This window comes from Citrobacter sp. Colony219 (assembly GCF_019382635.1).
Lineage (GTDB): Bacteria > Pseudomonadota > Gammaproteobacteria > Enterobacterales > Enterobacteriaceae > Citrobacter > Citrobacter youngae.
The window spans coordinates 3790716-3840620 of record NZ_CP080033.1 but is presented as its reverse complement, the minus strand read 5'-3'; the positions used below and the strand labels follow the sequence as shown (position 1 = coordinate 3840620).

Sequence of the window (49905 nt, the reverse complement as noted above, 5' to 3'; positions counted from 1 at the left end):
TGAGCGATAATGTCCAGCCCCTGGCGGATTTGCGCATCTTCAATGGTCAGCGGGACAAGGATGCGCAGCACGTTGTAGTACGGTCCGCAGGAGAGGAGGATTAGCCCTTTATCACGCGCACGCGCGACAATTTCGGCGGTCAGTTTAGCGTCTGGTTTCGTGTGGTCGCCATCTTCGAACAGTTCGATAGCAATCATCGCGCCCAGCCCGCGTACGTCGCCAATCTCGCGGTGGGTTTCCGCAATAGCCAGCAGGCCTTCACGCAGGGTTTGCCCCAGATCGTTGGCTTTTTGCAGCAGATTTTCCTGCTCGAAAATGTTCAGTACCGCCAGCGCGGCGGCACAGGCAATTGGGTTACCGGCATAGGTACCGCCCAGACCGCCCGGTGGAATAGCGTCCATGACGTCGGCGCGACCGGTCACGCCTGCCAGCGGGAAGCCGCCGGCGATGGATTTGGCGAAGGTGGTGAGATCGGGCGCAACGCCCATCTGCTCCATGGCAAACAGCGTACCGGTGCGGCCCGCACCGCTCTGTACTTCATCAGCAATCAGCATGATCCCGTGTTCGTCACAAATGGCGCGCAGACGTTGCATAAAAGCAGGAGAAGCGGCGTAAAAACCCCCCTCGCCCTGAACGGGTTCAATTACGATGGCGGCGACGTCTTCCGGCGCGGCATCGTTTTTGAAAATGCGGTGAATGCTGGCGATAGCATCGTCGTCACTGATGCCGTGCAGCGTGCACGGGTAAAGCGCGCGATACACGTGGCCCGGCATCAGCCCCATTCCGGCAGAGTATGGGTTCACTTTCCCTGTCAGCGACAGGGTGTAGTGGGTACGGCCGTGGTAAGCACCGCTAAAGGCGATGGTCCCGGTACGTTTGGTGGCGGCGCGAGCGATTTTTACCGCGTTTTCCACCGCTTCGGAGCCGGTGGTGACTAGCAGTGTTTTCTTGGCGAAATCACCCGGCACTTTCTTGTTCATGATTTCGCACAGCTCCAGGTATGGCTCATAGGCCAGTACCTGGAAACAGGTATGGGACAGCTTTTTCAACTGCGCTTCTACCGCAGAGACGATCTGCGGGTGCAGGTGCCCGGTATTCAACACTGCAATACCGCCGGCAAAATCGAGGAATTCACGGCCTTCAACGTCCCAGACCCGACAATTTTCTGCACGCTCGGCGAAAATTGGATGGATCTGGCCTACGCCACGGGGAACGGCGTTGCTGCGACGTTGCATGAGTTCTTTGTTGGTGCTCATCAGGTGTTCTCCAGTATTTATTTTATTAAAGGCCGATACACATATATTTGATTTCTAAGTAGTCTTCGATGCCGTATTTTGATCCTTCACGGCCAAGACCGGAGGCTTTGATTCCCCCAAACGGGGCAACTTCATTTGAGATGATGCCGGTATTAATCCCGACGATGCCGTACTCCAGCGCTTCGCCAACGCGGAAGACGCGGCTTAAATCTCGGGCGTAGAAGTAGGCCGCCAGCCCAAATTCGGTGTCGTTGGCCTGAGCAATGACGTCCGCTTCATCTTTAAAGCGAAACAGCGGCGCCAGTGGGCCAAACGTCTCTTCTTTGGCGACTTTCGCGTTGTCAGGCACATCCACCAGAATGGTGGGCTGGAAGAAGTTACCGCCGAGCGCATGAGGTTTACCGCCCGCGATAATGCGCGCGCCTTTATCCAGCGCATCGGCGATGTGTTCCTGCACTTTGGCAACCGCTTTATCGTCGATCAGCGGTCCGGTAGTGACCTCTGGTTGCAGACCATCGCCGAGATGCAGTTTGCTCACCGCCTGCTGAAGTTTTTCGGCAAAACGCTCATACACGCCGTCCTGAACGTACAGGCGGTTGGCGCAGACGCAGGTTTGCCCGGCGTTACGGAATTTCGAGGCCAGCGCGCCTTCCACGGCTTTATCAAGATCGGCATCGTCAAAGACGATAAACGGCGCATTGCCGCCCAGTTCCAGCGATACCTTTTTGATGTCTTTGGCGCACTGCTGCATTAACTGACGGCCAATTTCGGTTGAGCCGGTAAACGACAGCTTGCGTACCAGCGGGTTGCCAGTCAGCTCATTACCGACCGCGCTCGCAGAACCGGTCACCACGCTGAAAACACCTGCCGGGATCCCGGCGCGATTAGCCAGCTCTGCCAGCGCCAGCGCGGAGAATGGCGTCTGGCTGGCGGGTTTAAGCACCATCGTGCAACCTGCCGCCAGCGCCGGACCGGCTTTGCGGGTGATCATCGCCGCCGGGAAGTTCCACGGCGTAATCGCGGCGGTAACGCCGATCGGCTGCTTGATGACGATCAGGCGTTTGTCGGCCTGATGGCCAGGGATCGTATCGCCATAAATGCGTTTGCCCTCTTCGGCAAACCACTCAATAAAGGAAGCGGCGTAGGTGATTTCGCCTTTGGCTTCCGCCAGCGGTTTGCCCTGTTCCAGGGTCATCAGACGGGCGAGATCGTCCTGATGTTCAATCATCAGGTTGAACCAGCGGCGCAGGATGTTGGCCCGCTCTTTGGCGGTTAGCGCCCGCCACGCGGGCAGGGCGCGATTCGCGGCGTTAATCGCTTCGCGGGTTTCATCCGCCCCCATTTTCGGTACGCTACCTAATTTCTGACCGTTGGCGGGGTTGGTCACCGCGAGGGTCTCGCCGCTGTTGGCGTCACGCCAGTGGCCGTCGATCAGTGCCTGCTGGCGAAACAAGGTGGGATCGTTAAGTTGCATAATTGCTTCCTGTCTTAAAAAGGTTAACGGGTGAATGCGGCGTGTAATGTCTCCACGCTACGTGCCGCACGCAGCGTGCGTCCGGGATTACTCTGGTTCTCCAGCAGCGCATGAACTTTGCTGACAATATGTGCACCGATAGGGATTGCCGATGTTGCCGCCGGAGAAGGCGCGTTACAGGTGTGAATTGAGCGTGGCGTGGTGACAAACAGAAAATCGTCAATTAGCTTGCCATCAGGTGATACCGCCTGTGCCCGCACGCCCGCAGGCCACGGTTGCAGATCGTTAAGCGTCAGGCTCGGGCAATACTTTTGCACCAGCCGCAAATATCCGCTTTTGCACAGCGAGTTCTTCATTTCGCCAAGCCCGGATCGCAGGTTGTTTTGCAGCACGCGGCGAATACCAGAAGAGCCGAGGATCTCCAGCGTATCGCTGAGCGAGAAGTCACGCTTACGGTAGCCTTCACGTTTAAATGCCAGCACGGCGTTGGGGCCGACCGTGACGCTGCCGTCAATCATCCGGGTCAGATGAACACCGAGAAACGGCATCGCCGGATCGGGGATCGGGTAGATCAGATGGTTAACTATCTGGTTATGTTCTGACGCCAGGCGGAAATATTCGCCGCGGAACGGGCAGATAATGAATCCGGGGTCGATGCCAAGCATTTTCACCAGCCGATCGGCCATCAGGCCTGAGCAGGTAATCAGCGTCGCGCCCTCATATTCCTGGCCCTGACGGGTATGGACAATCACGCCCGTCGCATGCTCTTTCAGCGCGCTGACTTCGGCGTTATAAACAATCTCGCCACCTTTGGCCTGGAAAATCTTCGCCATCGCGGCGGTGACTTCGCGGTAGCTGACGATCCCGCTCGACGGGACAAAAATCCCGCCCAGCCCGGTAATGTTTGGCTCACGCTCATGCAATTCTTCGGCGTTTAACCACTCGCGCTCTAAACCGTTAGCGGCAGTGCGATCCCATAACGCGCGCATCCGCTCCATTTCCAGCTCTGAGGTGGCGACCAGCATCTTTCCGCAGACGTCATAGCGGATGCCGTTTTGGTCGCAAAAGGCTTTTGTGGCGCGATTTCCGGCCAGGCAAAACTGCGCCTTCAGGCTGCCGGGGGTGTAATAGACCCCGGCATGAATGACACCGCTGTTGTGGCCCGTCTGGTGGCAGGCCGGGCCGGACTCTTTTTCCAGTAGCGCGATTCTGGCGTCCGGATAGACATCAATCAGTTGCATGGCGGTCGACATGCCGATAATGCCGCCGCCAATAATCACAAAATCATACATCCGCTTTTTTCCTTCGCGCTTACTGATGAGTCTGGTAGTGGTTTGTCGCGTAAGCGAAATAGCCACGCTGGCGCATCAGTTCGCGGCGCAGGTCTGGGTGCGAGGTGAAACGATCGCGACCGTGCAGCCAGAACAGGTTGTTGATCAACAGGAATTTACCCACTGAAACCGGTACGGAAATAATACTTTTGCTGGTTTCCAGCGCGTCGGACAGGTCGCTCAGCCAGACGCCTTCTTCATAGTCTTTTGGCTGGACGAACTGGTCGATGTAGCGCATCACCGGACGACCCTGCTGGTCAACGTCAAATACCGGATGGAACACGTCCTGGCTCACGTTTTTGCTTGGCGGCGCGGCAAAGCGCATGGGGCGACGCGCCAGCGGATGGGTAAAGTACTGATCCAGATGTTCCCAGTCGTCAAGGTGCAGCAGCAGCGAGTTACCGCCGGTCATGTTCTGCTCGTCAATCTTCATCATCAGCACATAGTCGGTGATCTCTTCGAGGTAGGTTCCGTCGTTGTGTAGCTCCATAACACGGTGCGGCTGGCGCAGATAGCTGTCTGAGTTATCAACGTTTTTTACCACGAAGCGCGCATAGTACTGACCGCTCATCGCATCAAAATTGGAGCGTCCGATAAGATGCGCTACCGCCGTGGCCAGCTTGACCATCTCTTCCGCCTGCGCTACATCATCCACGCCCACGGCATTGATCAGCAGTGCGCCTTCGGCACGATCGAGCAACGTTTTCAGCAACAGAGGCTGCAACTGATTGCCGCACAGGTCATCGAGGATTTTGCCGACTTTGAAGCGCAAGAAAGATTTGTATTCCAGGGCCTGTACCGGCCACTGCGCCACGGCCTGCAGAAATTGCTCAGTGGTCTCAGCGGAAAAAGTCAGCTCCAGCAGGCGTGGGGACTGGGCTGATGGTTTCAGCGTGAAACCGCTGTAGTGCTGGGCTGGATCTTCAGCGTTCGGTTTTACGGCAGTCAGTGCGTTCATCAAATCGTTCCTCTCAGTAGATTGTCAGGGAGATATGGCGCAGCTCGTTTCGTAGCCATAAATTAAAAATATCTACATTTTTGAAAAACGCGCACAGAATGAGCTTGTTTGTTTACTATTTGTGATCAAAAACAACAAATATTTAACATTGAAAAAGGTAGGGATTTAAAGCGAAGTGGGGATAGAACGGTTTTCTCAGGGGTAAAACCCCCTGATTTTAAAGTGGAAAGTAAAGTCTCTTAATGTTCAAGGGCGATAGCGCAGACGTGTTCAACATGGGTGAGATCGTGGTACAAGTCGGGCAAGGTCATCTTCTTACGAATTACGATTTTGAGATTAACCTCAATTTTACCCTTCTTAATATCCCTGATCGTTATGTTTTCAATAATGTTTTTCTGCTGATGGATGCGGGTTATCAGATTTTCGAGTGCATCGCGTTCATCAAGAATAACCCGGACTTTTACTTTTCCGGGAAACTGGTTTTTAGTCTGTAAGAAAATAATGAACGGGCTTAGTTTGATTGCCAATAAAAATAAAGCCGTGGCAAAAAAAGCATGAAAATAAAAACCGGCTCCACAGGTGATTCCCACCCCAGCAGATGCCCAGACAATTGCCGCAGTAGTGAGACCAGAAATAGCATCGTCGTGTCGGTGCAGAATGACTCCCGCACCGAGAAAACCAACGCCGCTGATAATCTGAGCCGCCAGGCGCATAGGATCGCTACGGATGTTCATCGAAATTTCAGCATAGTATTCCGCAGATTGTATTGATACGACAGTTAACACACAGCTGGCTACGGATAAAATAACGCAAGTTTTGAAGCCGACCGGTTTCCCTTTCGATTCTCTTTCCAGGCCAATAATGCCACCCAGAATAAATGCAATGCTGATTTTGATGATCGTAGTTAAAGGCAACAATCCTTGCTCATTGATGATGGCGGCCAGATTATTCATGCAATTACCTTAATGAAAGAGTCTTTAACGATCAGGAGTTTGCTTTTTTCAATGGGAGGTCTGCTTTGCGTTTTGAAATATCGTCCCGGAAGAATATCAGGAAGAATACGCTGACCACTGCGGCAACGCCTGCTGAAACCAGCCAGAATGTTTCCCATTGCGGTAACGCCTGTGGGCCTTGTTCCGTCACGGTGTTGTTAAAGATTTGCCCGCATACGGTAGAGGCAAACAGCAAACCGACGCCGTTGGAGACGATGAATCGTAAACTTTGGGCTTGGGCTTTAATCTCTGGCGCGGCTTTACGGTCAACATAAATGTCGCCCACGGTAAAGAAGAAGTCCCAGCAGAATCCCTGCAACATCAGACCGATCAGCACAAACATCATGTTGGCATCCAGCGAGGCATGAGCAAACAACAGTGTGCGGATGATCCAGCAAACGGCGCCCAACATGAGAGTAATTTTGAAGCCGGCTTTCAGTAAGAAAAACGAGAGCAGGAACATAAAAATGACTTCACAGGCGATGCCGACCTGCATCATTGACGCGGCGTTATCGAATCCAAGCGCTTTTAAAAAGACCGGGATATAGGCGGAATAAGCTGTTTTGGGGATCATCAGGACAAAAATACTGAGCATCAAAACCGAGAAACTGCGGTCCTTGAAGAGTGCCAGAGCGTCCAGACATAACAGATCGCGGAGTGTAAATACGCTTCCTTTTGCTTTCGGTGGGGTGTTTGGCAACGTAAAGCAGTAAAGGCCGAGCACGACACCGGAGGCTGACGCAATATACCAGGTGATGGTATTTCCGGAATAGCCCATTTCACCAATAATAAAACCGATGACCATAAAGCCAAATGTGCCGAACACACGAATAAAGGGGAAGTATTTCACCCCGTTAATGTGGCTGAAACTGATGCTGTTAGCCAGCGCCGTTGTTGGATAAAACAGCAGACCAACCAGGAAGATCATGGTCAACGTCATACCCGTGTTTTGTGCCTCAATAAATTGTGGAACAAACAACAGTACGCCAGCATTAATTAAATGCAGGATCGCCATGACTTTTTGTGACGAAAAGAAACGGTCGGCTACCATGCCAATAAAGAGTGGCGAAAGAATGGTCGCCAGACCAAGCAAAGCATAAGATGAGCCAATAATGGTCGCCATACCATAGGTACTTAATACCAGTCCCATGGTCATATTCCAGGCGCCCTGCATGAAATATTGTATGAACATCATAACCAGCAGGCGTGGTGTTTTATTCAGGTCCATATTGCATATCCTTTATTGGTTGATGCTCAGGTTAAGCCCATCCCAGGCGACAAGAATGTTCTCTTTGTCGCACGCCGCCACGAGATCGTCGTGCAGTAGACCGCCGCTGTGTGAGACATGCGAGACGATGAGTTGGCTATTTTTCTCAAGGCAGCCCAGTTCTGCAAGCCTGTCTCTGGCGGCGAAAACAGTTTCCAGACTCATGTGGTTATTTGTACGGTTATCACCATTAAAACCGTAGGTACATTCCAGCACCGTTAAATCGATCTTTTTCCCTTTCAACCATTGCCAGGTGAGTTCAGGGAACCAGCCCGAATCATGTCCATAGAAAATTGACTGACCGTCTTTTTCGATAAACCAGGTATAACAAAGCTCCCATTTGGCATGGTTCGCCAGCAGTGGAGTGATTCGGTATCCGCGGGTTTCAACGGTTACGAAGGGAACCAGGCAATGAAAGGCAAATCTTTCTGCGCTGTAGCCAGGTAACACTTGTGCCGCGCCGTTAATCGCACGGTCATTACCAAAAATGTGCAACGGATGAGTAATCTCAAATCCGTACCCTTCCATTCGGCTAAAAAGATCGCCGACGTTGAAATGATCGGGATGTGTATGCGTGAACAGCAGCGATTTGATCTCTGTTGCGTCCAGGCCATCTCGCAGCAGTTGCTGAGTGAATTCAGGCGCGACATCAATCAACAGTTCATCGTCGATGATCGCTGAGGAGTGCGTGCGTATGTCTTTGCCTTTACGAATACGGGCTTGCTGACAGTGCTCACAACGGCAAAAAGGATTGGGTATCCCTTCGGATGCCGCGGTTCCCAGAAAATGAATATTCATGTTTCCCTCTTGATCAAAACAGAGTGTTGTTTTTTGAACGAAAATGTAATGAAACGTAATTGGAACGTGTCAATTATCATCCTGCGACTTCAAGGCAACAACGATCTTTTGTTGTAGAAGTGATCCTCTTCAAGAATTTATTGGTTTATTTTTATATTTCATGTGGTTGTAATTTTTGATTCATGTCTTCGTGCTATATGGGGTTGAGAGGTGGTTATAAGAATGTGTTGATAAAATGCACTTTTTAATATTGTAACGTTCAAATTATCTTGCTGAAGATAGTTTCCTGATGAGCGCCGTGCTAGCATCAAAGCATCAGGGGAAGGATGTAAAAATGCCAACTATCAAAGACATAGCAAGAATTGCCGGTGTGTCGCATGGGACTGTCTCGAATGTGCTCAATGGCAGAGGAAATGTAAGCGTTGAGAAGATTGAAGCGGTTCAACGTGCGGCCCGAGAAGTTGGCTATCAGTTGAATGCGCAGGCGCAATCATTGAGAGCCAGCAAAAGTCAGGGAGTGGCCTTGATTCTGCCTGACATCAATGCGGAACGTTACTATCAACTTTATCGGGGATTACACCAGGCCTGGCAACCTTCACTCAGCGAACCGGTTGATCTTTACCTGACTAATGATTTGCCCAATCTGGAACTGGATATTTTGCAAACACTGGCGGCAAAGTCTTACCAGGCTATTGTCACCGTGAGTTGCCTGGTCAACAGCCAGCCCTATTACGATATGCTCAGGCTCTCCCCGGAGAATGTGTTTTTTGCGTATCGCCAGCCAGCCGGTGCAGTTTGTTATTTTAGCCTTGACTATGTGACCGCAGGGGAAGAAACCGCAAGAAAGGCACTGGTGCAGCAGCCTGGTCATATTGGTGTTTTCTGCGAACCGCTGGAATTTGCCCACAGCGCACGCTTTACTCAAGCGATACAGAAGGTATGCCGGGAGTTAAGTCCGCACACAAAGCTTACGGTTATACCTGCGCATGCCAGTGAAGTTAACACCGTCGCGTTTGACTTTTTCCGGGGGGCGATACCCGATCTGTTTATTGTTCAGGACAGTGAGAAGACGCGTGCGTTGACGCAAGCGTCCTGGTTTGGGAGTTCTCAGTCCTGCCCGCCGATAGTACAACTGAGTGATAATCTTCCTGCATCTTTTGATGGAATCACCAGCTATCAGATGGATTATGCCCGCCTGGGGACAACTATTGCTTCATGTATTCGCCAACCCAAAAGTAAAGAGAAGCACCGTATTCTGACGAATTGCGGTTTTTCCTGGAATGGACAATACGCTCCGCCTCATGAGACGGAGGCGACGCTGAATATGTTAATTTTGCCCAGCCCTTCGACCGATGCGCTGAAGAAACTGTTACCTCACTTTTATCGCCAGACCGGTATTAAGGTTAATCTTGCGGTTTATCCGTATGATGAGGTTTTTGAAATTCTCTCTCATCTTCACCTGCACCCTTATTACGATTTACTGCGAATCGATATGGCGTGTTTTCCCTGGTTTGCAGAAAAAGCATTATTGCCGCTGGAGTCGGTCTCCCCCGAGCTCCCGTTATTGCTGGATAACTTCTCTGAGCAAATTAAGCAGCACTTCAGCCAGGTGAATGGGACTGCGTGGGCAATTCCCTTTGATGCCAGTATGCAGCTTCTGTTTTATCGACGAGATCTGTTTGAAGATGCGACGATTAAACGGATGTTTTATGAATCAACAGGAAAAGAGTTAACGCTACCAGAGAATTTCGCACAATTTGATGAGATTGCCGCTTTCTTTAGTCAACTGCATCAGCCAGAAAACAGACAGCGCCCGATGGGCACGGCGGTGACGTTGGGCAGTTCAGGACTTATCGCCACTGAGTACTTGCTGCGTTACTACGCGTTAGGGGGACGATTGGTGCGTGAGGGCGAGCCGGTACAACTTGATGCTTCGCTTGCTGCCGCTGCACTCGAAGAATATCTGCACCAGTTGTCTATCGCCGTGAATCTCCCTGGTGAGTGGTGGAGTGATGCGGTTAAACAGTTTGAGCGTGGAAATCTCGCCATGCTGATTATGTATCTCAATTTGTTTAACGATGTTGCGCATACGACCATCGCCCCCACGATCGGCTATGCTCCCGTTCCGGGGCAGCTTCCACAATTGGGCGGTGGCTCTATTGGAATGTCTCGCTACAGTAAGAAGAAAAAACAGGTTGAGCAGTTTTTTCATTGGCTTTATTCCGATGAAATTTCGCGCCATCTGGTTCTATTGGGGGGCAACAGCGCCTGGTCTGGAATATGTCACGATCAAAATGTTCTCAATCTCTACCCGTGGTTTAATTTACTGAATGAAAAAGGCATGACGGGAATACGGGAGTCTCAGGGAAGTAAAGGTGAGTCTTTTAACCTGCGACAGGCAGAGATTATTATCGGGCAAGGCGTGACGAATGCGATTAACGGCATTATGGACGTCACGCAGGCCGTGGAATACATCAATGCGCGGATCAGAAACGAAACGGGGGCCTGAAATATGCGACTCCTCGCCTCTTACTGATGACGTAAGAGGCGAGAAAAAGCGGTTAACAGTAACCCACTTTATAAATGCGCCCGGTCTGGATGCCTTCCACGCTGCGGCGGTAAGCGTTGGCCACAGTTGCCGCTGGCACGCTTTCAAAGCCTGGGAAGAATCCATCGTAGGCTTCAGCAGATTCACTCAGTACGGTTGGGCTTATCAGGTTAATACGCTGACCACGTTCCAGCTCACAGGCAGCCGCGCGCACAAATCCTTCCAGCCCGGCATTGATCGCTGCCGCATTTGCCCCCTGGGCAATGGGCTCATGGGCGATAATGCCGCTGATAAGCGTAATGGAACCGCCATCATTCAGGTAATGTTGCCCGGTTAAGGCCAGACGCACCTGGCCTAACAACTTATCCTGCAGGCCCTGATTAAATTCACTGTCGGTCATCGTTGATAGCGGGCCAAAGAACAGATTGCCGGTGGCGGAAACAATCGCATCCACGCGTCCTGTTTTTTCAAATAGCGCCTGTACGCTCTCTTGTGAGGTGATATCGACCTGGTAATCACCCTGCGTGCGGCCCACGCGGATAACCTCATGTTTACGGCTCAACGTCTCTGTGACTGCACGACCCACTGTACCGCTGGCACCAATAATGACGATTTTCATAACCACCTCCGCAATAGTGTGAGCCGCTATTCTTTAATGAAAATGAAATCAGATAAACTGGCTAAAAGTTAGATGATTACTAACCAAAGGTTTGCAATATGGATAAGCTGCGCAGCATGGAAACGTTTATCGCGGTGGTGGAAAGTGGAAGCTTTACCGGCGCGGCAACGCGACTGGAGATATCTGCGGTGATGGTGGGGAAATATATCGCCCTGCTGGAAGCGCAGCTCGGTACGCGTCTGCTGGAACGTAACACACGCCGTCAGAGTCTGACCGACGCCGGGCGCGTCTATTTTGAAGAAGCCCGTCGCGTGCTGGAGCAGGTATCGATAGCCGAACGTTCGGTAGAGCGTCTGCGGCTGGCACCAGCAGGGACGCTACGCATCAGCGCGCCCACGTCTTTTGGCGCCTGTGTTATCTCGCCGCTGGCCGCGGGTTTTTTGCAAACCTGGCCAGAGGTACGCATTGAGTTAGATCTGACTAACCGAATGGTGGATCTGGTCGATGAAGGGGTCGATCTGGCGATACGTATTGGTGATATTCATCAGACGGATGTGGTGGCGAAATATCTGTGTCCGTACCGTATGGCCATCTGTGCGTCGCCGGACTATCTTGCCCGATACGGCACTCCTCGAACGCCCGTGGATCTGGTGGATCATCTGTGTTTGTCGCATACCGTGTGGACGGCACGTAATGAATGGAAACTGCCGGGTGTGGCGGGTGAGGTCAGGTGGAAACGTGATGCGATTCTACGCTGTAATGATGGCCACGGCCTGCGTATGGCGGCGGTAGCGGGAGCCGGGCTGCTGTTACAACCAGAGGTTTTATTGGCAGAAGAGCTCGCGAATGGTCGGCTGGTCCGGGTGCTGGAGGGGTTTACGCCAGAGCCGCGGCCAATTCATTTGTTGTGGCGCCAGGATTTGCGTCCACTGCCCAAGCTGACGCAGTTTGTTGAACATGTGCTGGAAGGAACGCTGGGGCTGCGCGGAAAATAAAAATGCCGGATGGCGTTGCGCTTATCCGGCCTACAACCGAGCCAAATTGTAGGCCGGATAGGGCGCAATAGCGCCGCCATCCGGCAATTTGTTAGCCGATGTCCACCTGCGGCTTATTGTTGCGTTTGCGGATCAGGCGCAGTACTGGCGGGATAACGATAACCATGACCGCCATCACCAGCAGGACTTTCGCCACGCCGCTGGCCCACAGAATATCCATGCTGCCATTACTGATGGACAGGGCGCGACGCAGGTTCTGCTCCAGCATTTCCCCGAGCACAAATCCGAGAATTAACGGAGACATCGGGAAGTGCATTTTACGCAAAATGTATCCCAGTACGCCGAGACCGACCATCAGTACCAGATCGAAGGTCGTGCTGTGGACGGCATACACGCCGACCGCCGAAACCGCCGCAATGGCCGGAACCAGGAACCACAGCGGAATGGTCAGCATGCGGGTGAACAGACCGATTAACGGAATGTTCATCACCAGCAGCATCACGTTGGCAATCAGCAGCGCCGCGATCAGTCCCCAGACGATATCCGGTTGTTCGGTGAACATTGCCGGGCCTGGCGTGATGTTGTACAGCGTCAGCGCACCCATCATTACCGCCGTGGTGCCCGAACCTGGTACGCCGAGCGTCAGCATTGGGATAAACGAGCCACAGGCCGAGGCATTGTTGGCCGCCTCAGGTGCGGCAACACCACGAATGTCCCCCTTGCCAAAGCTGTCGCTGTTGCCGCTGAGCTTCTTCTCGGTCATGTAGGTGATAGCACTGGCTATGGTGGCCCCTGCGCCGGGCAGGACGCCGACGAAAAAGCCAATCACCGATGAGCGCAGCGTTGTGCCTACGCACTGCATACCTTCTTTGGCATTGAACAGCATACGGCCCGTTTTACGTACCAGCGTTTGGCCACTGCTGGTATGTTCCAGCATTAATAATATTTCTGAGACAGAGAACAGCCCAATCACTACCACGATAAATTGCACACCGTCGGAGAGATGAACACTGTCAAAGGTGAAGCGATAAACCCCGGTGTTGGCGTCTACGCCGACGGTCGCGAGTCCGAGACCGATAAGCGCTGCCAGAAATGATTTCAGTGGGTTCTGCGCCATCATGCTGCCGAGACAGGCAATGGCGAAGACCATTAAGGCAAAGTATTCTGCAGGACCGAATGACAGCGACCATTGTGCTAACGCCGGGGCAAACAGAATGATGCCGCCGATAGCGATAAGCGAACCGAAGAAAGAACTGACCGCTGAGATAGAAAGCGCCACGCCGCCGCGTCCCTGTTGGGCCATTGGATAGCCGTCAAGGGCGGTCATAATGGCTGCCGCATCGCCAGGAACATTGAGCAGGATAGAGGAGATGCGCCCGCCGTACTCGCAGCCGATATAAACAGTCGCCAACAGGATCAGCGCAGATTCCGCAGGGAGATGCAAAGCGAAGGCCAGCGGCAGCAGGATCGCCACGCCATTGATCGGCCCCAGGCCCGGCAGCAACCCAACGATGGTGCCGACAAAGCAGCCGATCAAGGCAATAACCAGGTTTTCCGGCGTCATCGCCACTGCGAAACCCTGAGAAAGATAAATCCAGGTATCCATCGTTTCTCCGTTAACCCAGCCAGGCGCCGAGTGGTAAGGTGACGTCAAGCAGTCGGTCGAAGGCGTACCACAACAGAATGCCGAGAACCGAACCGGAAATGCCCGCTGCCGGGATGGTTGCGCCGAACAGCATGCCAATCACCACGGTGAGAATGGCAGTGGCAATGGGAAAGCCCAACCATTCAAACCCCCAGGCGTACATCAGCAGCACAATCACCATCGTGAGCAACTTTTGCAGCACGTGGCGGCGAGGCCAACTGATGGTGTCCGGGTGGCGCAACAGCAGCGCGACGGCACACAAGAGCATCAAGCTAATAATGCCAAGCGGAAAGGGACGCGGCCCAACGGGTTCATAGCTGTATTCGCTGCTGATTTGCCAGGCCACGAACAGCCCGGCTATACAGAGCAACAGCCAGATACCCGCGAAAATACGATCGCTCATCATCTTTGCCCCCGGGCTTATTTCGCCAGACCGAAGGCTTTTGCCTGCTCACGATAATCGGTGACCTGTTTCTTCACGTAGTCATCGAGTTGCTTACCGCTCATGTTGAACTCGAACAGGCCACGCAGATCACGCTGCTTTTTAAATTCGTCGGTCTGTTGGAGCTTATTAAAGGCATCAACCCACCACTGGTAATCCGCATCGCTCACTTTTGGCCCAACGTAGAAGCCACGAATAATCGGCCAAACAAGGTCATAGCCCTGCTCTTTGGCGGTAGGGACATTGGCTAACTGGCCCGGCAGACGTTCATCAGAGAACACCGCGAGTACGCGGATCTTGTCGCCGCTGAGATAGGGCACCATTTCACTGAGATCGCCGGAAACCACCTGGACGTGATTGCCCATCAACGCGGTCACCGGTTCGCCACCCCCCTCAAAGGCGACGTAGCGCATTTTGTGCGGATCAACGTTGGCTTTTTGCGCCAGCAGCGCCGACTTCATCCAGTCCTGGCTACCGATAGAAGCACCCGCGCCAATCACCACGCTGTTGGGATCTTTCTCCATGGCAGTCAGCAGGTCTTTCAGCGTCTTCCAGGGGGAATCACTACGCACGGCAATCATGCCGTAGTCAGTGCCTACACTTGCCAGCCAACGCACGTCATCGACGCCATAGCGGCCGAATTTACCTTGCGACAGATTTAGCAGGGAGCCGCCGGAGAAGGCCACGACGGTTCCGGCTTCGGCAGGACGTTGCGCGACGATAGCGTTATAGGCCACGGCACCCACGCCACCGGGCATATAGGTCACGCGCATCGGTTTTTCGATGGCGCCAGTTTCCATCATGCTCACCTGAATCAGCTTACAGGTGAGGTCGAACCCACCGCCGGGTTTTGCCGGAGCAATGCATTCGGTGCGCGATGGCGCTTGTTCGGCTAAAGCAGAAGTACTCATCAATAAAATGCTTGCAGTAAGGGTACGAAGTAATTGTTTTTTCATTGTTTATCCTCACGCCGGAAAACCGGATTTTCGGGTACGGAAGAAGATTTTTGTGATTATGTGAGCCGATGTGTAGCAGTTCGGTTGCGTGATTGTTAAAACATTAACCTTTCAATTCCCTTTCAATGCGGCAGAAACTTTACAGGATGTGATATGCGTCTCTTATTAGCGGAAGATAACCGTGAGTTAGCTCACTGGCTGGAGAAAGCGCTGGTGCAAAACGGTTTTGCCGTTGACTGCGTGTTTGATGGCCAGTCGGCCGATCATCTTTTACACAGTGAAACCTACGCGCTGGCGGTACTGGATATCAACATGCCGGGGTTGGATGGTCTGGAAGTCGTCCAGCGCCTACGCAAACGCGGGCAGACGCTGCCGGTTTTGTTGCTGACGGCGCGCAGCGCGGTAGCCGATCGGGTGAAGGGACTGAACGTCGGGGCCGATGATTATCTGGCTAAGCCGTTTGAGCTTGAAGAGCTTGATGCCCGGCTGCGGGCCTTGCTGCGGCGTAGCGCAGGCCAGGTGCAAGGGATACAGCAACTGGGGGAGTTAGCGTTTCATGATGAAGGTTACTTTCTGTTGCAAGGACAACCGTTGGCGCTTACGCCGCGTGAGCAGGCCCTGCTGACAGTCCTGATGTACCGTCGACTGCGTCCGGTTTCACGTCAACAGTTGTTTGAGCAGGTGTTCAGTTTGAGCGATGAGGTCAGCCCCGAAAGCATTGAGCTGTATATCCATCGGTTGCGGAAGAAACTGCAAGGGAGCGACGTGCGTATAGCCACGCTGCGTGGCCTGGGTTATGTGCTGGAACGCTGCGATGAGGTGGGTTAAGCCCCAGTCGTTGTACCTGCAACTGCTGATGTTTCTGGGGCTACCGCTGCTGTTGCTGTGGGGACTCTCGGCGTTTAACAGCTACGTTAGCGCATTACAGGCCGCGACGCAGGCGTATGACCGGACGCTGCTCTCATCGGCCAGAACGGTTTCTGAGCGGCTGGTGGTGCGCAATAAACACCTGGAAGTCAACGTGCCGTGGGTGGTACTGGACAGCTTTGAACTGAACATGAACGACAGGCTGTATTACAAGGTGGTCGATCCGGCGGGGAAGGTTATCTCGGGTTATGACGATTTACCGGCCATGCCGCCCGCGACCTCGCGTACCCGGCTGTATCCGGCGTTAGCGTGGTTTTATCACACGGAATATCGCGGTGAGGCGATCCGCGTGGCACGCCTGCTCCAGCCGGTCAATGAGGGCGGTATTGTCGGCATGGCTGAAATTTATGTCGCCGAAACGCTGCAATCGCGGCGCTATCTGGCGCGACAGCTGCTGTTTTCCTCGTGGGTTTCGCAAGGGCTGCTGGTGCTGCTCACTTTGGTTCTGGTCGGCTGGCTGCTGCGCCGGGTGTTACGCCCGATGCGCCAGCTGTCTTCGCTGATGGTGCGTCGTGAGCCGGGGCTACTGACGCCGCTGCCTGAGCTGCTGCCGTGGTCGGAAACCCGTTTGCTGATTGTCGCGTTCAACCGCTATATCGATCGACTGCGAGGGCTTATCTCCCGCCAGGAACGCTTCAGCGCAGATGCTTCCCATCAGCTCAAAACACCACTGGCAGTGCTAAAAACGCAGGCGGCAGTGGCTTTGGCGAGCCCGCAACCGCAGCAATGGTATGAAAGCTTACAGGCGATGAGTTCAACGCTGGATAACACTATTCAGCTGACGGAAAGGTTGTTACAGCTTTCAGCGGTGAAGCGTAAAGAGCAAGGGGAAAGGCATTTCTCGCCGGTTAATCTGTATGAGGTGGTGCAAACCAGCTGTTTTACCCGACTGGCGCAGGCGCGTAGTAAAGGGATCGATCTGGGCTATGAAGGGAAGCAGGAGGCGCTGTGGATTGAAGGGGATGAGGTGCTACTCGGTGAACTGTGCGGAAATCTGCTGGATAATGCGCTGAAATATACGCCAACGCAGGGCGTGGTGACGGCGCGTTTAATGTGCGAGGGAGAAGCTGTGATGCTGGTGGTTGAAGATAGCGGGCCAGGTATTGATGCACAACAGGTGCATCAGGCGTTACAGCCCTTTCATCGCCTGGATAACGTCGGCAACGTCCCGGGGGCAGGGATAGGCCTGGCTCTGGTCAACGATATTGCGCGTCTACACCGTACACACCCGCAGTTGTCGCGCAGCGATACGTTAGGAGGACTGAGCGTACGAGTACGATTTTTAAGCATCACGAACTGATATCTTTATTTCACTGGTGCAGATTATTCTTAAGAAAATTACAGATAAGAAAGCCGATCATTATTAATAATAACGGAAAGTGATTTATTGATTTTATTTGTATTGCGGTGCAGTTAATCAATTTCAACGGCTATTTAGGGGAAAAAGAGAAACGATTTATGCTATTCGTCATACATATAACGGCTTTTCATAGTCTACGAAATGCTATCTGTCAATAACGGTTGTGTTGTAAATTCTCATCTTTTTTGGCGGTGGTGATAAAACGTTCATTCAAAAATTAATGATAAAAATCATAATGATATAAATGGAACGTGGGTGATAGTCACACTAGTCAACATTATTTTTTACATTTACTGACAATGTACCATTGCGTTTTTTAGACTTGTGATATAATTAGCAACATGAAAAGAGAAAAAAACAATTAAATATCAATAAATAATGGGCTGAGATATGCTTAAAAATTCGCTAAAGATTAGCAGTCAAGGATATCCAGTCTTTTTAAAACTGGTCGATTTTATTGTAATCAATATTACATTAATTTTTAGCGCCCATCTGTTAAATATGGTGCCGTTTAAGACCATTGTCATTCTGAGCATCCTCTTCTCAGTGTTTTTCCTGTTGCTTGCTGAATACACAAAAATGTACCAGCAGAAGATAAAAACCATCGGCATACGTAACCAAAAACGGCTGCTTTTCTGTACGCTGCTGGCGATCTCGTTCAACGAAGTGATCAGCATGACGGTGGCCGAACCGGAGTCACTTGGATACCTGACAAGTCTGACACCGTCATTTTTATCCCCTATTGTTTACTGGTATTTCATTCCTTTACCTTTTCTTTATTTTATTCGTTTTTTCATTTTTAAATATTCAACGAAAAAAAACATTCGTGTGGCGATTATTGGTCTTACCGACAACGGCGTGGCAGCAGAAAATGCATTGATAGCTGAATACTCCAATATCAAATTAGATTTGGCTTTTTATGATGAACGCGCGTTGTCCCGCTGTGGTGATATCGTGGATAAGATAAAAAGTCCCTTTCGCGGTCCTGTCATTAATCTGGTTGAAGAGGCTAAGCAAGGGAATATCGACGAGATCTATATCGCATTGCCGATGGTGGCATTACATCGTATTCGTCACTTTTTGGCCATGATGTCGGATACCACGGTAGATACCTATATTGTTCCTGATTTTTATACCTACAGTAACAATATGTCCAAGCTGCGCTCGATCCACAACCTGCAAACCATTGGCATCTTTAGCTCACCGTTTGAAGGGGCCGGTTCATTTATTAAACGTGCGGAAGACCTGATTCTCGGTAGTATCATTATGGTGATGATCTCCTCACTGATGTTAGCGATTGCTATTGGTATTAAACTTACCTCCCGTGGTCCGGTGTTTTTCAAACAAGATCGATACGGCCTGAGCGGACAAAAAATTAAGGTATGGAAATTTCGCTCGATGCGAGTTATGGAGAATTCCGATACGGTTATCCAGGCCACTAAGAATGATCCGCGCGTGACAAAATTTGGTAGTTTCTTGCGACGCACCTCTCTTGATGAACTCCCGCAATTCATTAATGTATTGCAGGGAAGTATGTCTATTGTCGGTCCCAGACCTCATGCGGTTACGCATAATGAACAGTACCGCAAACAGGTCGAAAATTACATGATCCGCCATAAAGTTAAGCCGGGGATCACCGGGCTTGCGCAGATTAACGGTTTCCGTGGGGAAATCGATGCACTTTATAAGATGGAAAAGCGCGTTCAGTATGATATTGAATATATTCAAAACTGGTCGTTATGGCTGGATATAAAAATTATTATTAAAACTATTTTCAAAGGATTTGTCGGTAAGAATGCATACTAAATTAATAGTTATTACCGGAATCGTGATATCGCAGTCCGCATGGGCTGATCTAACGCCGAAATCACACATTGGCTTTGCGGGGATCGACTTCCAGGGCCAAGCTGCTGTGGATTACGGTTATGATGATAACGTAACTTATCAGCCCCATAACCGCGATGCGATAGGTTCAGCGTTCCAGAGCGCGGCACCTGTGTTTAGTATGGTCGGTGAGCGCGGACAGGATAAGTATTTGCTAATGTATTCAGGCGATTATCGTAACTACTCAAGCGATTCTGCCGATAACTATAACGACCATTTTTTCCGTTTTAACGGTGCCTGGCGTTATGGGCAAATGCACGGCTTAACCCTGAATCTGGAAGATTCAATTGGGCATGAATCTCGCGGCCGAGATATCACAGAGGGCTTTTTGCCGAACCAGTTCCGCCAGTATGGAATTAACTCTCCGCTGACGAATAATTTTATCAACAGTGAGTTGCGCTATAGCTATGGCGCACCAGATGGACGCGGCAAAGCGGAACTGGCACTGTTATATAAAAAACTGACGTTCGGGAATACCTCGGATGTGCAGGATACCAGCCCGGATTTTTACAATTATATTCAGCAGCAGGAATGGCATGAAAATAGTCTGGTGGCTGAAATTTTTGACCAATACACCTCCAGAACGCGCTTTCGCTATAGTTTTATTACTAATCAGCGTCACTATGATAACAACTCAGAAAAAGACAGTAATGAATACTATTTGCTTTACGGTCTGAAATCGCAGTTGACGGGGAAAACCAACGTCGACATGAATATTTCATGGCTGTACAAAACATTTGAAAATGCCGCAAACTCGAGTGATTTTAATGGTCTAAACTGGGATATAAAGGGGGAGTGGAAGCCGTTAAATCAGTCAGTCTTCACCGCCCATTCTGCTCAAAGTATTAAAGATCCCTCGGAAGTTGGGGGGTATATCTTAGTGACTGAGTATGGGATTTCTTACCAGCATTTCTGGCTGGGCAATCGTTTTTCTACTTTGCTGGACTACTCATACACCACGGAAGACTATAAAAAACAGAACAAGGATCGACATGATAAAAATGGTGTATTTAGTGTAACCATGAGCTATGACTACACGCCGTCTGTCAATTTTGAGATTAAATATCAATTAGATACCTTGAATTCAAATAAGGATACTGATTCGTTTTATATCGGTCCCGACGACAGTAAGGAAGTCATTAGAACGTTGGGTTATGATAATTCTATGATTATGCTTAAAGCTAAGGTTCAGATCTAAAATGAAAATAATAGAACTGTGCGCGTTTTTGCTATTCAGTATCCTGTTGGTCGGATGCACAACGTCCAGGCCACCATTAATGGACGATCCTGCTGCGGTGGCAGAGGATTACCGAATTGGGGCGGGGGATACTGTCAATATCGTTGTTTACGGGGAACCCGAAATGACGATGAAATTTATCGTGGATAAGAGTGGAACAATAAACTTCCCTTATATCGGCGTGCTGGGTTTAAAAGATAAAACACCAGAACAGGTGAATATTGAATTAACTCAACGCTTGCGCAATGGGTACATGGTTAATCCCATGGTGACCGTGAGTCTTGCCGAGTTCCGCAAATTCTACGTGTCAGGGGAAGTAAAAAGCCCGAATGGATTCGCCTGGGAGCCGGGACTTACCGTAGAGAAAGCTATTGCTCAGGCGGGGGGATTTACTGACCGTGCAGATCGCAAAGATATCAACATTCGTCTCTCCGGTAGTAATCAGCTACTTGAGAATGTTGATTTAACGCACTCTGTTCGTCCTGGGGATGTCGTGATTATTGGCATGGGGTTCTTCTAACGATGAAACTATCTATAGTGGAAAACGGCAAGCAACGAGAAAACTCCGTCGATTTCTCCCGCTTTGCCAAAGAACTGAAAAAGAATGCCTGGAAAATCGCGCTGGCCGGCATTATTGCCGGGGTAGTGGCGTATCCCTTGATCAGCATGATGTCATCAAAATATGTCTCGACGGCGACGGTGCTGATTAAGGCACAAGCTGATAACGTTTCGCCGTTTCCACAGGTGGATGGTTTTGATTCAACGCGTAGTGGATATTACGAAACGCAATATGCGCTGATGCAGTCACGCATTATCCTCGAGCAGGCGGTCCGCGATCTGAAGCTGGATGAAAACCCGGATTTTACCGGGGTGAAGCCTGGCTCTGGTAGTGAAGATCAGCAACTGAGGGTTGATCAGGCGCTGAAAACATTGTCGAAAGATCTGAAGGTCATCGGTATCCGTACCACTAATCTGGCCTCTATTTCTTATGAATCTTCATCGCCTCAACTTTCAGCTGAGATAGCCAATGGCGTCGCTCAGGCCTTTATCAACTACACGGTAGAACAAAAGCGTCTGAAAGCAGAGCAGGCTCGCAATCTCAACTTTGAAAAAATGGAAGAGATTCAGAAATCGATAGCGAAACAAAAAGAGGAAATGGATAGCTACCTGAAAAACTCTGGGCTGCTGACCTTCCGTGGTATTGATGGTTTTGAAACAGAGCAGTTAAGCATTGTGACCAACCGTCTTGCCGATGCGACCCAACGCCGTGTCGCCGCGGAGTCTGTTTATAATGAAGTAAATAGCCGAGGGAAATCTTCAGGCGATATCATTTCGCTGCCATCAGTTTCTGATCATGCGCAAATTCAGGATTTACGCATTGCGCTGATTCAGGCGCAGCGCACGTTGTCGGAACTGCGCAAAGTGTATGGGCCTAAAAGTGCCAATATTTTAAAAGCAGAAGCCGATGTGCAATCAATCCAAAATCAAACGGGTCGGGTACTGGGTGAGTTAAAACTTGGCTTACGTCAGCAGTATTTGGCTGCGCTGGCCGATGAAAAGAATTACCAGCAGCAGGTTGCTGAGCAAAAAGAGATCTTCCAGAAGATGGCATCAAAACGGGATGCCTGGAACAGCCAAAAATTGGCGTTAGATAAAATGGAAGATCTGTATAAGACGCTTTATCAGCGGACTCAGGAATTGTCGCTGTCCGGGGTTAATGCGGATGCGGTGCTGTATGATCCAGCCGTTCCCCCGTTAAAGCCGTCTAAGCCGAATAAATCGTTGCTGCTCGTGATGGTGGTGATGTTGGTTGTGGTATTCAGCATCATGTATTTCATCGTCAAAGCGGCAATGGATAATTCAATTAGTACCCTGAGCCGTCTGAAGAAACGTCTCAATGTCGAGCCATTGGGCGAAATTCGTCGGTTTACCGGCACTTCGGGACGCGCGCAGGTTCGGGATATGATACTGAAGAACCCGCTGAATGCCGATATCATCCACGGTATTCGCACCCGAATTATGCTGGATAATCGATCGCTGCAGACGGTCGCTATTACTTCGGCGGAGCAGGGTGAAGGGCGCTCCCTGTTGGCGAATCTGTTGGCCAGTTCATTCAGCTTCGATCAGAAAACGTTGCTTATTGATGCTGATTTCTTCAATACCAACGGCCTGTCTTCTGAACTGGCATCAGCGACTTCTGCTGGTGTGGCGGAGCTGTTGCAGGGAGAGGCTCCGCTAGAAAAAGTACGGGTTAAGATCACTGAAAATCTTGATTTCATTCCCCACGGTAAGACGACCATTTCCTCTTTACTGATGCTGTCGTCAGAGCGCGTTGAACCCGTGATGCGCGAACTGAAGTCGCAGTATCAACGCATTATTATTGACGTTGCAGCGGTGAATCAAAGTCAGGATATCCAACTGATCAAACGAGCCGTTGATGGGGTTATCTTCATCGTGAAAGCCGGGACCGGTTCTGCGGAGAATATCGCCAGCGCACTGGATAAGATTGAGGATAATCAGGGCGTGGTGATTGGCGCAGTGTTGAATGCGGTCGAAGAAAAAAACCTTGAAACGCAGGAAGGGTTGCGCTCATTGAACTTCAATACTGACCAACTGATGACTACGCCAGGTCGTGTATGAGTTTACTGAAGAGCGCTTCTACGATAGCCAGTTCATCAGTCGTTTCGCAGCTGATTGGTGCGCTGTCTATCTGGTTGATCTCACATAAGTACGATATGGCAGAGGTTGGGCTGTATGCGCTCAACTACAGTATCGCGGTGGTGGGGGCTCAGGTGTGTACCTTTGCCTCCCAGTTGTTGATTCCCAAACAGCAGGATGACGAGCTGGCGCAAAATGTGGTGTTCTGTTTGCTGCAAAGCGCGCTCATTGCGTTACCGTATGCCGTCCTGACCGCGTGGTTGTTTCACCAGAACATACTGTTTCTCTATTTGCTGACGCTTTCAACGGCGTGGGCGTTAATATCGGAAAACTTATCGCTGCGGACAGCCAACTTTTATTTTCTAATCTTTCAGCGTATTTCTGTCTCCGTGGTGGTGGTGCTCTCGGTACTGCTCACGCACCAGGTACAGACATTTTACTGGTCGTGGGCCTGCGCCATGATTTTGCTGACCACTAGCTGTATTTTTCATTCGTTTGATATTCGTTCGGTGACGTCGCAGCATTTGCGCCCGGCAAGTAATTTACGATTTTTTAAACAGAATATTCATCATATCACTAAAGTTGGTAGTGCTGAGGTGCTGGCAATGGCGAGCAGTAACTTGCCTATTATGCTGATTAACTTCTGGTTTTCGGCGCTGACGGCGGGGTATTTTTCCGTTGTAAGCCGGTTCTGTCTGGCACCGGTAGTGATTATCGGCAACGCGGTACGCAATACCATTTTTTCTAAATGGTCCATCGACTTTAGAAATAACACCTTCAATTATCAGGAGTATACGAAGGTGCGTATGCTGCTGCTAGTGCTGGGGGTTGTCTGTACCTTAGGCGTCTTTATTTTCTATCCCATTGTGATGCGCCTGGGTTTTAGCGAAGACTGGATTAACTCCATTGAGACGTCGCGCTACATGCTGCCCTATTTGTTCCCGGCGCTGGCGATAAGTCCTTTAACGGTGATTGAGCTTATTTTTGGCTCGCACCGCTATTTTCTGCGTATCCAACTTGAACAGTTGGCGATTGTGCTACTGGCGTTTGTGGTCGTTCCCTATTTTTACCATGATTATGCGGCGTCAGTAATATTGTTCTCTTCACTGACATTTATTCGCTATGCGTTCATTTACCTGAAAATGAACAAGCGGGCCAATCTCCTGAAAAACAAGCCGGTGACGCCATGACACTGAATACCGGAAATTATTTACAGGTCTACACCTTTATAACGCTGATCCTGTGTGGTCTGGTGCAGTATTTCACCGGCATGCAGTCTGTGTTGTGGATCCCGTTTTTCCTGACATTGCTGATGGTGGGATTACTGGTGATGCAGACGCGAGATGGGGCGCTGCGTCTGGATGCACAGGAAACCATTATCCTTGCGCTGTATTTTTCCTTTCTGGTGCTGGCGGGAACATCGACCCTGATTCAGGGCGGGGTCACCGTGGCAATTGTGGCCTTCAAAAACGAAATCGCGTTATCACTGGTGATGGTTTGTTTGCTGTTAGGTTTTTGCCGTGAATCGCAGATATATCGGGCGACGCGCTATCTGTACTGGGTGTTCTATGCGCAAATCCCGGTGATGATTTATCAGGTTTTGCTGGTTGTTCCTCAGCGTGTGGCCGTACGCGGGGAAGATGAAAAATGGGACTCCGTGGTCGGAACATTCGGCGGAGACCCAATGGGTGGCGGCAATACGGCGGCGATGGGGTTATTTTGCCTGTTAATTATGTTGCTGAAACTCTCTGAATATAAGCATGGGCTTACGACGTTTAAATCCGCAGCGCTGCATATCATCCTTGGAATAGGGTTATGCATCATTGGCGAGGTCAAGTTTGTCATCCTGCTGTCACCGATATTTCTTGCATGGGTGTGGATATCGCCGAGCTATGTTAAAGATGTCAGTAAGGTAAACCTGAAGACGTTATTTATCATTGTGGCAGGAATGCTGGTGCTCATCGGCCTGTCGATTATGATACTGGCCTGGTACTACTCTTCCGCTTTTGGCAGCGATCCGACAAAAGGCTCATTAAGCATTTTTATTGATTCATTGAGCTATATCTTTGATCCGAACTACATCATGTCGACCGGAGAGTTGGGGCGTTTCACAACGTTTCTGTTCTGGTTAAAAAATAACGATCTATGGGGACTGTCGGGCACATTATTTGGCTATGGGCTTAATGCCACAAACAGTGGTAGTACGGTCTCCCCTGGGTTTTTGAACATTATCTATAACCTGATTTTAGACTCGACTGCGCTGAGTATGCTGCTGTGGGAAGTTGGCATTATTGGCACGCTGCTGTTTATTGGCTTGTTTATTTATATTCTGAAAGTATGTCAGCCAAAACCAGTATTGATGCTTGAACAGCTGGATAAACAGGATCTGCAGTTACTGAGCTTTGCGCCCGCGTTTAACGCTTTCGCTATCAGTTGTTTAATCAGCTTACCTTACAGCCAGATATTGATGATTACGCCGATGTTACAGTTCCTGTTCTATTTATCGCTGGGGGCGAGCTTAGTGATTCGTCGAACCGTACTTCGCAGTGCAGGGGGATGGTATGGACAATAAGCCATTTATTTCAGTGAGTATTAAGACGCTCAACGAATCTAAAGGTATTGAGAAAACGATCGACAGCATTCGACGTCAGTTGGTCGGGTATCCGCATAAAATTATTGTGGCTGACAGTCTGTCGACAGATAACACCCAGCAGTTGGCAGCCAATAAAGGCGTTACGGTAGTGTCGCTCACCGATCCAGGCGATCGCTGTTGTGGGGTGGGCCATCAGTTGGGCTATCTGTACAGCGAAGGGGAATATTTATTGCTGATGGATGGAGATATGGAGCTGGAAGATGGCTTCATTGACCAGGCTGTTGCCTTTTTGCAGGCGGAACCGGACTATGCCGGGGTGGCCGGTACCGTCGAAATGGATGATGCCGTTAACTATGAGTTTAAGTCTCGTAAGCAGCGGATCAATAAAATCTATCCTCTTGGCGATAGCGATCATCTGGGAGGCGGTGGACTGTATCGTCGGTCGGCAATTGAAAAAATTGGTTATCTGACCAACCGTAATTTGCACGCTTATGAAGAAGCTGAGCTGGGTCTGCGTTTAATCGAAGCGGGTTATAAACTGCGGCGTTTGGATATTCCTTACTTCAGCCATACGTCACACACGCTGTCGACGTTTAAGATGCTGGCGCGCCGCTGGACCAGCGGTTATTACCAGGCTCCGGGTGAGCTTTTGCGTTGTAGTTGGGGGAAACCCTGGTTTTCCCAGTCATTCAACATCGTGAGGAATGAGGCGGTATTTGCGCTCTACCTTATTCTCTTATTTGTTGCGCTGCTCACCTTTAATATCAACGTGTTTGCCGTTGCGCTTCTACCCTTACTGGCATTTGCCTTGTTGAAGATTGTGCAAAACCGCTCGTTAACAGATGGGCTGCAAAGCGTTATTAATTTAATCGTACGTTCAGCGGGGTTGATCAAAGGTATTTTTTATCCGGTACGCGATCCGCTGACTCCGCCCAGCAATAAAATCATTCATGAATAACCGGGGCAGGCGCCATGAAAGTATTATTAGTTAACAAGTTTTTTTTCATCAAAGGCGGCGCGGAAACGGTTTATTTTCAAGAACGCGACATGCTGAAACAGGCTGGTGTGCAGGTCATTGATTTTTCCATGCAGCATGAGAAAAATTTCCCCTCTGATTATGCGGATTATTTCGTCAGCAATGTCGATTACCATAAAGAGAGTAATCTGTTGGGGGGCATCAAAACCGCGGTTAACTTTATTCATAACACCCAGGCCTGCAAAAAAATGCTGGCGCTTTTACAAAAAGAACGCCCTGATATCGTTCACTTTCATAATATTTACCATCAGTTGACGCCGGCGTTGATTAAAGTGGCGCGCAATTTTGGCTGTAAAACGGTGCTGACGGCGCACGACTATAAGATTGTCTGTCCTGCATACTCTATGTTACGCGACGGGAAGGTGTGTGATGCCTGTATCACCGGTACCGTTTTCAATGCCTTCCGCTATCGCTGTCAGGAAGGCTCTGCCTCTAAAAGTTTGCTGCTCTCGTTAGAAGCGACCTGGCAATACATTGCCCAAAATTATCAGGCTCTGGATGTCATTGTTTCACCGAGCGTCTTTCTACGCGGCGTGTTACTCCGCACGTTGCCGAAATCACGAATCGATGTGATCGTCAATGGTGTTGATGATAGCCAGCCCATCGATGAGGTCGTCGATGACGGTTATATACTGTACTTCGGCCGCCTGAGCCGTGAAAAGGGTGTGGCAACGTTGCTGGCCGCTCATCAGAAAATGCGTAACCCGGCTCCGCTGAAAATAGTGGGGCACGGTCCGTTGCATGACGAGTTAGTGGCGAAATACCCGGAAGCTGAGTTTTTAGGTTATGTACAACAAGGGGATGCCCTCAATCAGCTCATTAAGCATGCCCGTGTGGTGATCCTCCCCTCTGAATGTTATGAAAACTGCTCAATGGCGGTGCTGGAGGCGATGTCTTTCGCGAAACCGGTGATCGGGGCGCGCATTGGCGGGATCCCCGAACAAATACGTGACGGTATTGAAGGGGTTTTATTTGAGCCGGGTAATGCGCAGGAACTGGCGAAGGCGATGGATACTCTGGTTGATGACCCGGATAAAGCTCGTGTCATGGGCTTACGGGGGCGCGCACGCCTGAGTGAAAAATATGCGCTTAGCAAACATATGGATACCTTACAGGCGTTATATAAAGAACTTCTGGGCAGGCCATAGAATGAGTAAAAAAATAACGGTTTTTGGTACCCGCGGTATTCCGGATGTATTGGGCGGTGTGGAAACCCACTGCCAGAATCTTTATCCGGCGATTAAACAACAGTTTGACGTTGATATTTGTGTTATCGCCCGCTCGCCGTATGTTAGCTACAAACGATCTTCTTATAAGAAAGTTGAGACCTATGCGCTGTGGGCTCCCAAAAAACGGTCACTGGAAGCGATTGTGCATTCCGTTTTAGCGGCGTTTAGAACCTGTGTCGACCGTTCTGATATTGTGCATGTCCATGCGATAGGACCGGGTTTGGTGATCCCATTATTACGCGTGTTAGGTAAGAAGGTGGTTTTTACCCACCACGGACCTGATTACGATCGTCAAAAATGGGGATTCGTCGCCAAAAAAATATTGCTGCTGGGTGAACGCTGGGCGGTGAGATATGCCAATGAGGTGATAGTGATTTCTGAGGTTATTAACCAACTGATTCAGAAAAAACATGCTCGCTATGACGCGCATTTGATTTTCAACGGCGTCAATAAGCCCCGTCCGTTGTCAGATCAAACCCTTCATGCCACGCTTTCCCGCTTTGGACTCGAGGCGAAAAACTATTTCGTGGTGGTCGGACGGTTTGTGGAAGAAAAGGGGATGCATGATGCCATCTCTGCGTACAAACTAAGTGGTTTGCAACAGCCGCTAGTGCTCATTGGCGATGCAGATCACCCAACGGAATACAGTATTCGACTCAAGCAACTTGCCGCTGATACCCCTGGTGTGGTGATGACCGGATTTTTAAGGGGAGATGAACTTCAGGCGGTGTTTTCGCAGGCCAGGCTGTTCGTTATGCCTTCCTACCATGAAGGGCTACCGATTGCACTTCTGGAGGCGATGTCGTATTCCCTTCCGGCGGTGGTGAGCGACATTCCCGCAAATTTGGAAGTGCAGTTGCCGTCTGAGGCCTATTTTCGGGTCGGCTCATTGTCCAGCCTTGCTGAGAAATTAACCGCCTGGGCCAGCGCAAATAGCGTGGACTATCGTGTCTATTTGCAAAATTATGACTGGCAGGAAATTGCCAGAAAAACAGTCAATGTCTATCACTCAATTGATAAAGATATAGGTTAATTTTGACCAGTCCTCAGAATCGCCCCCCCGTCATCGAACGATTTTATGCGCAACTTGATGAGCATATATCGGAGGGACTGACTCCGGAACAAAAAGACGGGATCGAGAAAGCGATCGTCGCCAGCACTCTGGCATCAAGACATCGGATCGATCTTCGCAGAAGTTTTCCATTTTTCGGTAAACGCTTTTATCTGGTTTTTTTATTCGGCAGAGACTTACGTCAGCGGCATCGTCAGGAGTCGACCTTATCGACCATGTTGCTCACTTTTTTGCTGCTGCTAGGCACGCTGTTTGTCACCTGCTGCGTATTACTGACGCTATATATGATCAAATCCGCATTGGGTATTGATGTATTCCAACATTTTCACGTTGGTATCTGGGACTGGTGGTTAAGCCTGAAAGACCGCTAGTGTTATCAAACCTGTGGAGGGCGTCACTGCGATGAAGTGTAAATGGTTTTCTGCGCTGTTGTGTCTGTTCTGTCCGCTGACGGTATTGGCCGCATTAACGACCGTAACCCCCAAAGCATTGACGGGCCCACTGACAAACCCAGGTATCGGGGTCGCCAGTTTTCATCAAGGATATGGTGAAACGCTTGGACTGGCGGATTATCCCGACACCGGCTTTGAATATGAGCGCTTTTACTGGCGTGACCTTGAGCCTGTCGAAGGCCAGTACAATTTTGCACTGGTTGATGACGCTTTTAAGTATGCCGCGGCGCATCGACCGGCGATGAACGTCGGACTGCGGTTTATGGCGCTTGCTGAGCCGGAAACCGGTTCACAAATTCCTGACTGGTTGATTAACAAAGGCGTAAAGGGAACCTGGACGCCTGACAAAAAAACCTTTATCCCTGATTTAGACGATCCCCTATTTATTGAATATAGCCAGCGCCTGCTGAACGCGATGGGTAAACGCTATGATGGTAACGAGAACCTGGCTTTCGTGGATATCGGCATGGTGGGGTCGTGGGGAGAGTGGCATAACAGCAACTTCCCGATGCTGAAACCATTGCTGGAGCGCTATACCACGGCGCAGTTGGACCGCTATGTGACGATGCATTTTACGGCTTTCCCCAGTACGCCAAAAATCATGCTGATGAGTGGTGGGCAAAGTCTGGCGAATGCGGTCGCGCGCGGGGCAGGCTGGCGTGCGGACTGCCTGGGCGATCTCCGCGTGTTTTCTGCTTCCTGGAACCATATGGCGGATGATTATCCGCAACGGCTGCAGGCCGCACAGAAAAGCTATTCAGGATTTAATGATGCCTGGAAACATGCGCCAGTGAGCTTTGAGATCTGCTCGTACATGCAGGACTGGAAAAATACGTTTCACTATACGCGAGCGGAAGTGCAGGGGATTTTTGACTGGGCGGTGAAGCAACATACCAGTACGATTAACCTGAAATCAAGAACAGTGCCCCGTGAGTATCGTCCGATTGTCGACGAGGCACTGACAAAACTGGGCTATCGGTTTCGCTTAGCATCTCTGAGCCACGAGTCCGTCTGGGAAGGTGGACAAGAATTCACCCTGACAAGCACCTGGTATAATGAGGGTAACGCGCCGATTTACTTGCCCTACACGCTGGCATTTCGTCTGGTCGATGAGGCCAATAAGGTGGTGGCACAAGGGAATGCCCCGGAAGATATACGTCACTGGCTGCCCGGAAAGTACTCACTGAGTTACCCGATGCCGATGCCCGGGACGCTGCCGAAAGGGAAATATGCTATTGAGACGGCGATAGTGGATAAAACCGGTGCGGCAAGAATTCACTTTGCCAATGAAGGGAAGCAGAGCAACGGTTGGTATCGCGTCTCTGCGGTAACGGTGAAATAGCCTGCCATAGTAAGGAGCCTGGCAACCAGGCTCCTTATCGTTAAAAATTAAACGTGATAGCCATCTGGATTGTTTTTTTGCCAGTTCCAGGTGTCGCGTATCATTTCATCCAGGGTGTAGATGGCCTGCCATCCCAACTCTTTTCGTGCTAACGACGGGTCTGACCAACACTCGGCAATATCCCCGGGCCTTCTGGCCACAATCTTATAATTAATGCGGGTTTGCGCCGCTTTCTCGAAGGCTGCAATCAGGTTAAGTACGGAATACCCGATACCGGTACCGAGGTTGATGACTTTGTATGCCGCACCTTTTTCCTGGCAATCCAGTGCCGCTAAATGGCCAGTTGCCAGATCCATCACATGGATGTAATCACGCACACCGGTGCCGTCAGGGGTTGGATAGTCATTTCCATAGACCGACACGCTTTCCAGTTTGCCAATCGCCACCTGAGAAATATACGGTACCAGATTGTTGGGGATACCATTCGGATCTTCGCCAATCCTGCCCGATGGATGCGCGCCAACTGGGTTAAAGTAGCGTAGGCAGGTGATTCGGAAATCGGGCTGTGCGCGGGAAAAGTCTGCCAGAATTTGCTCGACCATGAATTTTGATGTGCCATACGGATTGGTGGTACCACCGGTTGGCGATTGTTCACTTAATGGAACGCTTTCCGGGTTGCCGTATACCGTGGCGGAAGAGCTGAAAATAAAGTGCTTCACCCCCGCAGCTAACATCTCACGCAGTAAAACCAGCGTGCCGGTGACATTATTGTCATAATAGGCAAGCGGCTCTTTTATTGATTCTGAAACTGATTTTAATCCAGCAAAATGAATGACATCGGTGATGTTATGGTTAGAGAAAATCGTTTTCAGAATATCGTTGTTCAGCACATCAGCAATATAAACAATGGGCGCTTTGCCGGTCAGTTCCGCAACCCGGTCCAGGGATGTTTGTGAGGAGTTGGAAAGGTTATCGATGACCACAACATCATCACCTCTTTCCAGAAGCGTCAGCACGGTATGTGAACCAATATAACCAGCACCACCAGTGACTAAAATTGCCATACAGTCTCCAGATATTTTTTTGCAAACAATCATTAATTCATTAATGCCACCGGCATAAATAAATGTTATTGGCGGCGTCGGTTAAGGTAATAATTCCGGTATTTCACCCTGCATTTATAAGATATTTTTTTAAGTATAGAAAACAGGCTGAATTTGCTTATCTTACTATCATACACGATATAGTTATCGGTGAAGTTCAGCGTGTGGACGCCCTCGCTTTGGTTGATGCTGGCATCGATCTGCGCAATCAAATGCTCATCAAAGCTGGATGCATTAATCGTGATTAACTCTTTGATATAAACCGACTTTCCGTACGTCTCTGGTGTGCATTCCTGGGTGAGGAAATAGAGTCTATTCTCAACGCAATGTGGTGCGCCAGCGCCTCGGGGGTGTTGATTCGACAGGTTAAGCGTTGGCACTATTTTTTGCCATGGCCCGGTTACATCACTGGCTGTATGGATAACTAACTCATCTTCCATCGTGGTGGATAAAAGATAAAGATTTTCATGCAACGAAACGACGACGTTATCGGTGAGCGCCTGATCAGGTACTAATACTTTTACCTGTTTCCAGCGCGTAGGGAAATCTATCGACTGGAATAAGATAACCTCTTTCCTTTCTGAAGACTCCGGGATCATGAAAAGCTGATCGTTGTTGTAAAATAAAAAAGGAAATGATAGATGGCATTTTAGGTTATCAAAACCGTCGAGTTTCACATCCTCAAGCTCAACCAGGTTAGCATCAAGGATACGGCAGCGCAGGATACCTTGCGAATTACGAAAGCTTAATGCTTCATAAAACACATAAACTTTATTGTCTTTTTCAATAATGAAAGGATCGGCCTGAAAGGTATATTTCTTTTTGAGCTGTTGGGCTCGGGTGCGGTTTAGAATGTCCAGCGTGTTAGTGGGAAAGGTATGCGAACCATTACTTTTCAGGATCATAATATCCCACGACTCATGAAAAAATAACATATTAATCAGTCTGTTATTTTTCGTTCGCATGCGTACCTGCTCCTTTTTATCGCTTAATCTATTGCGGGTTCCACGACAGCCACACCGATGGCTAGTGTAAAAGCTAGTCGCATGAGGGGTGTTTGTCTACTAACAGAAATCGTAGTGAGAGGATTGCCAGAGCATCCGTGCTCCAGTGCAGCTTTACTCGAAATGGACGTGTGGATTATCGGCCAGTGAAACGTAAGTCTTGCTGTTCTTATCCAGAGTACGAATTTCTCCGCTTTCGATGTCGTAGACCCAGCCGTGCAGACGAATCGCGTTGTTGCGCAGGCCAACAGCCACGCAAGGATGCGTTTTAATGTTGTTCAACTGGGCAATTACGTTTTCTTCTACCATGGCATTCACTTTATCGATTTCGTTAGCCCAGGTTTTCTTTTCAACCACGGCTTTCGCGGCATCGGCATAGTGCAACCAGTGGGCGACAGCAGGCATCGGATCCAGGGGTTGGCTTTCTGCGATGGCTTTCATCGCGCCGCAGTTGGAGTGACCACAGATAACGATATCAGTCACGCCTAGAGCAACGACCGCGTACTCAATGGTAGCAGACACGCCACCAGGCTCCGGGCCAAAAGACGGTACGATATTACCGGCGTTACGGATAACGAAAAGCTGTCCTGGCTCTTGCTGCGTCACTAACTCTGGCACCAGACGGCTGTCAGAACAGGAGATGAAAAGCGCTTTAGGATTCTGGCTGGATGCCAGGCTGCGGAAGAGTTCCTTACGTTGAGGGAAAATCTCTTTTTGGAAGTTGAGGAAGCCCTCAATGATATGTTGCATAGCAGTGTCTCTTTTCTCTGTTTAAGCAGGTTATGATGAAGATCACACTTTCCAGTTTAACACCAGCCGACAGAAGGGAAAGACTTTATAGCAGTTCGGTCAATATCTTTGGGCAATTTTGCCCTGACGAAGCAGGGCAAGCGTAGCGGCCTGCGTTATGCGTTCAGCCGTTTCTGGTATGCCGCTTTTAGCCTGTTCATCGCCTCTACCAGTACGGCGCGCGGACAGCCAACGTTCAGACGCATGTGCCCCTCTCCGCCTGGACCATATTGTGACCCTGGTGACAGGCCAAGTCTGGCTTCATGGACAAAAAAATCGCTTAGCTGCGTCTCGCTAAGCGCCATTTTTTCGGCATTCAGAAAGAGCAGATAGGATGCGCCACCATAGACAATTGAAATCAACGGACAGTGCATTTCGATTTCATTTCTAACAAATGCCACGTTATCAGCCAGATAAGCCAATAATTCCCGGTGCCAGTCACCGCAATGGGTATAGGCGCTATAAATCGTTGCCTGTTGCAGTGAGTGAGTCTCTGCAAGATAACAGTTATCGAGAAAATGATAGAACCGGTGACGCAGTTCATCATTCTTTATAATGGCTATCCCTCCCTGTATCGCCGCCGTGTTGAAGGTCTTGCTGACAGAGGTCAGTACGATTGACTGACACCCTGCTGCGTCATCAAGGGTAAAAAAGGGCCGGTGTTGCTTACCTAGCAGGGTTAAATCGCTATGCACTTCATCGGAGAGAATGATGACGCCGGCCTGCTGGCAATAGTGACTGATCTTTTCAAGCGTTTCCCGTGACCACACCATTCCACCAGGATTATGTGGCGAGGGAAAAAGAAACATTTTGCACTGTTTAAGTTTCTCGCTGAAATCTTGCCAGTCAAATTCATAGCAACCGTCTTTTTCAATGAGGCGGGTCTGGAGTAAATGTCTGCCGCTGGTTTTCACCAGGTTAGGGTAGGGGTCATATATTGGGGTACAGGTTAATATATTGTCTCCCGTGCGGGTGAGTGCCAGCAAGGACATGACAATGGTTTTTATGACACCGGGAACAAAATGCAGCCAGTGCGATTTAATCTCGGCATCATATTGTTTTGCGTACCACTGGACAACGGATTCTTTCCATTGCGGATAATCCAGGTTATAGCCCTGAACAGGCTGCTCTACTACTGTGCGTAATGTATTCATGATGGGTTCTGGCGTCACAAAATCCATATCCGCAATCCATAGTGGTAATACATCGCTGGTACCGTACATTTGTTGTAATTGTCCGTATTTACGACAATTAACATCCCTTGTGACAATATCATCAAACAAAGACATTGCTAACTCCTGGATGGTCTCTGAAATAAATAATTTAAGCCGCGTGAAATAAACCAGAGATTTTTATGCACACGTCATGTACATATCTGGTTGATATAGTAAAATACCCCTGGTGATAGCTGTCTTTAGCTATTTATCACTTTATGATTCTTGTTCAACTCTATTGGTAGTCAGTTCATTAGACTCATATTTAGCAATGCCAATACCGGTTGCTGCCCACAGCAATGCAAAGATGACGCCGCTGTAACATAGAATTGCCCATGGCAGGTAATCAAGAGTTGTCACGCCCAGCATCGTGGCGCAATAAACACCAGAAGCAGACCATGGAATAATAGGTTCGACAACGGTTCCGGCATCTTCGGTGGTTCGCGAAAGGTTCTTCGCGGCCAGTCCACGTTTTTTGTATTCATCTTTAAAGGCATCGCCGCACAATAACAACGGTAAGGTTCCATTGGCGGTACAGGCGCAGATGGTGAACGTCGTAACAATGGTGGTAGCGACCAGGCGGAATGTTGATTTAACCCCTTTTGTCAGCGCGTTAATAACCGTGTACAGGGAGCCAGTCGCACTCATGGCGCCAGCAAAACTAAAGGCGCTGAAGACGGTCACAAAACTGCTGAACATAGAGATTGCGCCGCCTCGCTCTAATAAGCGCGAGACATCAGATGACAGTGCAGGAATATGGTCTCCGGTAAGCATCGCGAGCTTAAAGCCGCTGACCACGGATTCACCGACCGAAGATGCGCTGAATTGTTGAAAAACCAGAGCCAGAATCATTGATACGATGGTGGACAAAAACAACATCGGGATAGGCGGTTTTTTCGACAGTGAGCCGTACAAAACTATAATCGGTGGTAGCAACAACAGAAGGTTGAACTGATAAATCTGGCCGATAGCGTTCATTAACTGGGTGATATTTTCTGGTGCACTGACAGCGGCATCAATGCCCATTCCCATATAGCTATAAACCACGCAGCAAATAATGAATCCCGGACCGGTAGTCCACAGCAAATGGCCAATATGGGAGTACAGATTTACACCGGCAGCCAGTGCCGCCATATTGGTTGAATCAGAGACCGGCGAGAGTTTATCGCCAAACCAGCAACCTGAAACAATGGCTCCAGCGGCGATGGGCAGAGAGACATTAAGGCCAATGGCGACACCAATCATGGCAATTCCGACGGTACCAATGGAACCCCAAGAGGTGCCGGTACACACTGAGATCAATGCCCCCAGCATAAATGCTGAAATATAAAAATACTGAGGGTTAATCCACTTCAAACCATAATAGATCATCATCGGGATGGTACCTGATACCATCCAGGAACCAATCAAAAACCCGATACTGGCGACAATCAGAATGACTGGCAGTGCTTCTGATATTTTATTGCAAATCGATTGCAGAATATCATCCCATGTATAACCATGAGCAATGGCGATAAATGAAGCGGCTGCCGTTCCCATCAGGATCATAGGTTCGGCACGAATATTGAATATAAAATATCCGATGCTAATCCCGCCCAGCATGATCACCATAGGTAATACTGACCAAAAGAAAGAGAGTTTTTTTCTGTAGTGTGAGGTACAGCTATTTTGTTCCATAATTCCATCCCAATCGTTAACGGTTGAACAAGCCAAAGAAATACCTGCTACAGGCCAATCAATAACGGAGTGGCGTAGTTACGTGAGTTGTTGAACGAACTCTATTTTATTAACTGTTTCAGGCGATCTTTTCTGGCCTGCTATTATGATGTTCATATTTCAGCAGTAAAATAAGAGATAGATTTGATAGTCAATTATCCCTCCGCATAAGGTGGATGATTTCGGCGTTGCTGGCTGAGCTTGCGATACTGCTGAGGCGGCATACCGACGTATTTATGAAATGAGCTATAAAATCGACTGCTGGAGCGAAAACCCGCAATCATCGCGATATCCAGAATGGTTTTATCGGTGTCGCTGAGTAATGCCCGTACATGGTTGATGCGCATCGCCGTAATATATTGTTTCATCGTCAGTTGCATTACGCGATGAAAGATACCCATCGCATAATTAGGATTAAGTTTGACGTGATCGGCAATGGCCTCGACGGTCAGCAATTTGTCACAGTTGGCGGCAATAAATTCCAGCATCTGGCTGACGTAAAATTGTGAATGCCGCGAAATGCTATTCTTCTGGGTTCGTGCAGTTTGGTTTCCCAATACTGTCCGCCAGCCTGAGAGGCTAAACCGCTTGAGCATCAGGGCGATTTCATCAATGGCTAACTGACGAATCTGTTCGTTATCGCTGTTGAGTTCATTTTGCCAACGTTGAACCTCAAAAACGCTAAGCTGCTGGGATGCCGATGAGGTAATCACCCTGCCGTGCGTCACGTGATTAATCAGCTCTCTATCCAGCGGCCAGGACAAAAATAAATGCATGGGCAAGTTGAAGATAGCCATTTGCTTACAGTGCCCGGCATTCGTGAGCTGATGAGGGGTACACGCCCAGAACAGTGTGATAAAGCCTTGTTTGCTCTGTACCACTTCGTCATTGAACAGGTACTCAACATCACCATCAAATGGCACATTCACTTCAACCTGGCCATGCCAGTGACTGTAAGTCATGGCCAGCGGCTCCCGCAACTCGACATCCATACGCTGATACTCTGAATAGAGTGCCAGTGGGCTACGAGTCTTTTTTTCATAGCTGCGACACATATGGGGATCATGCGGCAGCTGCGGAATACTTTTAGCCATTACGGGTTGGTTCCTGAAGAGTGAATTTGACCATGAGGTAGCGCCAAAGCATGCACATAGCTTAACCGAAAAAAATCACCGTTTTCTCTCCATTTTCGCGAAATTATTCCCAAAAACTCAGATCCTGTGCCTGTTGATTGCCGATCTGAGATAGCGGGAATGGCGAGTATTAATTTTAAAAGCGCTCAACCATAAGGGACTTTGCTGTACCTGCGGGATGGCGGCTCTGACGCCCTATCCGGCCTACTAAAGCCTGTAAACCGTAGGCCGATAAGCGAGCATTGATGATCGGCAGTATTGGATAATGCGGATTTTGTCGTTGAGAAGGCGAGGCTCATAAGCCATAGAGTTTTAGTTTTCGGTACAGCGTCGCAATGCTGATCCCCAGTTCTGTCGCGGCTTGTTTCTTACCCTCAACGCTTGAACCAAATCGCTGTATGACGTTTTCAATGGCATCTCTCTCTGCTTGTTTGCCCTGGTGGGCAAGCTGGCGAGGTTGCGCCATCATTGTGCTTTTTCTGCCATCGGCTGCGGTAAGCAGGTAAGGGGGCAGATGGCTGGCGTTGATCCCGGCGGCTTCTCCGCGCATGACAAAAATGTACTCGATGACGTTGCGCAGTTCACGGATGTTGCCCGGCCAGTGCCAGGCATAAAGGCGGTTAATAACATCATCGGGAAGTTTTTGCGGCGGTCGCTGGTAGCTTAGCGAGAATTCATCGGCAAAATATTGTGCCAGGACGGCGATATCCGCCCGGCGTTCACGCAGGGAAGGAAGTACCAGAGGGACCACGTTCAGGCGATAGAAAAGATCTTCACGAAACTGATTATTCTCGACCATCGCGCTGATGTTTTTGTTGGTTGCGGCAATAATCCGCACGTCAATATTGATGGTGTTGTTGGACCCCACACGGGTGATGGCTTTTTCCTGCAGTACCCTGAGCAGCTTGGCCTGCAAATGCAGTGGCATATCGCCAATCTCGTCGAGGAACAGGCTACCCCCATTGGCCAGCTCAAATTTTCCCACACGGCCTTTGGGATCGGCACCGCTGAATGCGCCGCGTACGTAGCCAAACAGTTCGCTTTCCAGGAGTTGTTCAGGGATAGCGGCGCAGTTGATGGTCACGAAAGGGGCGGCTTTACGCGGGCTGCTCTGATGAATAGCAAATGCCACAACTTCTTTACCTGAACCACTTTCCCCGGTGATCAGTACACTGGCATAGCTGTTGGCGATTTTGCTAATGGTACTTCTGAGTTGTTCCATTGAGGGGGAATGGCCAATAAGACGTACCTGTGTGTCAGACTCATAGGGCGAGGGAGCAATCGTGCTCAGATAGTCGTGCGCATCGCGAAAGATAACCATAGTTAATCGGTCGTTATCCAGTGACGAGAGCGAGATTTGTTTACACAGCACATGGTGTTTTTGCCCTTCAAGTGTCAGCCATGCTTCCTCATCGCCATACAAACTGTCTCCGGTCGTTTCAATGGTCAGAGGTAATCCCTGAACTTCACGGTTAAGTATGCGATCTGCTGAATGGTTGGCATGCCAGATGCGGCCCTTGCCATCGATGGCCACAACGCCGCGATCCATTGCATCAATCAGACGGCGAAAGGCACCGAGCGTCTCCTGCGCGCGTAAGCGTTCCAGGCATTCAAAGACCTTACTGGAGATCATGACGGCAATTTGCTCTATAAACGTGACAAATTTATCGATCTGGCTAAGCAAAGTGTCACGCTGTGTTTGCGTTGAGCAAATAATGCCGATCACCCCAATGACGCGGTTATTGAGAAAAATAGGGGCGTTCAAATCCAGCATTTCAGAGCAGTAATGGTGTTTTTCACACAGTTGACATAGAGGATGTTCACCGGGGTTTTTGATCAAAACCGTCTCACGGACCTGCAAAACATGCCGATAGATATAACCATTTTTTGCCACGTTCTCATTGAGCATATGTCGGTATTTACCGGTGCCAGCAATGCGCATTAAAGATTCATCAATGATTTCTACATCAGTCCCGGTAATGCCGGAAATAGCGTCGGCATAATTGCATATATCATCCTGGATATTGCTCAGTACTGAAATCATGATACTTCTCCGGTAAGGTGTCTCATTTCTCAAGGAAAATGATAAATAGGCGAACCATTGCAAAATTGATTTGCGAAAAATCAATCTAGCGTATTGTTTTTGGATGTTTTTTTAATTTTATCCTTCGTGATCACACTATTTATCATTTATGAGAATTTATCAAAACCAGGCGATAAACTAATGACGGCTGTTTTTACCTTGCTACCATTAAAAGTTGATTAATTTATTGAAATAAAAGAATTTATTAAATTATTTCTAGTTTTTTCCTCATTTTCTAAAAAACTGGTAAGCATTTTGCTTTTATGGATTACCGATAGCGTAAATAACTCTGTATTACACCGATTACAGGGAATGAATTACCAGGATAATGAGGTTTTATGATGCAGCAAAACTTATCATTTTTTATCAACCAGACGCCGTTTACCGAGCACCCTAACGCACCTCTGGCCCCCTTTAGTCGCCAGGAACTGGTAAAAGCGTTGAATTTTCATCGGTCTATTCCGGGATACGCTCCAACACCGCTGTATACGTTGCCGGCACTTTCACAAAAACTGGGCGTAAAAAATATTTACCTCAAAGATGAGTCTCAACGTTTTGGCCTGAAAGCGTTCAAAGCGCTGGGCGGCGCCTACGCGATGGCATGCCATATCGCGGAATTAGTGGGGAAGGATATCAGTGAATTGCCGTTTGATGTCATGACCAGTGAAGCAGTACGCCATGACCTGAAGACCGTGACGTTTGCCACCACCACCGATGGTAACCACGGGCGCGGGGTGGCGTGGATGGCGCGCCAGCTAAAGCAAAATGCGGTGGTTTACATGCCGAAAGGATCTTCACAGCAGCGGCTGGCATCTATCCGCAATGAAGGCGCTACCGCTGAAATCGTGGATATGAACTATGACGATGCCGTGCGTATGACCGCGGATCAGGCGCAAAAGTATGGCTGGATCGTTGTGCAGGACACGGCCTGGGAAGGGTACGAAAAGATCCCGCAGTGGATTATGCAGGGCTACGGCACGCTGATGCTGGAAGCGATTGATCAACTCCATCAGGTCGCCCCGACGCATGTTTTCGTTCAGGCCGGTGTGGGTTCATTTGCGGGAATGGTGCAGGGTATGGTGACGGCCGCATGGGGCGAAAATAGTCCGAAAGTGATCGTCGCCGAAGCGTTAATTGCCGACTGTCTCTACCGTTCAGCCCGTGCAAAAGAGGGGGATGCTGTTGCGGTAGGCGGCGATTTACAGACCGTGATGGCGGGTCTGGCCTGTGGTGAGGCAAACAGCATTGGCTGGAAGTTACTGCGTGATTATGCCACCGCATTTGCTTCCTGCCCTGATGAAGTCGCGGCGCTGGGCATGCGTATGTTGGGCAACCCGCTGGCGGGCGACCCACAAATTATTTCAGGCGAGTCTGGGGCCGTCACGACAGGTCTTCTGGCGCTGTTGATGACCTCCCCGGATTTGGCCCAAACCCGTGAGCAACTGGGTCTGGATGAGCATTCCCGCGTATTGCTGATAAGTACTGAAGGTGATACCGACCCGCAACAATATTTGGATATTGTCTGGGGTGGTCAGTACCCGCGCATCAATAAATAATTTCCTGATTGAGAGTATTAACGGAGAAACCCCATGTTATCTGCAACCCGTATTGAAGAAGTTATTAAAAATTGCCAGGCGCTGATCCAGCAAAAAAGTTATTCAGGTCAGGAAGGGGACGTGGTAAATGCCATAAAAATAATGATGCAGCATTACCAGTTCGACGACATCCATGTTGATAAATACGGCAATATCGTTGGCGGTATTGTGGGAAATCAGCCGGGGAAAACGCTGGTTCTGGATGGTCATATTGATACTGTGCCGGTGAACGAAGAGAAGTGGACCCGCAACCCGTACGGCGGTGATATTGACGATGGCAAAATTTATGGCCGTGGCACCACCGATATGAAAGGTGCTGTTGCTGCGATGATCTCTGCCGTAGGTTTTTTCGGCCAGGATACTCAGCGTAATTTCGCCGGGAAAATTTACGTCGCCTGTATCGTTCATGAAGAGTGTTTTGAAGGCATTGCCGCTCGTCTGGTCAGTGAGCGCTATCAGCCTGATTACGTCATTATTGGCGAAGCTTCTGAACTGAATCTGAAAATCGGCCAGCGTGGTCGTGCTGAAATTGTGGTTGAAACCTTTGGTAAACCTGCCCACTCCGCCAACCCGCAGGCAGGAATTAACGCGGTGTACAAAATGGCGCAGTTGATCGACAAAATTCGCACCATCACTCCGCCAACCCACCCGGTTCTTGGCCCCGGTATCCTGGAACTGACAGACATTAAATCGTCGCCGTATCCTGGCGCATCAGTGGTGCCGGATTACTGCCGCGCCACTTACGATCGCCGCTTGCTGGTGGGCGAAACCAAAGAAAGTGTTATTGCGCCACTGGAAAATGCACTTGCGGAGCTAACCGCCCAGGACCCGCAGTTCAAAGCCCGCGTCTCTTACGCGGTTGGCAAGGAGTCTTGCTATACCGGAGCCACCATTGAGGGTGAGCGTTTCTTCCCTGGCTGGGTTTATGACGAGTCTGACGAGTTCGTGCAGGCAGCGTTGGCGGGTGTTCGCGAGGCTGGCTTTAATCCAACCATTACGCAGTACTCATTTTGTACCAACGGCAGCCACTACGCGGGGGAAGCGGGGATCAAAACCATCGGGTTTGGGCCGTCGCGTGAAAACCTGGCGCATACCATCGACGAGTATATCGAGATTGATCAGTTGACCGGATCGGCCCGCGGCTATTACAGCATCATCCAGACACTCTATCGCCGTTAAAAAATAAAGATAAATACCTCTTACCTTACAGGTGGTGCTGCTACGCGGCACCGCAATGGAGAATAACGATGAAAACCATTTTTAAAAACGGAAATGTGATTGATGGAACGGGTAATCCAGGCCGAATTGCCGATGTAATGGTTGATGAAGGGCATATTGTCGAAATTGGTCAAATTGATGTTGGCGTCAATGAACAGGTTATTGATGCAACAGGGAAAATTATTTGCCCGGGCTTTATTGATACTCACACACACTCTGATCTGTCAGCCATTATTAATCCTGCGCTGTCAGCGAAAATCCGCCAGGGGATTACTACCGAGTTGCTGGGGCAGGATGGCGTAGCGCTGGCACCATTGCCGGAGGAATATATTCCGGCATGGCGTAAAAATATTGCTGGACTGGACGGCGACACCGACAAAATTGACTGGAAATATAAAAACACGGACGGTTATCTCAACCTGTTGGCATCCCGACATCCGGCGACAAACCTGGCATATCTGGTGCCACACGGTAACGTACGCATGGAAGCGATGGGCCTGGATGGACGCCCTTCCACGCGTGAAGATGTGGCGAAGATGTGTGAAGTCCTTGAACGTGAGCTAAAAGCCGGCGCGTTTGGTCTTTCAACTGGGCTTATCTATATGCCGTGTGCTTTTGGTGATACCGCTGAAATGATTGAGTTGTGCAAGGTCACAGCGAAATATGACGGGATCTTTGTGGTACACCAGCGCAGTGAGGCTGACGATATCATCAGTTCAACGCAGGAACTGATCGATATCGCTAAAGCCACCGGTGTCTGGTTGCATATTTCACATATGAAAGTCTGTGGGAAGAAAAACTGGGGGCTGATTGACCAGATGTTGGGCATGCTGGAGCAGGCCCAGGAAGAGGGGATCCGTATCTCTTACGATCAGTATCCGTACGTGGCGGGAAGCACCATGCTCGGCGTGATCCTGCCTCCGTGGGTCCACTCTGGCGGGACGGACAAATTACTTGAGCGTCTGGCCTCGCCTGAATTGCGCGCCAAAATGATAGAGGATATCCAGCAGGGCATTCCTGGCTGGGATAACTTCATTGATTTTGCAGGCCTGGATCAGATTTTTGTCACCAGCGTCAAGACAGAGAAAAATCAGGATGCTGTTGGTCTGAACCTTGTTCAACTGGGGGAGTTGCGCGGTAAAGATCCGTACAACGCTACCTTCGATCTGTTGTTTGAAGAAGAAAACGCCGTTGGCATGGTCGACTTTTACGGCACTGAAGAACACGTCATTAAGTTTCTCTGCCGGCCGGAACAGAACGTGTGCACTGACGGACTGATGGGCGCGGGTAAACCACACCCACGTGTGTTTGGCGCCTTCCCGCGCGTGCTGGGTAAATACGTGCGTGAAGAAGGATGCCTGAGCTGGGAAGCGGCAATCCGCAAGATGACAGGCAAACCCGCTGAGGTGTTGGGTCTGCAGGATCGCGGACTGCTGAAGGTAGGGTATGCGGCGGATATTGTGATGTTCGATCCCAAGACTATTGCGGATAAGGGGACATTTGTTGAACCTAATCAGTATCCGGAAGGGATTGAAATCGTGATGGTTAATGGACGCATAGCCTTAATTAATGGCACGGAAAGTTATGCCTGTAGCGGTACTGTTATCAGAAAACAATATTAATAAATAACGCTAAACACGCATGGATCTATCGCGACCATTTATGGCCGCGGTAGATCACTACACCCCAAGGACATCACAATGAACCTACAAACATCTTTACCTTCAGGTAAACCTAAGACCTGGAAAGCAAGATATACCGTCCTGACATTAATCTGGCTGGCATGGCTACTCTCGTTCCTCGACAGAATGGTCATGAGCGTTTCGTTGCCTTATATCGGCAAAGATTTAAATCTTGATACAACTCAACAAGGTTTAATTATTAGCGCCTTTTTCATTGGTTACGCCGCGTTCCAAATCCCCGGTGGTTTACTGGCGGATAAGTTTGGCTCACGTAAAATTATGGCTATTGGTATTGCCTGGTGGTCAGTTTTCACCAGCTTAACCGGTGCGGTATTAACGCTGCCGTTGATGCTGGCTGTTCGCTTCTTCTTCGGTATTGGCGAAGGGTGCTTCCCATCAGCTTCCTGGAAAATGATTTCCACCTATTTCCCTTCGAAAGAACGCGGTCGAGCTACAGCAATTCAGTCAACGGTAAATACCTTAGGCCCCGCACTGGCGGTGGTGGTCGCTGCAAGTATTATCGGGGCGTTTGGCTGGCACATGGTCTTTATTGTGCTGGGGATCCCGGGCCTGTTTATTGCTGCGGGTATCTACTTATTCACACGTGACAACCCGAAAGATCACCCTGCGATTACGCAACAGGATCTGGCCGATTTAGCCGCTGACGATCAGGGCGGGCTGCAAAATACGAGCGCTATCGCGTTTAAAGACGTGCTCAGGATGCCGGTGCTCTGGCAGATGGCCAGTATCTGGTTCTTGTTTGATATCACCTTCTGGGGGTTTTCAACCTGGTTGCCAAGCTACCTGATTACCGTGCGTGAATTCTCACTGGCGAAGACAGGGGTGATGGCGGCAATTCCGTTCCTGTTTGGCGCGGGTGGGACATTAATCGGCGGATATTGCTCAGATAAATTCAAACCGATGCGCAAGACGTTGTATGTCGTGACGTCGGTTATTGCGGCGGGCTTCCTGTATCTGACCTTCAGCGTCAGCAGCGCGGATATGGCGGTGGTTTATCAGTGTATCTCTGCGCTGTTTATGTTTTTTGCCATGGCGACATTTTGGGGCATTTTAATGGATACCATCCCCAGCAATATCATGGGGCGGGCTTCCGGTATTGTTAACTTTGGCGGTCAGATGGCGGGGGTGGTTTCTGCGCCGATTATTGGCTGGCTTATCCAAAGCAGCGGCGGAAGTTACAACAGTGCATTTATCTTTATGATCGCCGCCCTGTTATGTTCCGCTGTGGTGACGTTGACCGTAAAAGGTTCGCATGCCGTAGGTGCAATACCCAGTAAAGCCTGATTAGTGTCAAACGCCTGTGGTTCTGCTGTTCCAGAGCCACAGGATTTACAGTTATGCTGTTAAATTAAACCTTTAATCGCTCTCTCTAAGAAAAACAATAGTAGTTTTTTTAAACTGCAAAAATAAGATGTCTTACTTTTTATTTCTCCCGGGTCGGGATAGGTGCGTATAACATTGTTATTAGGGTAACAATTTGTATAGGCGTCAAGGTGATTTAAAACTCTGGCTATTTTATATATCTCTTTGGTGGATGAACTACATTTAGAACAATTGCATTGTCACTCGATATTTTTAGGGTTAATTATTAATAATAAAACAGGAGACTATGACAAAGCCAGGGCTGCGTAAGTTGCTATTCCGGCACCCTGTTTTTCTCCTTTATGTGTGAAAGTAACGCGTTAATGTTGGGAAAACATCCCGCCTGGTTACACTATTATTTCACTACCCAACTCCTCAAACATCTCCAGATCGCCAGTTAGCCAAATTGATATCACCCAAAAGTATGAGAAAGTATATTTACTGATATATTATCTCATGCCGCACCGATGCAACCCGGCGGCTTGTTTAGAGGCCGCTCCGACAATATAGAGATGCAAAACAAGTGTAGGGACATTTTATGTGAAAATAAAACTCATGAGCAGTAAGACATATGCAACATGTTGAAAATTAATGTTGGTTTATTGATGGGAAGTTTAAAATATATGAATATGTCACTTTTTAGCGTAGCGGGTATTTGGTCTCAGCAATCTGATGATTTCGGATTCTGCGGCTTTGCGAAACAGAGCCGCAGACGATGTGTTGAAAAATGAAGGTACAGTACGGGGGGATGTTTACATAGAACTACCCGATTAAATGGGGATTATTTATTTTACATACGGTACTCGATCATCCCACTCTTGCTGGCAACCCAGTCATAAAGGCGCTGACCGCGGAGGTTTGTTTCATGTGTGTGCCAGTATAATCTTGCAGCATGGCGCTTGCGGGCGTGTTTTTGAACATACTCGATAAGCTGCTTGCCGATGTGTTTGCCCCGGGTTTCTTCACTAACAAATAAGTCCTCCAGATAGCAATAATCAGACTCCGCCCAGGTTGAGCGATGAAAGAGATAATGTACCAGACCGACAATTTTACCGTCAGATTTTGCGACAGCGCAGAAAACAGGCTCCACAGGATTGAGAAAACGCCCCCAGGTTAATTGTGTGACCTTGTCTGAAATTTCAGTACGATAAAAAATCTGGTAATTTATCCAAAGCGGTAGCCAGCCCGCGTAGTCTTGCTGGGTGACGGGTTCGATAGTAATCGGCGCAGTTGTGTTTTGGTTACTCATAGGTCTCCTGATAATTTTAGTCAGAGTGGTTTTCTATGGCGGTTATCCTAAATATTGCGTAAGCCACCGCAAAGAGACACTTTGCAAATATTTCCAGGATCCACTTTTAACGTAAGAGTGAGTGCAATGAAAAAAAATAGTGCACCTTTATTTCAGGAGCTTTTTTTAGAGCAAGGCGTTATTAAGGAACAGGTGTACCATGCGCTACGCAACGCAATCGTAGAAGGCCGTTTGCCGCCAGGGACAAAGATACCCTCAACCCGGGGACTGTCCGAGATGATGTCAATTTCACGGAACTCGGTAATTGCGGGTTATGACCGGCTGTTAGACGAAGGGTATATTCAGACGCGCAAAGGCGCTGGAACCTTTGTCACGCCAAGTCTTCCTGACCGCAGCATCAGCGGTCTTTATCCTGAATTACAGCAAGGAGATGAACTGCCTGTTGATGGGCAGCTAAATGCGGATATCGTATCCGTTCGTGGTTTATGGTCTGGCGATGTTGAAGGGCGTGAAATGAACCGTCTGTTTGCCGTCGGTGTGGGCTGTACCGATCTCTTTCCTCATTCATTATGGGGCAAGTTACTGGGACGAGTCTGGAGACAATCCCGGCATCAACTCGGCTCTCATACCAGCCCCTGCGGTTTTTATCCCTTACGGAAAGCAATTTGTCACTACGTGAAAACAACGCGAGGGGTTAACTGTAGTGAAGATCAGATAATTATCGTAAACGGTATTCAGCAGGCGTTAAATATTACTGCCCGGGCGTTGCTTACAAAAGGAAATGACGTTTGGCTGGACGACCCTGGTTATAAAGGTGCGCGTGGGGTATTTATGTCAACAGGGGCAATTGTGAGACCTGTGCCGGTGGATAACGAAGGAATGAATGTTCAATACGGCATTGATCATTTCTCTCATGCGAAACTGGCCTATGTTGTTCCTTCCGATCAGTACCCGCTTAGCGGGACACTCAGTTTATCCCGACGACTTGAGCTACTGGAATGGGCTCGGGTTAACCGGGCATGGATATTTGAAGATGATTACAATAGTGAGTTTCGTTATGCCGCACGCTCTTTGCAAGCCTTGCAGGGATTAGATCAGCATCAGCGGGTAATATATTCAGGGACATTTTCAAAAATGATGTACCCAGAATTTCGTTTAGGTTTTTTAGTTGTTCCGCCAGGATTAAAAGAACAGTTTATCGTGACAAAATATTTTTCCGATATTGGCTCCAGTTATCTTGAGCAGGCGGTACTGGCGAGTTTTATTGAAGAAGGACATTACGCCAGCCATGTACGACGGGTTCGTAAGGCATGCTACGAGAGGCGAACGGCGTTGGTCAATGCTATTCAATGCTATCTTGCCGATAAAATGACCGTTCAGCCTTCTGATTCTGGGGTGCATATTGTCTGCTGGTTGCATGCCGGGTTGACCGGAGATGAGGTCGAACTGAAAGCCAGAATGCTGGGGTTGGGGATTCAATCATTGAGTCATTATTATCATGGGGATATCTCCCGGCAGGGGATTTTGATCGGTTTTGCGAATCATCCACCAGAGGTTATTGTTGAGGGTATTCGTCGTCTTGCCCATGCCATGTAGCGTCGCTTTGATGCTGATAGCGATGGCACGTAATAATGTCAGTATTTCTTATTTCCACAACAGTGGCATGACCGGCATTTTTTAATTGCGGATAAGCAATACGGTGCTGATGTTCGGTATAGCATCGTCATGTGGATCTGTTAAAAACATCCATTGTGGTTCTTTTTACCCTGTCAGTTGTCTCTTACTCTGCAGTCATTTGACACTCTATTATGAGAGGTAAATAGCATGTCATCCACATTTAATGAATTCCAGCAACCCGTTGGTTTAGCGTTACCTGACTGGCAAGGTGCGCGATTTCCTACGGCTCAGCACATCACCGGTCGTTATTGCAAACTTGAGCGTATTAACGTCGAACGCCACGCAAAGACGCTTTATGACGCCTATTGCGATACGCCTGACTCTCGCGACTGGACCTATCTCGCGACAGGGCCATTCACGACCTTTGATTCTTTCTTAAGCTATTTAACGAAGATTGCGGCGCAGACCGACCCCATGCATTTTGCTGTAATCGATTTGGCCAGCATGCAGGCTGTCGGCACACTGGCACTTATGCGCATTGATGCATCGAATGGCGTAATAGAAGTGGGTTGGGTGACCTATTCATCACGCATGAAACGTTCGCGGGTTTCAACGGAGGTCATGTCGCTGCTGTTAGACTATGTTTTTGAGGGGCTGGGGTATCGCCGCGTTGAATGGAAATGCGATGCGCTTAATGTGCCTTCTCGTGCGGCAGCAACACGCTTTGGTTTTACCTTTGAAGGCATATTCCGGCAGGCCGTTGTTGTGCACCAGCGTAATCGGGACACCGCGTGGTATTCGATCATTGATAGTGAATACCCAGCGCTACGCGAAGCGTTCACTCTGTGGCTTGATGAGGGTAATTTTGATAGCAAAGGACAACAGATTAAGCGCCTGGCAACGTTGATAAACAATGAAAGCACGACGGCATAGGTGCCAATTTTCTCTGGATTTGGCTGGATGTTCTCGGTCTGTAACGGGCACAAAAAAGCCCGCAGGGCTTGCGCCGTGCGGGCTCTTAGGACTTCATCGGATGACTCTGGAATCA

40 protein-coding genes are annotated in these 49905 nt (G+C 49.4%); 21 read left to right on the top strand and 19 right to left on the bottom strand.

All coding sequences use genetic code 11. The features are described 5' to 3' along the window. The 7 genes from gabT to JTI85_RS17035 form a co-directional block, all read right to left on the bottom strand. Nucleotides 1–1256: 4-aminobutyrate--2-oxoglutarate transaminase (gene gabT / locus JTI85_RS17065; protein WP_219351793.1), on the bottom strand; the 1256-nt coding region annotated here is incomplete at its 3' end. A 25-nt stretch (nucleotides 1257–1281) separates the two neighbouring features. Continuing rightward, a complete protein-coding gene (gabD, locus tag JTI85_RS17060; RefSeq protein ID WP_115601604.1) occupies nucleotides 1282–2730 on the bottom strand; it encodes an NADP-dependent succinate-semialdehyde dehydrogenase in 1449 nt (482 codons plus the stop codon). A 23-nt stretch (nucleotides 2731–2753) separates the two neighbouring features. Continuing rightward, nucleotides 2754–4022 (bottom strand): L-2-hydroxyglutarate oxidase, encoded by a 1269-nt coding sequence (lhgO, locus tag JTI85_RS17055; RefSeq protein WP_172741815.1) that lies wholly within the window; start codon nucleotides 4020–4022, stop codon nucleotides 2754–2756. Between the two features lie 19 nt (nucleotides 4023–4041). Further along, nucleotides 4042–5019 (bottom strand): glutarate dioxygenase GlaH, encoded by a 978-nt coding sequence (gene glaH, locus JTI85_RS17050; protein ID WP_048212987.1) that lies wholly within the window; start codon nucleotides 5017–5019, stop codon nucleotides 4042–4044. A 239-nt stretch (nucleotides 5020–5258) separates the two neighbouring features. After that, a complete protein-coding gene (locus JTI85_RS17045; RefSeq protein ID WP_003037218.1) occupies nucleotides 5259–5972 on the bottom strand; it encodes an MgtC/SapB family protein in 714 nt (237 codons plus the stop codon). Nucleotides 5973–6003: 31 nt separating this feature from the next. After that, entirely contained in the window at nucleotides 6004–7239 is a 1236-nt protein-coding gene (locus JTI85_RS17040) for an MFS transporter (RefSeq protein ID WP_061068425.1), read from the bottom strand. Between the two features lie 12 nt (nucleotides 7240–7251). Then, a complete protein-coding gene (locus JTI85_RS17035) occupies nucleotides 7252–8076 on the bottom strand; it encodes an MBL fold metallo-hydrolase (protein ID WP_049002292.1) in 825 nt (274 codons plus the stop codon). 334 nt (nucleotides 8077–8410) lie between these two features. On the opposite strand from JTI85_RS17035, the gene JTI85_RS17030 reads away from it, so the two are divergent. Then, nucleotides 8411–10585 (top strand): extracellular solute-binding protein, encoded by a 2175-nt coding sequence (locus JTI85_RS17030; protein ID WP_061068424.1) that lies wholly within the window; start codon nucleotides 8411–8413, stop codon nucleotides 10583–10585. Between the two features lie 52 nt (nucleotides 10586–10637). On the opposite strand, the gene JTI85_RS17025 is transcribed toward JTI85_RS17030, so the two are convergent. After that, nucleotides 10638–11243 carry a short chain dehydrogenase gene (locus tag JTI85_RS17025; RefSeq protein WP_137364275.1) on the bottom strand — a complete coding sequence of 202 codons (606 nt, stop codon included), beginning with the start codon at nucleotides 11241–11243 and terminating at the stop codon, nucleotides 10638–10640. A 98-nt stretch (nucleotides 11244–11341) separates the two neighbouring features. Here JTI85_RS17025 and JTI85_RS17020 point away from each other — a divergent pair, with 98 nt between their 5' ends. Then, a complete protein-coding gene (locus tag JTI85_RS17020) occupies nucleotides 11342–12238 on the top strand; it encodes a LysR family transcriptional regulator (protein ID WP_048212985.1) in 897 nt (298 codons plus the stop codon). Between the two features lie 91 nt (nucleotides 12239–12329). On the opposite strand, the gene JTI85_RS17015 is transcribed toward JTI85_RS17020, so the two are convergent. The 3 genes from JTI85_RS17015 to JTI85_RS17005 are packed head-to-tail and all read right to left on the bottom strand — an operon-like array spanning nucleotide 12330 to nucleotide 15281. After that, entirely contained in the window at nucleotides 12330–13844 is a 1515-nt protein-coding gene (locus tag JTI85_RS17015; protein ID WP_137346401.1) for a tripartite tricarboxylate transporter permease, read from the bottom strand. 10 nt (nucleotides 13845–13854) lie between these two features. Beyond that, entirely contained in the window at nucleotides 13855–14289 is a 435-nt protein-coding gene (locus JTI85_RS17010; protein WP_105242189.1) for a tripartite tricarboxylate transporter TctB family protein, read from the bottom strand. A gap of 14 nt (nucleotides 14290–14303) precedes the next feature. Further along, entirely contained in the window at nucleotides 14304–15281 is a 978-nt protein-coding gene (locus JTI85_RS17005; RefSeq protein ID WP_061068421.1) for a tripartite tricarboxylate transporter substrate binding protein, read from the bottom strand. A 153-nt stretch (nucleotides 15282–15434) separates the two neighbouring features. Here JTI85_RS17005 and tctD point away from each other — a divergent pair, with 153 nt between their 5' ends. From tctD to JTI85_RS16940, 13 genes are all read left to right on the top strand, one after another. Continuing rightward, the gene (gene tctD / locus JTI85_RS17000) at nucleotides 15435–16109 is read left to right on the top strand and encodes a transcriptional regulator TctD (RefSeq protein ID WP_116360823.1); all 675 of its coding nucleotides are present in this window, start codon (nucleotides 15435–15437) and stop codon (nucleotides 16107–16109) included. Beyond that, nucleotides 16096–17508 (top strand): sensor histidine kinase, encoded by a 1413-nt coding sequence (locus tag JTI85_RS16995; protein WP_219351791.1) that lies wholly within the window; start codon nucleotides 16096–16098, stop codon nucleotides 17506–17508. Before tctD ends, JTI85_RS16995 begins: the two co-directional genes overlap by 14 nt. 450 nt (nucleotides 17509–17958) lie before the next feature. Beyond that, complete coding sequence (locus tag JTI85_RS16990; RefSeq protein ID WP_061068418.1) at nucleotides 17959–19374, top strand: undecaprenyl-phosphate glucose phosphotransferase; 1416 nt, start codon at nucleotides 17959–17961, stop codon at nucleotides 19372–19374. After that, nucleotides 19364–20650, top strand: coding sequence for an outer membrane beta-barrel protein (locus JTI85_RS16985; protein WP_115643001.1), 1287 nt, complete (start codon nucleotides 19364–19366; stop codon nucleotides 20648–20650). Before JTI85_RS16990 ends, JTI85_RS16985 begins: the two co-directional genes overlap by 11 nt. A 1-nt stretch (nucleotide 20651) precedes the next feature. Then, the gene (locus JTI85_RS16980) at nucleotides 20652–21209 is read left to right on the top strand and encodes a polysaccharide biosynthesis/export family protein (RefSeq protein ID WP_048212978.1); all 558 of its coding nucleotides are present in this window, start codon (nucleotides 20652–20654) and stop codon (nucleotides 21207–21209) included. A 2-nt stretch (nucleotides 21210–21211) separates the two neighbouring features. Then, complete coding sequence (locus tag JTI85_RS16975) at nucleotides 21212–23329, top strand: polysaccharide biosynthesis tyrosine autokinase (protein WP_219351789.1); 2118 nt, start codon at nucleotides 21212–21214, stop codon at nucleotides 23327–23329. Continuing rightward, nucleotides 23326–24537 carry a lipopolysaccharide biosynthesis protein gene (locus JTI85_RS16970; protein ID WP_048212976.1) on the top strand — a complete coding sequence of 404 codons (1212 nt, stop codon included), beginning with the start codon at nucleotides 23326–23328 and terminating at the stop codon, nucleotides 24535–24537. The genes JTI85_RS16975 and JTI85_RS16970 overlap by 4 nt, the downstream gene beginning before the upstream one ends. Continuing rightward, nucleotides 24534–25919 carry a hypothetical protein gene (locus tag JTI85_RS16965; protein ID WP_061068415.1) on the top strand — a complete coding sequence of 462 codons (1386 nt, stop codon included), beginning with the start codon at nucleotides 24534–24536 and terminating at the stop codon, nucleotides 25917–25919. Before JTI85_RS16970 ends, JTI85_RS16965 begins: the two co-directional genes overlap by 4 nt. Continuing rightward, on the top strand, nucleotides 25909–26898 hold the full coding sequence (locus JTI85_RS16960) for a glycosyltransferase family 2 protein (protein ID WP_048212974.1): 990 nt from the start codon (nucleotides 25909–25911) through the stop codon (nucleotides 26896–26898). Before JTI85_RS16965 ends, JTI85_RS16960 begins: the two co-directional genes overlap by 11 nt. A 14-nt stretch (nucleotides 26899–26912) precedes the next feature. After that, complete coding sequence (locus tag JTI85_RS16955; protein ID WP_048212973.1) at nucleotides 26913–28124, top strand: glycosyltransferase family 4 protein; 1212 nt, start codon at nucleotides 26913–26915, stop codon at nucleotides 28122–28124. Nucleotide 28125: 1 nt separating this feature from the next. Beyond that, entirely contained in the window at nucleotides 28126–29238 is a 1113-nt protein-coding gene (locus JTI85_RS16950) for a glycosyltransferase family 4 protein (RefSeq protein WP_048212972.1), read from the top strand. 2 nt (nucleotides 29239–29240) lie between these two features. Continuing rightward, a complete protein-coding gene (locus tag JTI85_RS16945) occupies nucleotides 29241–29648 on the top strand; it encodes a hypothetical protein (protein ID WP_219351788.1) in 408 nt (135 codons plus the stop codon). A gap of 31 nt (nucleotides 29649–29679) precedes the next feature. Further along, on the top strand, nucleotides 29680–31071 hold the full coding sequence (locus tag JTI85_RS16940) for a DUF4832 domain-containing protein (RefSeq protein ID WP_115601614.1): 1392 nt from the start codon (nucleotides 29680–29682) through the stop codon (nucleotides 31069–31071). Nucleotides 31072–31118: 47 nt separating this feature from the next. Here the strand turns inward: JTI85_RS16940 and galE are convergent, their stop codons facing one another. The 7 genes from galE to JTI85_RS16905 all read right to left on the bottom strand — a co-directional run bounded on the left by galE (nucleotide 31119) and on the right by JTI85_RS16905 (nucleotide 40074). Further along, the gene (gene galE, locus JTI85_RS16935; protein ID WP_061068412.1) at nucleotides 31119–32135 is read right to left on the bottom strand and encodes a UDP-glucose 4-epimerase GalE; all 1017 of its coding nucleotides are present in this window, start codon (nucleotides 32133–32135) and stop codon (nucleotides 31119–31121) included. 65 nt (nucleotides 32136–32200) lie between these two features. After that, nucleotides 32201–33139, bottom strand: a complete 939-nt coding sequence (locus JTI85_RS16930; RefSeq protein WP_219351786.1) for a hypothetical protein — start codon at nucleotides 33137–33139, stop codon at nucleotides 32201–32203. A gap of 153 nt (nucleotides 33140–33292) precedes the next feature. After that, on the bottom strand, nucleotides 33293–33928 hold the full coding sequence (locus tag JTI85_RS16925; RefSeq protein WP_005122990.1) for a carbonic anhydrase: 636 nt from the start codon (nucleotides 33926–33928) through the stop codon (nucleotides 33293–33295). A gap of 155 nt (nucleotides 33929–34083) precedes the next feature. Continuing rightward, on the bottom strand, nucleotides 34084–35256 hold the full coding sequence (locus JTI85_RS16920; RefSeq protein ID WP_219351784.1) for a MalY/PatB family protein: 1173 nt from the start codon (nucleotides 35254–35256) through the stop codon (nucleotides 34084–34086). Nucleotides 35257–35397: 141 nt separating this feature from the next. Next, nucleotides 35398–36858, bottom strand: coding sequence for a Na+/H+ antiporter NhaC (nhaC, locus tag JTI85_RS16915; RefSeq protein WP_219351783.1), 1461 nt, complete (start codon nucleotides 36856–36858; stop codon nucleotides 35398–35400). A gap of 194 nt (nucleotides 36859–37052) precedes the next feature. Further along, entirely contained in the window at nucleotides 37053–37991 is a 939-nt protein-coding gene (gene melR, locus JTI85_RS16910) for a transcriptional regulator MelR (RefSeq protein ID WP_048212965.1), read from the bottom strand. A 334-nt stretch (nucleotides 37992–38325) separates the two neighbouring features. Further along, a complete protein-coding gene (locus JTI85_RS16905) occupies nucleotides 38326–40074 on the bottom strand; it encodes a sigma-54-dependent Fis family transcriptional regulator (protein WP_137346407.1) in 1749 nt (582 codons plus the stop codon). Nucleotides 40075–40454: 380 nt separating this feature from the next. On the opposite strand from JTI85_RS16905, the gene dpaL reads away from it, so the two are divergent. The 4 genes from dpaL to JTI85_RS16885 all read left to right on the top strand — a co-directional run bounded on the left by dpaL (nucleotide 40455) and on the right by JTI85_RS16885 (nucleotide 45913). Then, complete coding sequence (gene dpaL / locus JTI85_RS16900; protein ID WP_219352594.1) at nucleotides 40455–41669, top strand: diaminopropionate ammonia-lyase; 1215 nt, start codon at nucleotides 40455–40457, stop codon at nucleotides 41667–41669. A gap of 33 nt (nucleotides 41670–41702) precedes the next feature. Next, nucleotides 41703–42887: a YgeY family selenium metabolism-linked hydrolase gene (locus JTI85_RS16895; RefSeq protein WP_115643005.1), complete on the top strand. Its 1185-nt coding sequence runs from the start codon at nucleotides 41703–41705 to the stop codon at nucleotides 42885–42887. Between the two features lie 68 nt (nucleotides 42888–42955). Beyond that, a complete protein-coding gene (locus tag JTI85_RS16890) occupies nucleotides 42956–44548 on the top strand; it encodes an amidohydrolase family protein (RefSeq protein WP_061068407.1) in 1593 nt (530 codons plus the stop codon). Nucleotides 44549–44626: 78 nt separating this feature from the next. Further along, complete coding sequence (locus tag JTI85_RS16885; RefSeq protein ID WP_121584944.1) at nucleotides 44627–45913, top strand: MFS transporter; 1287 nt, start codon at nucleotides 44627–44629, stop codon at nucleotides 45911–45913. An 868-nt stretch (nucleotides 45914–46781) separates the two neighbouring features. Here the strand turns inward: JTI85_RS16885 and JTI85_RS16880 are convergent. After that, complete coding sequence (locus tag JTI85_RS16880) at nucleotides 46782–47240, bottom strand: GNAT family N-acetyltransferase (RefSeq protein WP_048212960.1); 459 nt, start codon at nucleotides 47238–47240, stop codon at nucleotides 46782–46784. 126 nt (nucleotides 47241–47366) lie between these two features. On the opposite strand from JTI85_RS16880, the gene JTI85_RS16875 reads away from it, so the two are divergent. Together JTI85_RS16875 and JTI85_RS16870 are read left to right on the top strand one after the other, a co-directional pair. Further along, nucleotides 47367–48836 carry a PLP-dependent aminotransferase family protein gene (locus JTI85_RS16875; protein ID WP_219351781.1) on the top strand — a complete coding sequence of 490 codons (1470 nt, stop codon included), beginning with the start codon at nucleotides 47367–47369 and terminating at the stop codon, nucleotides 48834–48836. Nucleotides 48837–49064: 228 nt separating this feature from the next. After that, nucleotides 49065–49790 carry a GNAT family N-acetyltransferase gene (locus JTI85_RS16870; protein ID WP_142879403.1) on the top strand — a complete coding sequence of 242 codons (726 nt, stop codon included), beginning with the start codon at nucleotides 49065–49067 and terminating at the stop codon, nucleotides 49788–49790. Nucleotides 49791–49905: the final 115 nt, after the last annotated feature.

Coding starts and splice junctions, on each gene's coding strand:
- lhgO (WP_172741815.1), bottom strand. CDS start 4,022: ATGTATGATTTTGTGATTATTGGCGGCGGCATTATCGGCATGTCGACC.
- JTI85_RS16940 (WP_115601614.1), top strand. CDS start 29,680: ATGAAGTGTAAATGGTTTTCTGCGCTGTTGTGTCTGTTCTGTCCGCTG.
- JTI85_RS16995 (WP_219351791.1), top strand. CDS start 16,096: ATGAGGTGGGTTAAGCCCCAGTCGTTGTACCTGCAACTGCTGATGTTT.
- JTI85_RS16920 (WP_219351784.1), bottom strand. CDS start 35,256: ATGTCTTTGTTTGATGATATTGTCACAAGGGATGTTAATTGTCGTAAA.
- JTI85_RS16950 (WP_048212972.1), top strand. CDS start 28,126: ATGAGTAAAAAAATAACGGTTTTTGGTACCCGCGGTATTCCGGATGTA.
- JTI85_RS17030 (WP_061068424.1), top strand. CDS start 8,411: ATGCCAACTATCAAAGACATAGCAAGAATTGCCGGTGTGTCGCATGGG.
- JTI85_RS17015 (WP_137346401.1), bottom strand. CDS start 13,844: ATGGATACCTGGATTTATCTTTCTCAGGGTTTCGCAGTGGCGATGACG.
- JTI85_RS16955 (WP_048212973.1), top strand. CDS start 26,913: ATGAAAGTATTATTAGTTAACAAGTTTTTTTTCATCAAAGGCGGCGCG.
- dpaL (WP_219352594.1), top strand. CDS start 40,455: ATGCAGCAAAACTTATCATTTTTTATCAACCAGACGCCGTTTACCGAG.
- JTI85_RS17045 (WP_003037218.1), bottom strand. CDS start 5,972: ATGAATAATCTGGCCGCCATCATCAATGAGCAAGGATTGTTGCCTTTA.
- JTI85_RS16960 (WP_048212974.1), top strand. CDS start 25,909: ATGGACAATAAGCCATTTATTTCAGTGAGTATTAAGACGCTCAACGAA.
- JTI85_RS17005 (WP_061068421.1), bottom strand. CDS start 15,281: ATGAAAAAACAATTACTTCGTACCCTTACTGCAAGCATTTTATTGATG.
- JTI85_RS16970 (WP_048212976.1), top strand. CDS start 23,326: ATGAGTTTACTGAAGAGCGCTTCTACGATAGCCAGTTCATCAGTCGTT.
- JTI85_RS17025 (WP_137364275.1), bottom strand. CDS start 11,243: ATGAAAATCGTCATTATTGGTGCCAGCGGTACAGTGGGTCGTGCAGTC.
- galE (WP_061068412.1), bottom strand. CDS start 32,135: ATGGCAATTTTAGTCACTGGTGGTGCTGGTTATATTGGTTCACATACC.
- JTI85_RS16890 (WP_061068407.1), top strand. CDS start 42,956: ATGAAAACCATTTTTAAAAACGGAAATGTGATTGATGGAACGGGTAAT.
- JTI85_RS16980 (WP_048212978.1), top strand. CDS start 20,652: ATGAAAATAATAGAACTGTGCGCGTTTTTGCTATTCAGTATCCTGTTG.
- gabD (WP_115601604.1), bottom strand. CDS start 2,730: ATGCAACTTAACGATCCCACCTTGTTTCGCCAGCAGGCACTGATCGAC.
- JTI85_RS16905 (WP_137346407.1), bottom strand. CDS start 40,074: ATGATTTCAGTACTGAGCAATATCCAGGATGATATATGCAATTATGCC.
- JTI85_RS16870 (WP_142879403.1), top strand. CDS start 49,065: ATGTCATCCACATTTAATGAATTCCAGCAACCCGTTGGTTTAGCGTTA.
- tctD (WP_116360823.1), top strand. CDS start 15,435: ATGCGTCTCTTATTAGCGGAAGATAACCGTGAGTTAGCTCACTGGCTG.
- JTI85_RS16895 (WP_115643005.1), top strand. CDS start 41,703: ATGTTATCTGCAACCCGTATTGAAGAAGTTATTAAAAATTGCCAGGCG.
- JTI85_RS16975 (WP_219351789.1), top strand. CDS start 21,212: ATGAAACTATCTATAGTGGAAAACGGCAAGCAACGAGAAAACTCCGTC.
- glaH (WP_048212987.1), bottom strand. CDS start 5,019: ATGAACGCACTGACTGCCGTAAAACCGAACGCTGAAGATCCAGCCCAG.
- JTI85_RS17010 (WP_105242189.1), bottom strand. CDS start 14,289: ATGATGAGCGATCGTATTTTCGCGGGTATCTGGCTGTTGCTCTGTATA.
- JTI85_RS16930 (WP_219351786.1), bottom strand. CDS start 33,139: ATGCGAACGAAAAATAACAGACTGATTAATATGTTATTTTTTCATGAG.
- melR (WP_048212965.1), bottom strand. CDS start 37,991: ATGGCTAAAAGTATTCCGCAGCTGCCGCATGATCCCCATATGTGTCGC.
- JTI85_RS16925 (WP_005122990.1), bottom strand. CDS start 33,928: ATGCAACATATCATTGAGGGCTTCCTCAACTTCCAAAAAGAGATTTTC.
- JTI85_RS16990 (WP_061068418.1), top strand. CDS start 17,959: ATGCTTAAAAATTCGCTAAAGATTAGCAGTCAAGGATATCCAGTCTTT.
- JTI85_RS16875 (WP_219351781.1), top strand. CDS start 47,367: ATGAAAAAAAATAGTGCACCTTTATTTCAGGAGCTTTTTTTAGAGCAA.
- JTI85_RS16880 (WP_048212960.1), bottom strand. CDS start 47,240: ATGAGTAACCAAAACACAACTGCGCCGATTACTATCGAACCCGTCACC.
- JTI85_RS17035 (WP_049002292.1), bottom strand. CDS start 8,076: ATGAATATTCATTTTCTGGGAACCGCGGCATCCGAAGGGATACCCAAT.
- JTI85_RS16985 (WP_115643001.1), top strand. CDS start 19,364: ATGCATACTAAATTAATAGTTATTACCGGAATCGTGATATCGCAGTCC.
- JTI85_RS16885 (WP_121584944.1), top strand. CDS start 44,627: ATGAACCTACAAACATCTTTACCTTCAGGTAAACCTAAGACCTGGAAA.
- JTI85_RS16965 (WP_061068415.1), top strand. CDS start 24,534: ATGACACTGAATACCGGAAATTATTTACAGGTCTACACCTTTATAACG.
- JTI85_RS17040 (WP_061068425.1), bottom strand. CDS start 7,239: ATGGACCTGAATAAAACACCACGCCTGCTGGTTATGATGTTCATACAA.
- nhaC (WP_219351783.1), bottom strand. CDS start 36,858: ATGGAACAAAATAGCTGTACCTCACACTACAGAAAAAAACTCTCTTTC.
- JTI85_RS17020 (WP_048212985.1), top strand. CDS start 11,342: ATGGATAAGCTGCGCAGCATGGAAACGTTTATCGCGGTGGTGGAAAGT.